Annotated in this window: 40 protein-coding genes and 1 riboswitch (2 of these 41 cut by a window edge); of the genes, 19 read left to right on the top strand and 21 right to left on the bottom strand. The window is 36.1% G+C overall.

The features are described from left to right. From OWO01_RS00445 to OWO01_RS00425, 5 genes are all read right to left on the bottom strand, one after another. Window positions 1–291 carry the 5' portion of a 5'-3' exonuclease gene (locus OWO01_RS00445; RefSeq protein ID WP_272505931.1) on the bottom strand. It extends 609 nt beyond the left edge of the window, so only the first 291 of its 900 coding nucleotides appear in the window; the start codon lies at window positions 289–291; the stop codon falls past the left edge of the window. 166 nt (window positions 292–457) lie between these two features. After that, entirely contained in the window at window positions 458–1174 is a 717-nt protein-coding gene (locus tag OWO01_RS00440; RefSeq protein ID WP_268778444.1) for a hypothetical protein, read from the bottom strand. Between the two features lie 42 nt (window positions 1175–1216). Beyond that, on the bottom strand, window positions 1217–1450 hold the full coding sequence (locus tag OWO01_RS00435; protein WP_268778443.1) for a hypothetical protein: 234 nt from the start codon (window positions 1448–1450) through the stop codon (window positions 1217–1219). Window positions 1451–1636: 186 nt separating this feature from the next. Continuing rightward, window positions 1637–3277 carry an RICIN domain-containing protein gene (locus tag OWO01_RS00430; protein ID WP_268778442.1) on the bottom strand — a complete coding sequence of 547 codons (1641 nt, stop codon included), beginning with the start codon at window positions 3275–3277 and terminating at the stop codon, window positions 1637–1639. A gap of 458 nt (window positions 3278–3735) precedes the next feature. After that, complete coding sequence (locus OWO01_RS00425) at window positions 3736–5673, bottom strand: ATP-dependent DNA helicase (protein WP_268778441.1); 1938 nt, start codon at window positions 5671–5673, stop codon at window positions 3736–3738. 539 nt (window positions 5674–6212) lie between these two features. Here OWO01_RS00425 and OWO01_RS00420 point away from each other — a divergent pair. Continuing rightward, entirely contained in the window at window positions 6213–6488 is a 276-nt protein-coding gene (locus OWO01_RS00420; protein ID WP_268778440.1) for a hypothetical protein, read from the top strand. Window positions 6489–6674: 186 nt separating this feature from the next. Here OWO01_RS00420 and OWO01_RS00415 read toward each other — a convergent pair whose 3' ends face one another. From OWO01_RS00415 to pgmB, 4 genes are all read right to left on the bottom strand, one after another. Beyond that, window positions 6675–8465, bottom strand: coding sequence for a methyl-accepting chemotaxis protein (locus OWO01_RS00415; protein WP_268778439.1), 1791 nt, complete (start codon window positions 8463–8465; stop codon window positions 6675–6677). A 787-nt stretch (window positions 8466–9252) separates the two neighbouring features. Continuing rightward, window positions 9253–12474, bottom strand: a complete 3222-nt coding sequence (locus OWO01_RS00410) for a DEAD/DEAH box helicase (protein ID WP_268778438.1) — start codon at window positions 12472–12474, stop codon at window positions 9253–9255. Between the two features lie 722 nt (window positions 12475–13196). Beyond that, window positions 13197–15500 carry a glycoside hydrolase family 65 protein gene (locus OWO01_RS00405; RefSeq protein WP_268778437.1) on the bottom strand — a complete coding sequence of 768 codons (2304 nt, stop codon included), beginning with the start codon at window positions 15498–15500 and terminating at the stop codon, window positions 13197–13199. A gap of 54 nt (window positions 15501–15554) precedes the next feature. Continuing rightward, complete coding sequence (gene pgmB / locus OWO01_RS00400; protein ID WP_268778436.1) at window positions 15555–16211, bottom strand: beta-phosphoglucomutase; 657 nt, start codon at window positions 16209–16211, stop codon at window positions 15555–15557. Between the two features lie 248 nt (window positions 16212–16459). Here pgmB and OWO01_RS00395 point away from each other — a divergent pair, with 248 nt between their 5' ends. Continuing rightward, window positions 16460–17977, top strand: coding sequence for a GGDEF domain-containing protein (locus OWO01_RS00395; protein ID WP_268778435.1), 1518 nt, complete (start codon window positions 16460–16462; stop codon window positions 17975–17977). Beyond that, the gene (locus OWO01_RS00390) at window positions 17974–18495 is read left to right on the top strand and encodes a hypothetical protein (protein ID WP_268778434.1); all 522 of its coding nucleotides are present in this window, start codon (window positions 17974–17976) and stop codon (window positions 18493–18495) included. The genes OWO01_RS00395 and OWO01_RS00390 overlap by 4 nt, the downstream gene beginning before the upstream one ends. 201 nt (window positions 18496–18696) lie before the next feature. Here OWO01_RS00390 and pulA read toward each other — a convergent pair whose 3' ends face one another. Next, window positions 18697–20793 carry a type I pullulanase gene (gene pulA / locus OWO01_RS00385; protein ID WP_268778433.1) on the bottom strand — a complete coding sequence of 699 codons (2097 nt, stop codon included), beginning with the start codon at window positions 20791–20793 and terminating at the stop codon, window positions 18697–18699. Window positions 20794–21066: 273 nt separating this feature from the next. Here pulA and glgB point away from each other — a divergent pair, with 273 nt between their 5' ends. The 5 genes from glgB (at window position 21067) to OWO01_RS00360 (ending at window position 29286) form a co-directional block, all read left to right on the top strand. Further along, window positions 21067–22977, top strand: a complete 1911-nt coding sequence (glgB, locus tag OWO01_RS00380) for a 1,4-alpha-glucan branching protein GlgB (RefSeq protein ID WP_268778432.1) — start codon at window positions 21067–21069, stop codon at window positions 22975–22977. Then, entirely contained in the window at window positions 22974–24122 is a 1149-nt protein-coding gene (locus OWO01_RS00375; protein WP_268778431.1) for a glucose-1-phosphate adenylyltransferase, read from the top strand. Before glgB ends, OWO01_RS00375 begins: the two co-directional genes overlap by 4 nt. A 51-nt stretch (window positions 24123–24173) precedes the next feature. After that, entirely contained in the window at window positions 24174–25271 is a 1098-nt protein-coding gene (glgD, locus tag OWO01_RS00370; protein WP_272505952.1) for a glucose-1-phosphate adenylyltransferase subunit GlgD, read from the top strand. Window positions 25272–25305: 34 nt separating this feature from the next. Continuing rightward, window positions 25306–26718 carry a glycogen synthase gene (locus OWO01_RS00365; RefSeq protein WP_268778429.1) on the top strand — a complete coding sequence of 471 codons (1413 nt, stop codon included), beginning with the start codon at window positions 25306–25308 and terminating at the stop codon, window positions 26716–26718. A gap of 138 nt (window positions 26719–26856) precedes the next feature. Then, window positions 26857–29286 (top strand): glycogen/starch/alpha-glucan phosphorylase, encoded by a 2430-nt coding sequence (locus tag OWO01_RS00360; protein WP_268778428.1) that lies wholly within the window; start codon window positions 26857–26859, stop codon window positions 29284–29286. Between the two features lie 246 nt (window positions 29287–29532). On the opposite strand, the gene OWO01_RS00355 is transcribed toward OWO01_RS00360, so the two are convergent. The 3 genes from OWO01_RS00355 to ilvD form a co-directional block, all read right to left on the bottom strand. Beyond that, window positions 29533–29733, bottom strand: a complete 201-nt coding sequence (locus OWO01_RS00355; RefSeq protein ID WP_268778427.1) for a hypothetical protein — start codon at window positions 29731–29733, stop codon at window positions 29533–29535. Window positions 29734–30198: 465 nt separating this feature from the next. Then, window positions 30199–31008, bottom strand: a complete 810-nt coding sequence (locus OWO01_RS00350) for a ZIP family metal transporter (RefSeq protein WP_268778426.1) — start codon at window positions 31006–31008, stop codon at window positions 30199–30201. Between the two features lie 324 nt (window positions 31009–31332). Continuing rightward, window positions 31333–33018: a dihydroxy-acid dehydratase gene (ilvD, locus tag OWO01_RS00345; protein ID WP_268778425.1), complete on the bottom strand. Its 1686-nt coding sequence runs from the start codon at window positions 33016–33018 to the stop codon at window positions 31333–31335. 145 nt (window positions 33019–33163) lie between these two features. Between ilvD and OWO01_RS00340 the strand changes: the two genes are divergently transcribed. Both OWO01_RS00340 and OWO01_RS00335 read left to right on the top strand, forming a co-directional pair. Further along, complete coding sequence (locus OWO01_RS00340) at window positions 33164–33706, top strand: M15 family metallopeptidase (protein ID WP_268778424.1); 543 nt, start codon at window positions 33164–33166, stop codon at window positions 33704–33706. Window positions 33707–33908: 202 nt separating this feature from the next. Further along, a complete protein-coding gene (locus tag OWO01_RS00335; RefSeq protein WP_268778423.1) occupies window positions 33909–36893 on the top strand; it encodes an EAL domain-containing protein in 2985 nt (994 codons plus the stop codon). Between the two features lie 89 nt (window positions 36894–36982). On the opposite strand, the gene OWO01_RS00330 is transcribed toward OWO01_RS00335, so the two are convergent. Next, on the bottom strand, window positions 36983–37147 hold the full coding sequence (locus tag OWO01_RS00330; RefSeq protein WP_268778422.1) for a hypothetical protein: 165 nt from the start codon (window positions 37145–37147) through the stop codon (window positions 36983–36985). Window positions 37148–37542: 395 nt separating this feature from the next. Here OWO01_RS00330 and OWO01_RS00325 point away from each other — a divergent pair, with 395 nt between their 5' ends. The 4 genes from OWO01_RS00325 (at window position 37543) to OWO01_RS00310 (ending at window position 43557) form a co-directional block, all read left to right on the top strand. Beyond that, window positions 37543–38496 carry an SDR family oxidoreductase gene (locus OWO01_RS00325; protein WP_268778550.1) on the top strand — a complete coding sequence of 318 codons (954 nt, stop codon included), beginning with the start codon at window positions 37543–37545 and terminating at the stop codon, window positions 38494–38496. A gap of 515 nt (window positions 38497–39011) precedes the next feature. Beyond that, window positions 39012–39800 carry an SDR family oxidoreductase gene (locus tag OWO01_RS00320; protein WP_268778421.1) on the top strand — a complete coding sequence of 263 codons (789 nt, stop codon included), beginning with the start codon at window positions 39012–39014 and terminating at the stop codon, window positions 39798–39800. Window positions 39801–40010: 210 nt separating this feature from the next. After that, complete coding sequence (locus tag OWO01_RS00315; RefSeq protein ID WP_268778420.1) at window positions 40011–41729, top strand: LysM peptidoglycan-binding domain-containing protein; 1719 nt, start codon at window positions 40011–40013, stop codon at window positions 41727–41729. A 352-nt stretch (window positions 41730–42081) separates the two neighbouring features. Beyond that, window positions 42082–43557, top strand: coding sequence for a methyl-accepting chemotaxis protein (locus OWO01_RS00310; RefSeq protein ID WP_268778419.1), 1476 nt, complete (start codon window positions 42082–42084; stop codon window positions 43555–43557). A 43-nt stretch (window positions 43558–43600) separates the two neighbouring features. On the opposite strand, the gene OWO01_RS00305 is transcribed toward OWO01_RS00310, so the two are convergent. The 7 genes from OWO01_RS00305 to OWO01_RS00275 form a co-directional block, all read right to left on the bottom strand. Beyond that, entirely contained in the window at window positions 43601–45334 is a 1734-nt protein-coding gene (locus OWO01_RS00305; protein WP_268778418.1) for an EAL domain-containing protein, read from the bottom strand. Window positions 45335–45670: 336 nt separating this feature from the next. Beyond that, on the bottom strand, window positions 45671–46912 hold the full coding sequence (locus tag OWO01_RS00300) for a TraB/GumN family protein (protein ID WP_268778417.1): 1242 nt from the start codon (window positions 46910–46912) through the stop codon (window positions 45671–45673). 224 nt (window positions 46913–47136) lie between these two features. Then, entirely contained in the window at window positions 47137–47526 is a 390-nt protein-coding gene (locus tag OWO01_RS00295; protein WP_268778416.1) for a VOC family protein, read from the bottom strand. Window positions 47527–47643: 117 nt separating this feature from the next. Then, window positions 47644–48390: an ABC transporter ATP-binding protein gene (locus OWO01_RS00290; protein WP_268778415.1), complete on the bottom strand. Its 747-nt coding sequence runs from the start codon at window positions 48388–48390 to the stop codon at window positions 47644–47646. Next, entirely contained in the window at window positions 48383–49159 is a 777-nt protein-coding gene (locus OWO01_RS00285; protein ID WP_268778549.1) for an ABC transporter permease, read from the bottom strand. Before OWO01_RS00285 ends, OWO01_RS00290 begins: the two co-directional genes overlap by 8 nt. A gap of 300 nt (window positions 49160–49459) precedes the next feature. Further along, on the bottom strand, window positions 49460–50446 hold the full coding sequence (locus OWO01_RS00280; protein ID WP_268778414.1) for an ABC transporter substrate-binding protein: 987 nt from the start codon (window positions 50444–50446) through the stop codon (window positions 49460–49462). A gap of 100 nt (window positions 50447–50546) precedes the next feature. Then, a riboswitch (TPP riboswitch) is annotated at window positions 50547–50657 on the bottom strand. A gap of 217 nt (window positions 50658–50874) precedes the next feature. Continuing rightward, on the bottom strand, window positions 50875–51813 hold the full coding sequence (locus tag OWO01_RS00275) for a ketopantoate reductase family protein (RefSeq protein ID WP_268778413.1): 939 nt from the start codon (window positions 51811–51813) through the stop codon (window positions 50875–50877). A gap of 415 nt (window positions 51814–52228) precedes the next feature. Between OWO01_RS00275 and OWO01_RS00270 the strand changes: the two genes are divergently transcribed. The 5 genes from OWO01_RS00270 to opp4C form a co-directional block, all read left to right on the top strand. Further along, on the top strand, window positions 52229–53212 hold the full coding sequence (locus OWO01_RS00270; RefSeq protein WP_268778412.1) for an ABC transporter ATP-binding protein: 984 nt from the start codon (window positions 52229–52231) through the stop codon (window positions 53210–53212). 12 nt (window positions 53213–53224) lie between these two features. Further along, entirely contained in the window at window positions 53225–54241 is a 1017-nt protein-coding gene (locus OWO01_RS00265; protein WP_272505930.1) for an ABC transporter ATP-binding protein, read from the top strand. A gap of 259 nt (window positions 54242–54500) precedes the next feature. Continuing rightward, a complete protein-coding gene (locus OWO01_RS00260) occupies window positions 54501–56279 on the top strand; it encodes a peptide-binding protein (protein WP_268778411.1) in 1779 nt (592 codons plus the stop codon). A 72-nt stretch (window positions 56280–56351) separates the two neighbouring features. Continuing rightward, on the top strand, window positions 56352–57317 hold the full coding sequence (locus tag OWO01_RS00255; RefSeq protein WP_268778410.1) for an ABC transporter permease: 966 nt from the start codon (window positions 56352–56354) through the stop codon (window positions 57315–57317). 11 nt (window positions 57318–57328) lie between these two features. Beyond that, window positions 57329–57671 carry the 5' portion of an oligopeptide ABC transporter permease gene (gene opp4C, locus OWO01_RS00250; protein WP_268778409.1) on the top strand. Its footprint extends 596 nt past the window's final position, so the window shows 343 of its 939 coding nt (coding positions 1–343); the start codon lies at window positions 57329–57331; its stop codon lies off the right edge, out of view.

The following is a 57671-nucleotide window of genomic DNA, read 5'->3' as shown; positions in this document are numbered from 1 at the left end:
ATATTGTTGAATAAGTGGTGTTGGCAACTCATTTCGACTTGCTTTATAAAAATCATATTTTACGCGTCTACTCGTTTCCTCTCGCTTCACATCCCAAGCAATTGCAAGGTGACTTACTTGATGCACTTCAACCAAATTAAACATTTTTTGAAAAAACACACGTAAAGCATTCGTATATAAACCATCACTGGTTTTCGTTAATTGCTCTTCCGTTCTATTATATGCCGTAGCAAAATATCCTCTACTTAACAAATTAAAACCATCTATTAATAATAAAGTCTGTTGTTCCATATACTCTCTCCCATTTTAGTTTGAATTCTATCAAAAATTACGTCATCTATTATAACATGGATAAACAGAAATAGTTTCATAGCAAGAAGAAAGACATCTTGTTGACAAGCTTACCCTCAGCACTACCATGCCTTTTCATTGTTCTTATCCAAATAGAAAGTACAATCTAGTGCGATTGTATACGCAAATAATCACCAAAACCACCATAATAGTTATGTTCCTTTAAGTATTCTTCTGTTTCGATATCCATCTGCAAAACCACATCAACCCAATAATCATCTTTAATTGCATGATCTCTATACTTATCAAAATAAACATCTGAATTTGCATTACTTAATTCTTTGGCACCTTCAACATATATTTCAATCACATGAACCCAACGTTTATTTAATTCATTCACAACCGTAATTTTTTCTAGAAATTCTTCATCCAGAGAATAGTTTTCTTCTCTACCTAAAGCGTAAGGGAACTGCTCAATCGATTGTTCTATTCCCTCTTCTTCAGCAATGTTCCAAATGAGACGTTGAAAAAACCAAGCAATATCACTAGCGTTCAGTGAAGGAGAATTATTTACCTCATCTCTACCAAGCCTACGTAAATCTATCGCGAAATTTTGATATTCTTGTGCAATTCGAACAATTTCATAATTGTTGTGATAAAGGTTCATAACTTCTTGCAAAGAAATTGTTCCGGATTGCAAAATCTCATTATACATCTTCTCATTATTTATGACACTCGAAGACAAACGAGAAAAGTCATTCTCCACTTGCATAGATAAGTAGGATTCATATCTTTGTTTCTCTAAATACTGGTTTATAGCATAAACAAAAAAGACAACCACCACTAAGGATAACAAGATAATTTTTATCTGTTTGATTTTCATAAAAGCAACCTTTCAAATGAATTTAGTTCATCATTCCATTTTCTATTTTTCTTCCTTTTTATTTAGTACTTCATCAGTGATCTTGCACTCTTTACGCAACCGCAAAACGAAACGAACAATTTCTTTTATAACTAAAAGAACCAACAGCCCAAACAGGATTCGAATCAAGGATTTCTCTAAATTACCAATAAATAAAAATGCCAGGACGCCTAAAAGATAAAAAACAATCATCCCACCATGAAAAATACGCCAATCAAATTTTTCAAAGAACTTCAATCTATACACCCCTTATTGCCATTAAAATCATACAATTTATTGTTGTAAATCTTCTTCATGTTACCGATTCCGGAAAACCTCAAACCTTATCCTTATTTTATCATAAGTTTCTAACTTGTAATCATAATCTTCTTAAAGAAAAGAAGCAAGAAACATAAGCGTTTCTTACCTCTTTTTTCTTCTTGGCTAATTTACTTTACTAATATTCCACTGTTGTTGAAAACCGTTATTTAGATCCCATTGAACAATGTTCCCACCATCATCTAATGTGCGATTGTAAGCATCCAGTGCCTTCCCACTGAACCTGTTTATCAATGTAAAATACCCATCACTATTTCGATGAATCGACCATTGTTGATTCGTACCACCTAAATGCCTCCATTGAACAATATTTCCACCATTGTTCGCATCCCAGGCAAAAACTTCTAGCGCTTTCCCGCTGTGTTGATTAATGATTTCATAGTACCCCTCATTGTTTTGGATGAAAATCCAACGTTGACAGGGATGAAAGTTTCTTCTCCACTGTTGTACGTTGTCTCCGTCACCCAATCCAGCATTGCTAATTTCTAAAAGTTTACCACTATTACGATTTACTATTTCGTAGGTTACGTTATTTTCGAAGTATGCTTGGTTATGATTTCTACTATTTCCCGTATTCGTGTTATTACTCCCACCTTCGATACTTACAAGGGTTCCTGATGTATCAATACGATTACCTCGAACAACATTACTATTTGATGCCCCTGTCAAACGAATTCCGATGTTACTAAAACTAGCAAATGTGTGAATTTCATTATTGATAATTTGATTTTGACTACCAGGTGCCAAACGAATAACCGCTTCAGGATTTAGTGATGGATCTAGCTGTTGGAAAACATTTTCACTAAATGTGTTATGATCCGCTTGAACTAGCATTCCATGTATTCTTGAGTCAATGATCGTATTTTTGGATACTGTGTTGTTATGAGCACCAGTCAAAACAAATATACCTCTTGGATAGTTTTGTATCACATTATGTTCGACAATATTATGCGATCCACCATTTGGTATGCGAATTCCACCATAGGTGTCCGATTGTTGTACCTGATTTATTACTTGGTTGTACGTAACGGTGGTATACGTTGCTCGAGAAAGATTAATTCCACTACCTCCACTAGAATTCGTAATTACATTATGTGTGACTACATTATCACGAACGTCACCAATTGCATGGCTCTCACTACCAAAGGCAATTGCATGACCACTCGTTTGATCAAAGACACTATCTCTGATCACAGAATTCTTTAACCTTCTTAACAAAGCGCCAATTGTTGTATCTCTTACTTCTATTCTTTCTAATCTTAAATTGCTAACATCTGCATCAATATTTAATCCACCAACTTGACCTAAACCTCGAGACGCACGATTTGCTCTGTCCGCATCAATCGTTAAATCGGAAACTGTTACATTTAAGTTATTCGAGTTGCCTCGCATAATCGGATTACCGATAACGTAATTATTACTTGTTCCCACTTTCTTTAGAACAGTTCTGCCCATTCCCTCTCCAACTAGATTCACTCCCGCATGAAACCGGACAGCTTCATTGATGGAGTACGTACCAGCGGGAATAAAGACTGTACCTTCTACCCCCCGATCATAAAAGTAACGCATTGCATCATGTAAAGCATGAGTTTGTGAAGATTCTACGCCAGGTGTAAATCCGAAATCAGCTGCATTAACTACCTCTCGTGCATGAATTTTTTCCTGTCCATTTAAAAATGCAAAAGTAAATAAAACAAATACCATAACAAGTAACCGGTTGGACAATATTTTTTTAAACGCTAACATGTTAAATCCCTCCTATTTAGTTTATTTACCGAAAACTACCCTCCTTCCAAGTATTTATATACACCTTATTAAAGCGCTTACATAATAGTAGGCGATTGGTGTTATTTAGGATAAAGAAGTGATTTGATGAATAATAATAATAATCATTTACCACATTCTACAAGAAACGAAATTATCCTTCTATGTATAAATAAAAAAGTAAAAAGTTTAGAAAATAATACAAATAGAGTGAATCTTCAATCAGTGAGGTTTTACGAACGGTTGCTTCGGGATAAAGGAATCAAAGTAAGCCCACTACCCGATGATGACTTAACATAGATCGATTCGTGAAGTTGCTCAGTATTTTGCATTCGAAGCTGGAGGTGCTGTTTTTGTTACAAAGAGTTATCCACTATTTCAATTATTACTGCTTCAGTAAACAAAAACAGCAGCCATTATTAGCACTGCTGTTTTTTTACTTATTTGCTCATCTTCATCTCAACAGGTAAAACTCGCATAATCCCCTCTAGATTTTCTTGTTTTTCTAATTCTGATAAATACATCCGAATGACCCCTTGATCATCATTACTTCTAATTAATCGCCCGATACCTTGTCTTAACCGAAGTAACATGTACGGCTGATCAACCTCACGAAAAGGATCCTGTACATGTTTTCGTTTCGCTTGAAAAACTGGATCTTTTGGCGGAAATGGCAAGGAAGCAATCAACACTTGGCTTAAAGTTTCTCCTGGAACGTCCAAACCTTCCCACAGATTAAAAGAACAAAGCACTGAATCAATATTTGTTTGAAATGATTGCACCGTTTCACTAATTTCACGATCACCTTCGTACAACATTATAAAATCCCAATTTTGCTTTTCTGTCCATGAACGAAATTGATTCATTTCCGTTAAATCCGAAAAAAGAATAAGTGATTTTCCTTGATTTTCATTTAATGCCTGGCCAATCTGCATCCATCGAAATTCTTTTTCTTCATCATTGGTTATATAACCGTGTATTTTCATATTAGTGTCATAATCAAATGGTGAATCTACCGAGAAAGATTGATACGAGCTAATACCCAAACTATTAGCTAAATAAGAAAAGTCGCCCCCCTGCGATAATGTCGCGGATGAAAATACAAATGGGATGTTTTGAGAGAATACATCCTTTCCTAAAACATCTTCCACTAACCTCGGCATAATCACAAACGATGTGTCGGTTTCTTTTTCCTCTATCCAATAAACACCCTGATCTTTATTTAACAAAATAGACAAACCATAAGCATAAAACTCCAAATATTCTTCGATGATTTTGACATGATAAGCATCAATCGTAAATAATTCCGAGTCAAAAACTAATTGTTCTAACAATGCTTCTACCTTTTTGGCTAGCTCTTTGATAAGCTTTGTCATTTTCATAGTTATCTTTACTTCACTACGATCAGAGCCACTCACTCGTTGAGCAGATTGTTCTAATAATTCAAACCATTCTTGGTGAAGTACTAAAATGTCCTCTACCAGATAAAGTGAATCTTCCCGTACATCTTGGCTCATATATCCTGTTAAAACAGAATCTAAAGTTTTGGAATGAAAACGATATGTTAAGCCTTTTTGAGCAGCAAATTCCAATAAATGTCCTTCATCAAAGACCACACAACTAGCTTCAGGTAGTAGTGGCAATTGTTGTTCTCTTTTTCGCGATTCTTTTGTCCAGATATGTTCCATATAAAAGTCATGGGAACAAATAATTAAGTCGGTAGAATGACGATAGTAATTACGATGGAGTGTCTGGGCACTACGATGTCTCCATTCACATGTGGAACATTGTTGGATCGGATCCCAACCAATTTCTCCCCACTTTTCATTAGACACCCACGGATATTCTTTTCGATCTCCGTAGCGCTCAAAAGATTTCATCGAAGATCCTTGTTCAAACACAAAATCAGGAATTTGATCATGAACACGGAGAATATCTTCATCTGTTGTTTCATTTGCCAAAGGTTCCAGCTTTTTCATACAAACATATTGTTCTCTTGCTTTTGCTAAACGTACATCAATTTCTAAACCTAACGCTCTTTCTAATTTTTCGATGTCCCCATTTTTCTTGACCAATTGTTCAATTAATGTCTCATCCGCACAGGAAATAATCGCTGGTTTTCTCATATATCGTGCATAACAAATCGCATACAACAAATATACAAATGTTTTTCCTGTTCCCACACCTGCTTCGGCAAAAACTGTACTTTTGTTTTTGAATGCTTGATCTATTTGATAGGCCATATATATCTGTTCATCACGTAATTCATACCCTAGTTCAGGTAATATATCATAAAAAACATCTCCAATATAATCTCCTAACCGATCAAAAAAATTTTCTTGTTTAGATATCGTAAATGGAAGTGACTGTTGTTTCAATTATTTTTCTCCTTTACAAATACATAGATACTTTATTTTGCACAGCATCCTTTATCATAACAGATAATAATAAGTTTTTCTTTAAAAAACTATAACATGTAGATAGCTTGGATATATAGTGAAACTTCAACAGTGGGGTATTTAGGTATTTCTCCACTTATTGTCAGCATTAAAGGATGACCTAGCCTTCGGGGTGCTAGCGTCCGCTACTCTTAAGTAAACAACTTGGTATACTCATTGTCTTGAAGTGGGAGTCTTACGGACGATAGCTCTGGGATAAGATTAATGACCGTGGGGTACAATGTCCGAGAAATGGAGAAGTAGCGCCTACAAAAAATCCAAATTCTTTTGCTTGATTTTCATTCTTTATGCAAGAAAGGTATATGATTTAGAAAAAATGGTATTACTAAGATGATGTTTTGATAATTAAATCTTTAATCTAACCACTATCACTCTCACTTGAACAACTTAATTATTTTCAATATTTTGGAGTGAAATTTTTACGGACGGTTGACAACTAACGGAATGGAGGAATTTTTATGGAACAAAAAAATTTACACGAACATTTACAGGAAGCATCACACAAAATCCAACAAGCACAAGAAACTGCAATAAATGCCCAAGGTACTGATGCACAACAACTAAGAGAAGCTGCTAATCAATTAGAACAAGCCGAGCAAGAATTGCATGAGGCAAGAATGCAAGCAGGTCTGGAGGCGGTTGACCACCCCCAATTCCAACAAGCTTCTGAACAATTACACAATACTCGTCAACAGGTACAAGAAGCTTTACAGCATAATCACGATGTCTTGTAAGTCCTTTAGATATCCTCATGATGTACTAGAAATGTTAAAATGTTTAATCTGGAAAAAACTACCTAACAAAAGATAAGTAGCTTTTGTTAGGTAGCACTCAAAGGTTAGATTTGTCTAATTAAAAAGAAATCAATGTTTTTCAAAGTCAATACCGAGATACAAATTATTAAGAGCAATTCAATGTAACTAATTTCTTAATAAATCAGCTGTATTTTCTAATGATTTTACGTCCTCTACGAGAGTCTTCTGACGTTCTGTTTGTTCATTAACAATCCCTTGCACGTTTGTACTCTTTTCTTCAAGAATATTGGCTCCATTAACAAGTTCACTTACAGAACCAACCACATCTTCAATCGCTCGATTAATCTGACTGATTGATTCATTAATATCTTGATGTTCTCGTGCTACTTTGGAATTGTCTGTTGAAATTTTCTTAAATAAACTTGCAGACTCCACTGTTTTCTCACGTGTCCACTCACTTCTTTGTTGGAATTCCGTAAACATCTTAACAATAGTCGCCACTTCCTTACTTAACTTATCTAATACATCCTTTGTTTGTTTCGAGAAATCATTTGTCCCTTGGGATAATTTTCTAATTTCTTGCGCAACAACTCCAAAACTATTCCCCTCATCACCAGCTCGTGCTGCTTCGATGGAAGCATTGATTGCTAATAAGTTTGTTTGATCTGCGATATCATCAATTCCATTTAAAAAGCTAGAAATATGAGTTAGGTGTTTATCCATAACACTTATACGCTCAGCCGTTTCTGTTGCTTGTCTATCTAATTGATTCATCGTCTCTTCTAAATCATTCATGATGTCAAGACCTTGATTCGAAACATCCTCTAAAGTAACAATTTCATTATTTATGCAAGCTATAGTTGAAGCTATTTCTTCAGAACTCGCAGAGACTTCCTCTGTAGTTGCTGAGATCGTTCCAGTAAATTCTGTTTGTCTTTGCATTTCTTCAGAGAACTCATTCATCATTTTTTCAATTTGATCCATTCCTGCTAGTTGTTCACTTGATTTTTTCCCTGTCGTTTTGACAACTGTTAACACATCATCACTTATCTCTTTATTCTTGTTAATGATCGTAATCAATCGATTTCCCATTTCTTCCAAACGGGTGTCAATTTCAGCAAATTCATCACTTCGATTCGTGTCATTCGTGTAATCAAATTCTCCCTGATGATATGCTCGGATCCGGTTCATAACTAATTGAACTCCTGTAAATAAACTTCGAGAAAAAAGTAATAAAACAATCAATGGTACGAGTACCAAAATAATTAAAGCAATCATGATAATTAGTTCAGAGCTTGTCAGAGCATTTTGTAACGATACCGAAGCGGTTTCTCGCTCATCTTCAAGAAAATCTTGTATTCTATTATTTACTGATTGAAGTGAGTTTTCATTACGAGAAAGGGCAGGTAAAATACGATTTCTTATTTGTTCTACTTCATCACCAACAAAAATGGTCGTGAAATTTTGTTCGTAAATCAGCTGATAAGAATCGATAGCATCTCTCAAAAATTGAAAATAGTGACTTAGTTCATCACTATCTCCCATTTGCTCAATCAATTGATCATAGCGATTATTAGCATTTTCAAGATACATCTCTACTTCTGTAATCCCATCTTGACTATATCCAGAATTAATTAATTGATAATAGCGGATACCAAGCATATTTAAATCATTAATAAGTTCTCCATATTGTTGTTGAGAACTAGCGGTTTCTTCAAGAGCGTCACTTTCTCTTGAAACTTCTTGACTATAATAATAGATAAATCCAGCTGCAATGATACAAGTAAGAGTAATAAGCGTGATAAGCGCGTAGAGTCTATGTATTAATTTCATTTTTGTTTGCGCTTTCTTTTTTTTCGTTGTCTTTTTCTTGAATTTCTGCGTTTTTTCTCTCCTTTTTCCCCCTTTAATTTTTGATTTTTGTTCTTTTAATTTTGCCTTTACATTTAGCTTCATCTGCTTCATCCTTTCTATTAAAGTGAGACTTCAATCAGTAGGGATTTTAGCTTTACCTGACTGATTGTTAGTTGAGCCATTCGGGGTGCTAGCGTCCGTTACTCCCACTTAAACAACTTGATATTCTCGTTGTTTTGAAGTGGGGGTCTTACGGACGATTGCTCCAGGATACAGGGAAACTTCATCACTAAGAATTACGGACTTTTCGATTGATTTTCAGTTAAAATTGATCGAAAGACTTCCTTTCACATCTGAAGAAACGAGTTTTATTGCTTAACGTTCTGTAAAACTACTAAATTTATTTATGGAAATTTTTAACCCAAATGATAATCAGATAGTGCAAACGGTTCCACTGAAATTGTACCACGTTTCGAGTGAAATTCCTAAGGTATTTTTTAAAAGGACAAAAATAATTGTTAGATCCTAAATTTTGACTTTTATACTTTGACATAATTCCTCTAATTATCCCTATTATCCATCTCCTAAAACCACTTTCGAAACAGTATTGGTTTCAAAAAAAGATAAGCCGTGAAAAACAACACCCGGTCTTTAAAAACAATTAGAAGCTATATTTTGTAAGGGGGTGATGGTCAGGAGCGAATGGTTGACTCGTCACACGATCCAATAAGTAACCAGAAGACTCTATTGTTATACTAGAAAACCTTTTTCATCTATTAAAAGATAAAACATTTAAAAATATCCCCAAAAAACTAATTTTTTTAAACTTCCTATCTTGAAATAAAGCACCTTCTTGTTCAAGAAGGTGCTTTAAAGTCTAAATATGATATTAAATACTCAGTAACTCTCTTATCTCTTCTTCTGTTATACTGGAAAGCATCGATTCTCCCGGCTGAATAACTTTTTCTATTAATGCTTTCTTCCGTTGCTGTAATTTTTCAATCTTCTCTTCAATGGTCCCTTTGCTAAGTAAGCGAATGACTTGAACCACATTTTTTTGCCCCATACGATGTGCTCTCCCTGCTGCTTGGTCTTCTACCGCAGGATTCCACCATAAATCATATAATATTACTGTATCGGCACCGGTTAGATTTAATCCTGTTCCTCCAGCTTTTAATGAAATAAGAAAAACATCATTTTCCCCTTGATTAAAATTTTCGACCATTTCTACGCGAGCTTTTGATGGTGTTTGACCATCAATATAGAAATAGGATAAGTTTTGACGAGATAATTCTTCACGAATAATTTCAAGCATGCTGGTAAACTGTGAAAAAATTAACATTCGTTTATTATTTTCCCGAGCATTCTTTACAATCTCTAATAATTGTTCCAATTTACCTGAAGAACCATTATAATTCTCAATAAATAAGGAAGGGTGGCAACACAATTGACGTAGACGTGTTAATCCGGCTAATATTTTGATCCGACTCTTATTCAAGCCTTCTCCAGCGAGTGATTCTCTTGTTTCCGCTTGAATTCTTTCTAAATATCCTAGATAAAGCTCTTTTTGTTCCTTCGTCAATTCAGAGACGTGTGTCGTTTCGATTTTGTCTGGTAATTCTGTTAGAACATCTTTTTTTAAGCGACGTAAAATAAATGGGCGTCCCATTCTTGAAATTTTTTCTTCTCCTAAATTGCGATAAGCAGACTGGCTTGGGAAGAAACCTGGTAAAACTGCCTGAAAAATCGACCATAGTTCATCAAGAGAGTTTTCTATCGGTGTACCACTTAAAGCAAATCGCTTATCTGCACGAAGCATTCGAACTGCTTTTGCCGTTTTTGTTGTAGCGTTTTTAATGGCTTGCGCTTCATCCAGGAAAAACGCATGAAACTTTTGTTCTTTATACCAATCAATATCCTGTCTTAACGTCGGATAAGAAGTGATATACACATCTGGTTGTTTATGATTTTCCAGCATTTTTTTACGCTCAACAGGGCTTCCAATAATAACCTCGGCTGACAAGTCAGGAGCAAATTTCTCGAACTCTAACTTCCAATTATAAATAAGTGATGCTGGTGCTATGATTAGTGACGGGAGTTTTTCACTAAGCTCGTTTTTTTCCGATAATAAAAACGCAATTGCTTGGACGGTCTTCCCTAGACCCATATCATCGGCAAGAATTCCTCCTAGTGAATAATAAGCCAATGTTTTTAACCATTGAAAACCAACTTCTTGGTAGTCTCGTAATTCCGCTTGTAGTTTTTCAGGAATAACAAATTCTAGTTCATCAGGATTCTTTAATGTTTGAATCAATTGACGAAATTGTTTCCCAATCCTAACTTTGTTTCGATCTCCTTCGTTAATAATATCTTCTACCTGCATAGCTCGATAAATGGGTAATTGTAAAGTTCCGTCCTCTATGTCTGATTTATCAATGTTTAAATCATGATAAAGTTGTTGCATTTGCTGAAATTGTTCATTACCATCAATTGAAACAAATGCGCCATCCGGTAAACGGTAGTATTTCTTTTTCTCAATCACAGCAGCTAAAATCGCTTGAACTTGCTCTTGACCTATATCTTTCATATCAAAAGTTACTTCAAGCAAGCTTCCTTCCCTATTAAAATCAAAGCTAGTTTCGGGAACTTGATAATCTGCTAAAAGCAATTGTTTGACTCCACTTGTTAAAAATATATCTGCTTTATTTTCTAAAAAGGGTAAGGTTCGGTGTAAGAAATGATAAATCTCTTCTTCACCTTCTACATAAAGATACTTACCATTAAATCTCAATTGCGCATTCTCCAGGACTGACATTATTTCTTGTTCTTTCCGAATATCACGAATCATTAACTCTTGTTGATCTTTAGTTTTTGTTGCATTTTCGTTAAAAGGATGAACTACTACCTCTCCATAGTTATACTCTAAATCTACCAATAATGTCTCTTGATCCCGGTCAATCATTAATTTTGTCTGCAGGGGATATTGAATAATCTGGTTAGATACCTCTTCATCGATTTCTATATCACCAATCTTTTTCATTTCTGGTATCACTACAGATAAGAATGATTCAATTTGATCTGTCGAAATATCAATAGAATGGTTATGTAATAAGATACGGCCACCTACAGATGCAATTTCCGACAGAATATTTTTTTGCTCTGTTGTTATTTTGTAAAGGCAATCTTCTTTTAGTACGTAGCGATAGCTTTCAAACAAATCCATATCTACCAACTCTTCAATCTCCAATTGAAAAGCATCTTCTAATCCTTTCTCCAATCGAAAAGAAAACGGCAGTTCATTTTCATATACATTAATCTTTTTATATGTCTGCAGACCACTCTCAAATGTATAATTGGTCTTTTTTAACAAATCCAAAAATTTATCAACTACCATTGGGGGAATAACAACAACTCGCTCATCTTTTCTTTGATAAGAATAGGAATGAAAAGCCTCTTCATTGTTACTAATTTCAATTAGTAATTGAATCAATTCATAATCTGTTTGATGAAAAATTTGCTCTAGTGGCTCATACGTATAATTATCGGTAAAATAATAATTGTTTTGTTGAACGATGGCTTGAAGTAAGTCTTTAATTTTCTTTACTACATAGGTTCGTTGCACACCTACTTTTAATTCCACCGTCCATAAATCAGCGGGACTGTGGATCGTTTTTACAATGAATTCCACCTGTAATGTATGCTTTTTAATATGTTCTTGGTGATAGCCTTCTGATTGATAGAAGTTTGAAAATGCATTAATAAATTGGTTAACCATTTGTTTGGATTGATATTTTTCGATTGTTTTTTTGGGCAAGGATTGTCGATTGTCTTGTTTACGTACAATTTCTAACATACAGGCAACCACATGTTTACATTCTCCGTATTTCCTATGAGCTGGGCATTCACAGTAATAATCAAAAAAATCTTCTAGAATTTCAACCTCAACATGATACTTTGCTGTTCCGCTAACTACACCGAGCCAATGGTTATTACTTGTATCATAGTAGAGATTTTCAACGCGTCCTTGTATGAAATAACTTTCTCCACGACGATAGGACATTTCAGAAAAATGATCTTGAATTTCTTCCAATAAAATCGGTATTCCTTTCATTGCTCATCAACTTTCTATTTAAATATTTTTGCCTATCTTTTCATTATACACCTTTCACTTAGACCATAGTCAAAAAACGAAATCAATAAATCAAAAAAACTAGGAGACTGCTCTATTACACAAACCACTACGCATTCTGTATAAACTGTGCGGTAACAGAAGCTTTTTATCCCGCTCCTCAAATGAACTTGGCTCCCTTTCCGCAGGGCGCGGCTTCAGCTAACTCGGAAGAAATTCACTTCCGAGTGGATCTTCAGCTCTCGCTGTTCCTGCTGGAGTGTCGCCAATTTCATTTGATACGCTTGATGAAGCTTTTTAATCAAATTACCGCATGATTGGTGGATTATAGATAAAAAAGTGTCTCAAGAATTTCTCTATACAAATTGCATGTAGATTAAAACAAAGACAACATCATTTGATTGTCTGCCTATACACTATCACTAACTAGCGAAGTAAACAAAGGCTTGACACTCCTACGGGAACAGTACGAGCTGAAGATCCACTTCTCCAAGTGGTTTTTCTTGGAGAAGTTAGCTGAAGCCGTACCCGTGGAAAGGGAAAGCCTAGGTTTACGTAGCGATATAGGAGCATTTACTGCGCTGTTTGTGTCTACTACGTTAAAGTGAGCCTTAAATTAGTTGGGGATGAGTGATTGTGGAGGGTAGAATACACAAAAAAAAGAGGATGACACCTCGAATTGCTTTAGTGTCATCCACTTTCTTTTAATTAGCTATTGTAATTGCTTCGTTTCCTTGAAGCTCTACTTTTTTATCATAAACAACGATAGTTAACGAAATATCTGTTTCATTCTTGACGGTTACTTTTTCTTGATCCACGATTACTTTTAATCGAGCACCTCTAAATAATACTTTGAAAGAAAAAGATTTCCATTGTCCAGGAATGAATGGGCGTAAAATCAATTCATCATTAGCGATTTTAAATCCTCCAAAACCTTCCACTACTGCCATCCATGTTCCTGCCATACTTGTAGTATGACAACCATCTTCTGTATCGTTATTATAATTATCTAGATCAAGTCGGGCAGTTCGTAAATACATTTCGTATGCTTTTTCCTTATACCCTAATTCACAGGCTAAAATTGCGTGTACACAAGGGGATAAAGAGGATTCATGAACAGTCATTGGCTCATAAAAGTCAAAATTCCGCTTTTTCGTTTCCATATCAAATTCATGGTTTAAAAAGTATAATCCTTGGAGTACGTCTGCTTGTTTGATAAAGCATGAACGTAATATTCGATCCCAAGACCAGTTTTGATTTAACGGAAGATGTTTCTCATCCAGCTGATCAACAGGAATCAATTCTTTGTCTAAAAAGCCATCTTGTTGAAGGAAAACACCTAATTCTTTATCTTCTGGATAATACATCTTTTCAATAATATCTGTCCATTTGTCTACTTCTTCATCTCTTAATCCAAGTTTATTAACCCATTTTTGATATAGTTCTAAATCCGTTTTCTTTAAATATTCAAGCACTTCTTGCGTGTACTGCATTGTCCAGCTAGCAATTCGGTTGGTATACCAATTGTTATGAACATTGTTTTCATATTCATTAGGACCAGTTACACCTAGCATCATGTACGCATCTTTTTTGGCAACGTAATTTACACGTTCCTCCCAAAAACGAGCAATTTCCACTAGTACTTCTATTCCATATTCACCGAGATATCGTTCATCACCTGTATAATTGACATAATTATAGATTGCATATGCGATAGCTCCGTTCCGATGAATCTCTTCAAACGTGATTTCCCATTCGTTATGAGACTCTTCCCCATTCATCGTTACCATTGGATAAAGAGCACCTTTCTCAAACCCAAGTTTGCGAGCATTCTCTTTCGCCTTTTCTAAATGGTTGTAACGATAAATCAATAAGTTACGTGATATACTTTCTTCTGCAGTTGCCAAATAAAATGGTAGACAGTATGCTTCTGTATCCCAATATGTGCTTCCACCGTATTTCTCCCCCGTAAATCCTTTAGGGCCAATATTTAAACGGGCATCTTCTCCCGAATAGGTTTGATTCAACTGAAAAATATTAAATCGAATTCCTTGTTGGGCAGCGACATCACCCTCTATTACAATATCACTATTCAACCATTTCGCTTTCCAAGCTGCTGCTTGTTCTTCTTTTAACGTATCGAACCCTTTAGAAACAGCTTTCTCTAATTCGTTCGCAGACACCATCTGAAGCTGATCTTCTGCATGATCTCGATTCGTAACATTTGCTACATACTTGTAAATCGTAGTTGTTTTCTCTTTAGTGATTGGAATTTGATAGAGAACTCCTGCGTATTTCTCTTTTTCTTTTGCCGTTCCAGCAAGGTTAAGCATCTGTCCATCCTGAGTGATTTGCGTTTCCATTGTTGAACAAAATTGATAATTTAACTTTTTCGTTTGGACGGTTACGGTAGCTCGATTTTCATTAACTGCATGATGAATGGGGTTCCAAAACTTCTCATCATAGTTCGCATCTACATTTTTAACATCTCCATCAAGAAATGAAGTAACTTCTAACTCACCGGAGAAATTAATCGGGGTAATTTCATACTTAATCGCACCAATCTCTTTATCAACAATACTGACAAAGCGAGTAGACTTAACTTTCAGTAGCTTTCCATTGTCCAACTCGGCAGAAAATGTCCGCTGTAGATACCCCTCCTTCATATTCAGTTCACGAACAAATTCTGTTACCTTCACCTTATTAAGGTCAAGTTCCTCACCATCAATTATGATACTCAAACCAATCCAGTTTGTGGAATTCAACACTTTAGCAAAACTTTCCGGATAACCGTTTTTCCACCAACCTACTCTTGTTTTGTCGGGATAATATACACCTGCCATATAACTTCCTTGCAATGTATCACCAGTATATGTCTCTTCGAAATTTGCTCTTTGACCCATATGACCATTACCTATGCTAAAAATACTTTCGGATATCATGTGTTTTTTTGGATCAAAACCTCTTTCAATGATTGACCATTCATTCTTTTCTAGATACTCTTTCATACATATCCTCCATTCCTATATATTATCTTTTAGTGCAACCGATTGCATTTTGTCTCAAAAAAATAAGCTATTCATACGCTCTATTGACATTTCTTTCATCGATACAATATAATCATCGGCACCATGTAATACGTTTTTGTCTCCAACACCAACAACCTTCATACCTGCGCGTTTTCCTGCTTCGATTCCAGACTGAGCATCTTCAAACACAACGCAATCTTGTGTATCTACCGATAATTGTCTAGCACCTAACAAAAAGACTTCAGGACTTGGTTTAGCTTTTGTTACAGCATTGCCATCAATAATTACGTCAAATTGATCATACAAACCAATTGCTCTTAAAATTCTAGGAGCATTCTTGCTTGCCGATCCAAGCGCAAAAAATATTTTTCCCTTTTTTAATGCATTCAAGAAATATTGTACTCCAGGTAAAATTTCCTTTTCATCCATTGTAGAGATCAACTCGATATATCGCTTATTTTTTTGGGTGGCCAAATGCTTTTTTTCCAATTCTGATAATTCTATTTGGCCAATTTCTAATAAGATATTTAAGGAGTCCATCCTACTAACACCTTTTAACCGTTCATTATCTGCTTCGGTAAAGGTAAAACCTAATTCATTTGCTAACTCTTTCCATGCTTGAAAATGAAATTTTGCAGTATCAACAATTACTCCATCTAAATCAAATAATACCGCTTTTGGTTTTGGCATATGTTTTTTTATCCCCCTTCACATGATTTTCAATTCTATTTTAGCTTAGCATGCTGTAAAAAGAAAGCGTTTTTACAAAAATAAATAATTTTTTTTCTTCTCTATTTTTTAAAAAAGTAATATTATTTATGTGAAATAATTTAAATATACTAAATTGTAATTTGTTTATTGACTCTGTTTTTTCCCGTGACATCAACGTTCACTGGATGATATACTTATCATATATTTATCTTAGGAGTGATGCTTCCATGACTAATGAAGAGATTTTTTTTCTTATACATATTATTTTAGTAGCACTCTTTCTTAATTTTATTCGATTTAAATGCACAAGTTTATGCAATCGTTTTCTGCTTATTGGTACTTCCTTCTTTGTTTTCCTAACTGCTATCTACGTGTTCCAAGAAGTATATATCCTATTATTATTATTTCTAATTATTGCATCAGCAATCTCTTATCAGGTAAAAGGAGTTGCAATATCTACTATTTTAAGTTTTTTTATATTTAGTTATTATGAAAGGGTTTTCTCAATAGATTATTTATTGTTCTTTATCATTGTCGGAGCAATAATCACAGCCTTAACATACTTTATTCGGATTCAAATGCAAAGAAATACCTACTGGAAAGAACTTTTAATCAAAAATTCCAAGCAATTGAATGTATTGCGTGAAGTTAGTGTAGCTATGCAACAAACCCGAGATTTAGACAAAATACTACATATCATTATTACTTCTGTAACCGCAGGACATGGTTTAGGTTTTAATCGAGCAATGGTTTTTTTATATGAATCCGAAAACAATCTATTGCAAGGCATTATGGGGATTGGACCATTAAACGCCAAAGAGGGATTTGAAAGATGGAAAGAAATTGCCCAAAAGAAATATCGACTAATCGATTTAATTGCTTTCTCTGAAACACAGACTATTGATCCGAAATTAAATGATATTGTTCAATCCTTAACCATATCACTTGCTGATGATAATTTCCTTAAGCGAACATTGCAGGAAAGACGACCGATTCACATCAAAGCAACGGATCATCACGAACAAACATTAAAATTATTTATTGAAACATTTCAAATGAAAGAACTTGTTGCTATCCCATTGTTGTATCAAGGAACAAAAGTCGGTATTTTATTAATTGATAACCCCGTTACACAAAAACCGATTACTGAAGAAGATATCGATAGCGTGATTCCATTAGCTAGTCAAGCTGCTATTGCAATTCAACAAGCTAAATTGTATGAGGAAATTGAACAAATGGCACTAAAAGATGGACTAACTCGTCTCTGGAACCAACGGGCATTACAAACAAAGTTGTCTAAGTATTTCCCATTAAATTCAACTGACAATTTATCGATGATTATGATTGATATCGATTACTTTAAGCAGTTTAATGATACCCATGGCCATATGTTAGGAAATGAAATTCTTGAACATCTAGCTGATGTTATCACTAATTCTATTCGTGTTGATGATATCGCCTTTCGATTTGGCGGTGAAGAATTCTCTATTCTTCTACCTCAAACCAAGAGAGAAGATGCTGTGGGAATAGCAGAACGATTACGAAAAAAAGTAGAGGCAACGTATTTTACCAATCAAGAGACACAACCAAACCAAACACTCACAATTACATTAGGTATAGCTTGTAGTGATCAACTAACTGCACCTACACCAAAAGATTTAATAAATGCAGCCGATCAAGCCCTTTATACCGGTAAAGAAAGCGGTAAGAACATCGTGATGTGTTATGAGGGGGATAAGAAATGAATCAACTTATCATCGTTTTTCTCTTTATCTTAACCTATACTACCGTTACCATTGGAACAGCGAAATACTTTTATTTGTTAAATATCAAAACAGCAACCAATCGCTTTTTGAAAAAGAAACAAGAAAACTTGATGGAATTACATTACTCTTTTGAACAAATCATCTATTTCTATCAATTACCTAGTAATATCTCACTGATCAAACACGCGACTCGAGATCAGTTAACATTAAAGTATGATTATTCTAACGTACCTTTTGTACAACTAAACGGAATCTATCTACAAATAGAAACAGGTAATGACCCAATTATCCTTGCATACTTGCCCATTAAAAATTTCATGCTTCCCTATCTGGATGAAAAAAGAAAGGACGGTGAAATTAGCGAATCATTAATTACAAAAATAAGTATAGCTAAGTTAATACACGAAAAAACACTGCAAGAAATTAAAAATGAAGTGTATAATAAAGCGAAACTTCAATCAGTGGGGGTTTTTAGGTATTCCCCGACTGATTGTTAGTTGAACCATTCGGGGTGCTAGCGTCCGTTACTCCCACTTAAACAACTTGATATTCTCGTTGTTTTGAAGTGGGAGTCTTACGGACGGTTGCTCCGGGATCAAATTCAATTTGGTAGATATAGTTGACCCTTTCAAGTGTCTTTTTACTCCTTCTTTGTTTTCTTTTTACTTAGAAGGAGATTTTTTTCGCTCGAACCGCATCTATGATCTTCTTCGTTTATGATAAATAACTAATTCATAAGCCTTAATCTCTGATTTCGGTTCCAGAACATAATCATTCATTCCTTCAGATCCAAAATAATTACTTAGTAATTTCTTCCATCGTCCAGCTGCTGGTTTTTCAATCTTCATCGCATAATTTGCTGGATTAATAAAGATAGCAAGGTCCTCTCGTGCTCCAGCCAATAAATACCCGAACACAGGATCAGGAGCAAAAATCGTGTGCAGCCGATGTTTAATTTCCTCTGTATCTCCTAACCTTAATAAACGGTAGTTTTTCCGAAGTTGAATTAGATTACGAACCCATTGAACATAGTGATCTTCCTTTTCCCTACGATACCAATCTAATTGATTGATAGAGTCGCCGGCGATATAACTATTATCATCTCCTTGTTTTGTTCGGTAAAATTCTTGTCCTGCATGAATAAAAGGAATGCCCTGGCTAAGTATGGTAATACCCGTAGCTAATTGGTGCATTCGTTTTTGTGTTTCTGCTGTAGCATTTGGGTTTGATAACTGTAATCGATCCCATAATGTGTGATTATCATGACACTCTACATAATTTACTGACTGAAGCGGATCGGAAAAAATTGCATCACCGTAACGGCTTTGACTTGAACCTGACACTAGCTGTGGCAATCGTTCAATATAATGACCATTCCCATTGGTAAATCCTTTATCGGTTGGATCACCTATATTGCCTTTCATGATGTCCCGAAAACGATCATTAAAAAAACTAATTTCGCACAGTTGATCTGATTGAGAGATAGTGGATTTTTGAGTAGATGAAAGTGGTGTATCCATCTCCCAACCTTCACCAAGCAATAGAATTGAGCGATCCTCTTGTTCACACCGATTACGAATCATACGCATTGTTTCTACATCGATAATTCCCATCAAATCAAATCGAAACCCATCAATTCTGTATTCGGTCAATAAATAGTCCACACAGTCCAAAATGAATTTTCGCACCATTTTTCTTTCTGTTGCTAAGTCGTTACCAGTACCTGTAGCATTACTCACCTGACCATCTTTCGTATATCGAAAATAATAACCAGGTACTAATTTCTCAAATGCTGATGTTTCGTGTTCAAACACATGATTAAAGACTACATCAAGAATTACGGACAAGTTTTCTTCATGAAAAGCTTGAATCATCTGTTTTAATTCTTTAATACGAACTTTCGGATCTTTCGGGTCAGTCGAAAAGCTTCCTTCAGGAACAAAATAGTATAAAGGATCATAACCCCAATTATAGGTTTTATCTGGCTTTAATTCGTTCACACGAGCAAAATCTTGAACTGGAAGTAGTTGTACATGTGTACACCCTAATTCACGAATATAAGACAAACCAGTAGAATAATTCTCTGGATTTGTCGTCTCTCGCTCCGTTAATCCAAGGAATTTTCCACGATGCTTAACCCCACTACTTTTAGCAACTGTTGCATCACGAATGTGGAGTTCATAAATAATAGTTTCTTCTTTTCGTATATCAGGTGACGGCACTTTACGAAAGTCATCTGGATCGAATTGACGTACATCAATCACAACAGCTTCTTGACTATTAGCTGTCATGCTTTTCGCATAGGGATCGTTTACTTTTTCTTCCTTTCCATGTACAGTTATCTTGAAATAATACGACATTAGATGACAATCTTGATCAATTGTTTTACTCCATACACCATTTGAATTTCTGCTCATTTGATAGGTTTCATCTACTAAAACAAGCACCATGTTTGAAGCAATTGGTGACCAAACAGAAAATGTAGTTTGATCTGGTGAATAATTCGCACCTAACAATTCTTTACTAGCATCATACATTTGATCAAAAATAGGTGAGCGTACAATATCACGTGGGTAGATGGGGATTTCTACATCATTCCATTCTATATACAAGCTATTGTCCATTGGAAGAAATTCCACCAACTTGATGGTAGCCGTTTTGTTATCCCAATGAATAGAATCCACCTGGAAATGATTTTTATTATCTTTAATGATCGGTTCATTTATTGGTTTATCATCAGTTTCTGCAAAATCTACTCTAATAATGTTTTGTTCATCTAACCATGCTGTTTGCATCTATTTCCTCATCCTCTTTTAAATAGTTCAAAAGCTCGAAATCCATTTGATGTTGTCACTGGCTCAGTAGTATTTACTTAACCATTTCAAAATTTTTCAATAATCTCTTCCTACAAACTTTCTAATCCTTTTCCACCTTTGAAAAGAAATAAACATAATTACCACCTAATCATTCAGGGAGCCATGTTTAACTCTGTCGAAAGAATGGTATAGATTACTATATCTACTTCAAGTGATTAAATAGAGCTTATAAACGGTTAGGGAGGTTATTCGGTGGTAAACGAGATTTCAGAAACAGATGTTTTCTTATTTCATCAAGGGACGAATTATCATAGTTACCAACTACTTGGTTGCCATCCTAGCAGCTCCAACAAAAAAACAGGATTTCGGTTCGTTGTATGGGCTCCAAATGCCATCAACATAGAAGTAGTCGGTGACTTTAATGATTGGTGTGGAGACAATTTTTCTTTAGAAAAAGTCAACCAATCCGGATTATGGGTAGGTTTCTTTGAAAATATTGAGCCGAATTCGCGTTATAAGTATCGAATTACACCAAGTCAAGGTCCTGCTTTTCTTAAAGCTGACCCTTATGCTAAGCAAGCAGAGGTTCGCCCACACACTGCTTCTCTAACACCTTCGATTGATACCTACAATTGGAATGACCAATTATGGGAAGAAAAGAAACGTACCACCAATCCTTATAGCGACCCTATCCTTATCTATGAAATACACCTTGGGTCGTGGCGAAAAAAAGAAGATGGTAGTTTATATTCGTATCGAGAATTAGCAGAATTATTAATTCCTTATATAAAAAAATTGGGTTATACGCATCTAGAATTACTTCCATTGGCTGAACATCCGTTTGACCTTTCATGGGGATATCAAGTTACTGGATATTACGCCGTAACTAGTAGGTACGGTTCGCCTAACGATTTTAAGTATTTTGTGGATCAATGTCATCAGCATAATATTGGTGTGATCCTTGATTGGGTACCTGGTCACTTTTGTAAAGACGAACACGGGCTGAGACAATTTGATGGTACTACGCTTTACGAGTATCAAGATCCAAAAAAAGCAGAGAAAAGGTCATGGGGTACCCTGACATTTGACTTCGGGCGTCCGGAAGTCCAAAGTTTTCTTATCTCAAATGCAATTTTTTGGTTAAAAGAATATCACATTGATGGTCTTCGGGTCGATGCAGTAGCTAGTATGACTTCATTAAATTTTGATCGTTCTTCTGAAGAAGAAGCACTGAAAAATAGTTATGGAGGCGAAGAGAATCTTGAAGCTCTTGCTTTTATTAAAAAATTAAATGAAGTGGTTTTCGATTTTTTTCCTACTACTTTAATGATGGCTGAAGATAGTTCTGATTTACCTGGAGTAAGTAAACCGACATATCTTGGTGGTCTTGGTTTCAACTTCAAATGGGATATGGGATGGATGAACGATATGCTCTCTTATATCCAATATGACCCTGTTTATCGAAAATGGCACCACAACCTTTTGACTTTTTCTTTTATGTATACATACAGTGAAAATTTTGTGTTGCCTCTATCTCACGATGAAGTGGTTCACGGAAAACGTTCACTGTTAAATAAAATGCCTGGTGATATGTGGCAACAATTTGCAAACTTACGCTTGTTATATGGATATATGATGGTACACCCTGGCAAAAAACTATTGTTTATGGGAGGAGAGTTCGGTCAATATATTGAATGGCGTGATCAGCATGAACTGGATTGGATGTTATTTGACTACCCTTTACATGCACAATTATTTGAATATGTGGTTGCATTAAATCATTTTTATCGAAAAAACCCCTCCCTTTACCAACTGGATCACGATCCAACAGGGTTTCAATGGATCGATCCAGATAACATGGAACAAAGCATTATTGCCTTTGAACGAAAAGGAGAAAATGCTAGTGAAAGTTTATTAATTCTTTGTAATTTTACACCTACTGTTCATTACGATTATAAAGTCGGTGTTTCTGCACCAGGTATTTACAAAGAAGTGTTTAATTCAGATGCTGACTGCTATGGTGGATCAGATCAATGCAATACAGATTTTCATCATAGTTTTTCAGAAAGATGGCACAACCAAGAACAACATATTAAAGTGAAAATTCCGCCGTTAGCCCTAGTTATTTTTCAACAATGCTCAAAAGAGGAGGATTCTCAATGAAAACAGAGTGCGTCACCATGTTATTAGCTGGCGGTGCTGGCACGCGCTTAGGAGAACTAACAAATAATCTAGCTAAACCAGCCGTCCCTTTTGGGGGCAGGTATCGAATTATTGATTTCGCATTAAGTAATTGCTTAAATTCTCGCATGTATACTGTTGGTGTATTGACACAGTATGCTCCATTGGAACTACACCAACATATCGGTGTAGGAAAACCATGGGATTTGGATCGGATGCATAACGGGTTAAGCATTTTAGCTCCATTCACTGAAGATGATGGAGCACATTTGTATAGTGGGACAGCAGATGCGATTACCAAAAACATAAATTTTGTTGACAGCTATGATCCCGAATATGTGCTCATTTTATCTGGTGATCATATTTATCACATGAATTATCGCGAACTATTGGAAGAACACAAAAAAACAGGTGCCGACGTAACCATATCTGTTCTTGAAGTTCCCTGGGAAGATACTTCGCGTTTTGGAATCATGAATACGACAGATAATCTACGTATTTATCAGTTTGAAGAAAAACCGAAACAAGCATCGAATAACCTAGCTTCCATGGGTATTTATCTATTCAATTGGAAAGTATTAAAAAAATATCTTGAGCATGATAAAGCGCAGAGTGATTCCTCTCATGACTTTGGCAAAGACATTATCCCTGCCATGCTAGCTGATCATTGCTATCTTTCTGCCTATCGTTTTGAAGGTTACTGGAAAGATGTTGGTACCGTGCAAAGTTACTGGGAAGCACATATGGATCTATTTGATCATGATTTGGAAAAACTGCTAAATAACAAAGAATGGTCGATTTACTCCCACGATTCACAATATCCACCGCAACGAATTGATGATGATGCCATTATTCATCAATCGTTAATCGACAATGGATGTCAGATTTCTGGTTCTCTTGATCAATCCGTATTATTCGAAAATGTCGTAGTGAAAGAAAGATCTGACATCCGACAATCCATTCTTTTTCCTGGGGTCAACATTGAAGAAGATGTTTTTCTGGAACGGGTGATTGTTCAAGAAAATGTAGTCATTCCAGCTGGAACAAACATCGTAGCAAAACCAGAGGAAGAACCAGTTGTTTTATCTCAAAACAATATTCAAGCCTTAACCAACCAAACAGGTTAAGCGCTTGTATTTTAAAAAATACACAAACGGAGGGTCCTTCAAGTGAAGACGATGATGGGGATAATCAATCTAGCACATGAAAAAGATTTTTTAAAAGAACTAACATATTTTCGTAGTGGAGCTTCTGTCCCGTTTGCAGGCCGCTATCGAATAATAGATTTTACTTTATCAAATATGGTTCGGTCTAATATTCAAGAGGTGGCAATTTTTGCAAGGAGTAAATACCGATCACTACTTGATCACATTGGAGGTGGTGCTGATTGGGATTTAGATAGAAGATACAGCGGTTTATTTATTCTTCCTCCTGATTGGCATGACCCCTCTGATATTTCAAAAGGCGATTTAAGGTATTTTCATAACAACTTAGACTATATCATGCGCGGAAAATCCGATTACGTCTTAATCAGTGGCAGTCAATTTATCGCAAACACTAGTTACGATAAACTTTTTCAACATCATCTAGATCAAGAAGCAGATATAACCTTATTAACAACGACTTATGAGGAGAGTAACTATCTCCCTGAATACTCCATGAAAGTGGATACCGATGAAAACGGAGAAGTAACTTGCTTATCTCACGACCTCAACAAATCAAAGGTTTTTACAGGCGTCTATGTTCTACACAGAGATTTATTATTAGAGTTGGTCCAAGATTGTATCGCACATTATAAAGACAATTTTTTCATGGACGGTATTCAAGCAAACCTTGATCGATTGAATGTTCATTCCTATCATTATCATGGTTATAGCGCGTTGATTCATTCGATCGAAAGCTATTATCACCATAACATGAAACTATTAAATAAAAATTACTATAATGAATTGTTTCTCAGTGGAAATCCTATCTTAACGAAAATTGCGAATCAACCGCCTACAAACTATCAAGATACCGCTCGAGTGAATAAAGCTTCGATTGGTACTGGGTGTGAGATTGCAGGTGAAGTAACCAATAGCATTTTATTTCCTGGGGTAAAAGTAAACAAGCATGCTGAAATTAAAAATTCAATCATCATGCAACGTTGTAAGATTGAAGCAGGTGCTCAAATTGAAAATGTCATTCTAGATAAAGATGTAGTCATTACTGAGAATACAGTTTTAAGAGGTGCAGAAGAGCAACCTTATGTGATTGCAAAACGAAGCACCATTTAAGGAGAAACTTTAACTTTAATCAAAGGAGTATATTATGTCAGAAAAAATATTATTTATTGCATCTGAATGTACACCATTTGTAAAAACTGGAGGTTTAGCAGATGTCGTTGGTTCCTTACCTCAAGTCTTAAATCAAAAAGAAACAACAGAAGTTCGAGTTGTTCTCCCCCTCTATCAAGAAATTCGTGAAAATTGGAGTGATGATTTAGAAAATGTTCATTCATTCCCTGTTTCTGTAGGGTGGCGCAATCAAGAAGCCACACTTTATCAACTAACCTATCAGGGGGTTGTTTATTATTTCATTGAAAATGAATACTATTTTACCCGGAGAGGTCTCTATGGTTATTACGATGATGGCGAACGATTTGTTTTCTTTTGTCAAGCTGTAATAGAGGCACTAAGCATTCTACCGTTCCAACCGAACATTTTGCATGGCCATGATTGGCAAGCTGGATTAGCAATGGCTTTTGCTAAAATTCAAAAGCCCATTGAGCATTTGCGAACGGTTTTTACGATTCATAATATTAAATACCAAGGGATCATGCCTCTTGATGTATATCATGACTTGTTTCATTTGCCAGATGGTCACATAAGCGGATTAGAATGGAATGGTTTATTAAACTGTATGAAAGCCGGACTTTTTCATGCAGATAAAATAACCACAGTAAGCCCAAGTTATGCAAAAGAAATCACCACACCTTATTTCGGTGAAGGATTGTATCCAATTATCTCAGAGCGTGAAGAAGATGTAGCGGGGATTGTTAACGGCATTAACGTTGATGACTACAACCCTCAAACAGACCCACATATCCCTTACCCTTATAGCAATATAGAGGAGAATAAAAACAAGACGATTATTCAAGAGAAGTTAGGGCTACCAGTCAATAGCAAGAAGCCGTTATACGTTACAATCACTAGATTAGTCGAACAAAAGGGACTTCATTTAATACAAGCAATTATTGATGAATTTCTACAAGAAGATGTGCAATTTGTTCTCCTCGGTACTGGTGATAGTGAATTCGAAGATTATTTTTATCATGCTGCCGAACGTAACAATGATAAACTCGTAGCATATTTAGGGTTTGACGAAGCATTAGCTAGACAATTATATGCAGCAGCCGATTTCTTTGTCATGCCATCATTATTTGAACCTTGTGGACTATCACAATTAATATCTCTCCAATATAAAACCATACCGATAGTAAGGGAAACTGGTGGGCTGAAAGATACCATTAGACCTTATAACGAATATACAAAAGAAGGAAATGGGTTTAGTTTTACAAACTATAATGCACATGACTTATTGCATGTATTGCAATATTCGTTACAGATCTTTCATGACCAAGAACATTGGTCCACCATACTGAAAAATATTGATGAGGGAGATTCCTATAGTTGGACAGAATCAGCTAAGTCTTATCACACGCTATATCAAGATATGTTATGACCGGATGAATTAATAAGTCTGCCTAATGATCTTAAAATTTTTAAATGCTTCTATTATAAAAATAGAAATGTTATCAATGTGGCAGTTTAGGGAAATGGATAATTAATTATTAAACAACAAAGGAGATGAGGAGTTGACATGACAATAAAAAGTGTCGATGAATTTATCCAAAATATAAAGAAGAAAACGAAATCACTCTATGATAAGCAAGTGGAAAAGGCGAGCAACACAGAGCTTTATTATGTTGTATGTGCAATTGTGAAAGAAGAAATAGAAAAAGATTGGTCGAAAACAAACCGTGAATATCAAGAGCAACAACCAAAACAAGTGTATTATTTATCAATGGAATTTCTGATTGGACGATTACTAGAGAGTAATCTGATAAATATGGGAATGAGAGAGGTATGTAATGAGGCACTAAAAAAGCTAAATTTCACTCCAAAAGAAATATACGAAGAAGAACCAGACCCTGGATTAGGTAATGGAGGATTAGGTCGACTAGCTGCATGTTTTCTAGATTCATTAGCAACATTAAGTTACCCAGGTCACGGATTTGGGATCCGATATCAGTACGGAATGTTTGAGCAACGCTTTATCAACGGCTATCAAACTGAATTACCTGATTATTGGTTAAAAGATCCTTATCCATGGGGAACAAGAAATGAACAAGCGGCTACAGAAGTGAAATTTGGTGGAACGGTTCGCATGCTAGAGCTTGACGATGGTTCGATAGAAATAAAACACGAATATACTGATAACGTATTGGCCGTACCATATAACGTACCAATCGTAGGTTACGAGAATGAAATCGTCAATACATTATGTTTATGGAAAGCAGAATCTCCATTGTCACCGAAAGAAAGAAACTATCAAGAATTATTATCCAACGAACAATTAGAACGTGACCACTCCATTGATCAAATCTCTGGCATGTTATATCCAAATGATTCTGATGACGAAGGTAAAATGCTTCGAATTCGACAACAATATTTTCTTGTAGCATCAAGTCTAGCAAAAATTGTTACCGATTTTAAAGAAAACAATCGACTTTCTTTGCACCATCTGCCAGAAAAAGTTGTTATTCAAATTAATGATACCCATCCTAGTCTTGCCATACCAGAAATGATGCGGATGTTAATGGATGAGGAAGGATTCGGTTGGGACGAAGCATGGGAAATAACTACAAATGTCTTTGCTTATACCAATCATACGACACTACACGAAGCTTTAGAGAAATGGCCAGTTCACATGATTGAAACGTTATTACCTCGTATCCATATGATTATCAATGAAATCAATGAACGCTTTTGCCAACATTTATGGCACAATCACCCAGAATTACGGGACAAGATTCCGGATTTAGCGGTAATCGCGTATGGACAAGTTCATATGGCACACCTTGCCATTGTCGGAAGTTTTAGTGTTAATGGTGTAGCGAATCTGCATACAGAGATATTAAAAAATCAAGAGATGAAAAATTTTTATCACCTATATCCGGATCGTTTTAACAACAAAACAAATGGTATTACCCATCGACGTTGGTTGTTGATGGCAAACCCAGAACTTGCCGACCTTATCACAGAGAAAATTGGCAATCAATGGATCGATCGCCCCCGTGAATTGACCAATCTTCTTCGTTGTACAGAAGATAGTGCTTTTCTTGACAAGCTAGCAAAAGTGAAGAAAAACAATAAACAGAAGCTAGCGAATTATATTCACGAAACAACTGGAATTACTGTTGATGAACATTCGATATTTGATGTTCAGATCAAACGACTTCATGAATACAAAAGGCAATTGCTAAATATTTTTCATGTGATCTACCTATACAATGAATTGAAAGCAAATCCAAATTTAGATATTGTTCCACGTACTTTTATCTTTGGTGCAAAAGCAGCACCTAGTTACTATTTTGCGAAAGAGGTCATCAAATTAATCAATACCGTTGCATCGATTATCAACCATGATCCAGAAATCAAAGATAAAATCAAAGTGATTTTCCTTGAAAACTATAATACTAGTTTAGCAGAGAAAATTATTCCAGCAGCAGATGTTAGTGAACAGATCTCAACTGCTGGGAAAGAAGCCTCCGGAACGGGTAATATGAAATTAATGATGAATGGGGCTCTTACTGTAGGAACATTGGATGGGGCAAATATCGAAATGAAAGATCAAGTTGAGGATCCTAATATTTTTATTTTTGGCCTACGAGAAGAGGAAGTGTCCGACTATCATCGAAACCAATCTTACAACGCAAAAGAAATATACCAAACAGATGAGCGAATTACTGAGATTATGGATGAATTACGAGATGGTGTATTCGGTCAAGATGTTGAGTTTAAAGATATATACTATCACCTACTATCAACCAATGATCCCTACTTTATCTTAAAGGATTTCCAGAGTTATGTAGAAACACACCAGCAGGTGGACCAAAACTATCGCAATCAAGCTATTTGGTTACCAAAAACAGTAATCAATATTGCTCATTCCGGTAAATTCTCCAGTGATCGAACGATTCAAGAATATGCTAGTGGTATATGGAAAATAGAAAAACAGGTGAAATAACCTTTTTTCAAAGGAACAAAAGCGCAGAGCGCCGGTTAAAAACGTAGCAGCTGGAGCGAATCAATCGAGATAAAGGAATCACGTTTTGCTTGCGAACCGATGATGACTTATCGTAGATTGCTTCATGAAGTTGCCTAGTTTTTGACGCTCGGAGTTGGACGTGGCTATATCTGTTCCGAAAAGTTATCCACAACTACCGAATTTTTAATTTCCTAGACAGTTAAAAAACCCCTCCACGGAGGGGTTTTAACAACAGATTTCTTCGTTTTCCATATCGATTAGTTTTGGATTAAACTCACCTGATAAAATCTTTGGCTGCAGTTCGGTTATATACGCTTGAATATCTTCTCTCTGTTTGTTGATATCTGCTAGTGAAAAGTAAACAAAACCATCCTCATAGTGAAGAATCGAAAGTTGGATATCTTTTTTATCTTTTGTTGTCGCCACTAGTCTACACGTTTTACATTTTGGTGCTAATTCAAATGAGATCGTAATCTCCCCCTGTTATTTTTAGCATACAAATTGAATTACTTAACGAAAGTAATTTTAGCACACGATTTATAGAAGAGGAAGTGCGATAAATCAGTTGTATTGGTTAAATACAGTCATGGTGAGAAGTGGTTAGAATATAAACCGAACATCCTTAAAAATAGTTGCAAATTCATCGATTTTAAGCACAATCATCATTTATTAGAAAATGAAACTTTAATTAGTGGCGGTTTTTAGGTAATCCTCCGCTAATTGTTAGTTCTAAAGGTTAACCGAACGTCTCTTAAAATGATGCAGAAGTGATTTATCCTATTGAGGAGAATGAATAAGGAGTACGATTAATCAGTAGGATTTTTCACACCTTTTCCCATGATTGTTAATCCTAAAGAACCGGGTCAGATTTGCCCGGTTCTCTTCTATGATTTATCCAAATGCCAGATCAAGAACCATCATTAAAACAAATCCAAACAGTAAACTCATGGTAGCCAACAGTACATTTCCTCTCTCATGTGAAGCGGGAATAATATCTTTTACTACGACAAAAAGCATCGCACCGGCTGCAAAACTAAGCGCATACGGAAGCAGTGGTTCCATGAAGTATACCGCTATCGCTCCAATTATCGCTGCTATCGGCTCTACCATTCCTGATAATTGCCCATAAAAAAAGCTTTTTTTCACAGAGAGACCTTCTCTCCTCAATGGAACAGATACTGCTATCCCCTCAGGAATATTTTGAATGCCAATCCCAATTGCCAAGGCGATTGCTCCATACAGTGCATTGGTTGAAAAATCGATCGCTAAAATGCCAAATGCAACACCGACAGCTAATCCTTCAGGAATATTATGTAGTGTAATAGATAGAACAAGTTTTGCTGTCCGTTGCTTTGCTCTGCCGCTTGTAATGTCTTTAAAATACATATTTTCATTAATTAATGGTAGCACTCGATCTACCATTAATAAGAACATACCACCCAACAAAAAACCAAATGCAGCTGGTATATACGGTGGAATACCCTGCTCTTTTACCATTTCAATTGCCGGGTCTAGTAAAGACCAAAAACTTGCAGCAATCATTACACCACCAGCAAATGCTAACATAGCGTCAAATAATTTTGGGCTGGCTTCTTCCGTTGTAAAAACAAAAGATGCACCAAATGCTGTACAACTCCATGTAAACAAAGTAGCAAGCAATGCTAAAAGGATTGGATTTGCTTGAAGTAACCATTCTGCCACATCACTTCCCCCTTTACTCGTTTATTAAAATAGAAACAAATTAGACACCGTATAAGACGACTAAGTTTCAGAGAAACAGAAGAATCAATTTGCCTCACGTACGATTTAATGATTTTTTTGAACGAGCACTCTTAAGAAGTTTATGCACAGATACCTATTCTATTAATAATATTAAGATAGAAAATTTGAACATTATTAAATACAGACAGAATTTATACTGGCCCTTATTCAACATTTTATTGCAAATAAAAAATTAAAAAACAGGTTCCCAAAGATAATAGGAAACCTGTTTTCTAGTTTAAAAAGACCACAAATCCATTAGTACTAAGACTGTTGAAAGTTGTCGGTAACTGCGCCGATCGATGAACAAGAAACATTATGCGCATACTTACCGAGGACACCTTTACTGTGCAACGGTGGTGCTGACCATGTTTTTTTACGATCAGCTAGTTCTTGATCAGAAACTTCCATAAAAATTTCTTGTTTTTCTGAATCAATCGTTATCATATCCCCTTCGTTTAAATAAGCAATCGGACCGCCTACTTGTGCTTCGGGGGCAATATGACCAACGACTAAGCCATGCGTGCCTCCAGAAAAACGACCATCTGTTAATAGTGCTACTTTCTCACCTAAACCTTTTCCAACCAAGATAGCAGAAATCGATAACATTTCCGGCATACCTGGCCCACCTTTCGGACCTACATTCCGGATAACAAGAACATCACCTTCCTCGATCGAATTATCCATAACTGCTTTCGTTGCTTCTAATTCATTGTCAAATACCCGGGCTGGTCCAGTGTGTCGTTTTACTTTCACACCTGAGACTTTAGCAACCGCACCTCTTGGAGCTAAATTCCCTTTTAAAATAACTAAAGGTCCTGTTTTTCGATACGGCTTGTCCAGTGGTAAAATAATCTCCTGCCCATCTTGCAAATCGTCTACCTCTGTTAGATTCTCAGCAATAGTTTTCCCTGTAACAGTCAAACAATCTCCATGCAAATATCCATTTTCATAAAGCAATTTCATAACTGCAGGAACTCCACCAACTTTGTATAGGTCCTCCATTACGTATTTACCACTTGGCTTTAAGTCTGCGAGATGAGGAACTTTTTTCTGTATTCGATCAAAGTCGTCAATGGTCAAATCAACTTCCATTGCTTGTGCCATGGCTAAAAGATGCAAGACAGCATTAGTAGATCCCCCAAGTGCCATGACAACAGTAATCGCGTTTTCAAATGCTTTCTTCGTCATAATATCTTTAGGATATATTCCTTGTTCTAATAAACGGTAAACTGCTTCTCCAGCTTCCTTTGTATCGACATATTTATCTGGTGACTCTGCAGGATTCGATGAACTACCTGGCAAGCTCATTCCCATTGCCTCTACTGCGGAAGCCATTGTGTTTGCCGTATACATTCCCCCACACGAGCCAGCACCTGGACAAGCATGGCACTCAATTCCATGTAATTCCTCATCTGAGATGTCTCCTTGATTATGTTTACCTACACCTTCAAAAACGGATACGATATCAAGTTTTTCACCATTACGATATCCTGGTGCAATCGTACCACCGTAGACAAAAACAGCAGGCACTTCAGAACGTGCGATGGCAATCATACAACCAGGTATATTCTTATCGCATCCACCAATCGCTACATATGCGTCTAAGTTTTCCGCTCCAACCACCGTTTCAATAGAATCCGCAATAACATCTCGACTTGGTAACGAATATCTCATTCCATCTGTACCCATCGAGATTCCATCTGATACAGTGATCGTATTAAATATTAACGGGACACCTCCTGCTTCAGAAGCTCCCTTTTTGGCTTGTTCAGCTAGATCATGTAAGTGAATATTACAAGGAGTTACCTCGCTCCATGTACTAGCAATTCCAATCATAGGTTTCTTAAAATCTTCATCAGTCATTCCAACTGCTCGTAACATGGCACGATTTGGTGCCCTTTTTGGATCATCAAATACATTGCTTTTAATTCGAATATCCTTTGCCATCTAATAACCTCCATTCTCCATTTTCTTCACTATAAAGTTTTTTTCTTTTCATTTCAAATTATCTGAATTTTCACGTGAAATTATTAGTCTAATTAATAATGAAAATATGGTATACTCATTGAAAGACAATTCTTGGAGGGACTTGATGAAACCAAATACGTTGGGGAAAATTATTTTTCTTTTTCTTATTCTATTCCTTATCTTTATTTTCTCCTATCAATTTATTGAACGACATAGAGAGCTAGCAAATCGTCCACTACCAACAGAACTTCATCCGATCGTTGCTGAGAAAAAAATGAAATTAATTGACCTTGCTTCAAAACAAGGAATTAACATTATTATTACAGATGGATTTCGATCTTTTGAAGAACAAGATATTCTTTACGCACAAGGTCGCACAAACGATGGTGCAATTGTTACTAATGCCCAAGGTGGACAATCTTATCATAATTATGGGTTAGCAATTGATTTTGCCCTACAATTAGAGGATGGACAAGTGCTTTGGGATTTAACATATGACGGGAACAATAGTGGGCAATCAGATTGGATGGAGGTAGTTGAGATTGCAAAGGAACTTGGATTTACTTGGGGTGGAGATTGGGAGCATTTCCCTGATTATCCGCACCTTCAAATGGATTTCGGTTTAACGATTCGAGAGTTACAACGTGGCTATCGACCTGGTGATTAATGAAGTCAACTATGACCCTTTTTTCAACGATTGATTTGATGTAACCACTTTTTGCGTTGTCTATTTACGTTAATGTGATATACTATTTATACGAAATACATTAACATCTAACATATTTCGTCAAATGAAAGTTTTCTATTCAACATATTTTGTAAGCGTTACCAAAGAAGGTACATTCATCAAAAAATAGAAGGTGATCTAGATGAACAGAAAGCGGATTATCGGGTTATTAACTCCCGTTTTGGATGGATTTTATTACGGTAATCTAGTTACCAGTATCTCGGAGCAGGCGCGTGAATATGATGCGAAACTTATCGTATTTGGTACATCTGCACGACATAGTTATTATTCACAAGCATATGCCTCTGACTATGTTGATGGGTGGATCGTCATTATGGATGCTGTAGACGATGAATACATGAAGACATTACGCACACAAAAAAAACCTATTATCGGTATAAATACGCTGTTAGATTGTGATTACAATATTTCAATCGACAATGAAAGATTGATGGAACAAGCAATAGAACATTTAATTGAACATGGACATAAAAAAATTGGTTATGTTGGGGATGCTCATTTTTTTGACGCGAAAGAGCGATTTAAAAGTTATCAAAATGCATTAAAAACACATCAAATCAAATATCAGTCGAATTGGTTTTATAATACACTTGACCAACCAATGCCGGATATTGCGAAAAAAATGATGGATCAGCAATTACCTTTTACAGCGCTTGTTTGTGTAAATGATTTCACTGCGGTAGAAGTTATCAACCAGTTACATATTTATGGAGTTAAAGTACCTGAAGATCTTGCAGTGATCGGATTTGATGACATACCCTCTGCTAAGACAGGCCACCCTGCTTTATCAACAATCCATTTGCCATTTCGTCAGTTAGGGAAACAAGCGGTACACGTTTTATTTCATATTTTCAAGAACAAGCAATGGCCCAAACAAGCACCACCAATTAATGCCTTTCCAATTTTCCGAGAAAGTTGTGGATGCACTTGGGATACAGATCAGGTGGAAATCGAGAATTCCACAGCAACAATTGATTATTTAGGTAACTTAGTTGCACGAAATTTCAATCTAGGACAACTCATGCAATTTTATAATTATAAAGATGTAATGGAGTTAAATTGGTTAAGTCATACACCCATTCAGAGAGGGTTATTGGGATTATGGGGGGCACAAGGAAACAACAAGTTAAAAGTAAATCGATTCCAAGTGATTAGGCCAGATCAAGAACGAGAATATATAGCACTTGATGCCTATCCCCCAGAACAATTTCCGCCACTACATCTTTTGCAGGACGAAACATTTATGCGAGAGGAAAATACAATATTGATAATTCCAATTGCACAAGAAGATCAAATGCTAGGTGTTTTTGCTTTTGTTGGTTTAGCTGATATTACAACACAGTTAGCACCATTAAATACAACATATCAATTAGCGAATTTTTTTGCTTCTGCGTTAGTGCGCACAACAATGAATGAAGCCCTTACTTCTTACTCGAAACAATTAGAACTAATATCTAATATTATTTATGATGGGATTTGGGATTATGAGGTGAAAACAGGACAAGTTTCTAGTCGTGGTGGAATCAACAAAATGTTAGGGAATGACAACAGTAAAAGTACGATTAATATTCATGATGTAATCAGCCTGTTGCACCCTAATGATCAAATGAAATTATGCAACGTTTATAAAAACCATATTGATCATCATAAACCTTTAGAAATAGAATGTCGTCTCCGAAGTGAAGATGATTCTTATACGTGGATGTATATTACTGGACAAGCACAACGTGATAGTTATGATGAAGTTACGAATGTTCTAGGTTCTATTATGGATATTTCAGAACAAAAAAACGTGGAAGAGCGTATTAATCAGTTAGCGTATCATGATTCACTAACTGGTTTACCAAATCGTTTGCATTTTGAAGAACAATTGAAAACTTTATTAGCCATCGCGAAGAGTAATAATGATAAACTAGCGCTATTATTATTTGATCTTGACAGATTTAGGCTGATTAACGACAGCTATGGACATCAAGCTGGTGACCGTCTATTACAATATGTTGCGCAACGAATTCGTTCTATCACTGCTGAAAACCAACTAATCGCGAGGCTTAGCGGGGATGAATTTGTTATCGTAATGCCGAACATAACAAATATGAATCAAATTTTTGAATTTGGCACCAAAATAGTTGATTGTATGAATCAGCCTTTTATTGAGGATGAGCGAGAATATCATATTTCTACTAGTGTTGGAATTAGTGTTTATCCCCATCATAGTGATGATGAGGTAACCTTACTCCAACAAGCTGATATTGCAATGTATACAGCCAAATCTCAAGGGCGTAATAGAATTCAGTTATTCAGTAAAGAGATAAACATTCAAAATGCTAAGAAAATTCAGCTTGAGACACAACTACAATTGGCAATAGAACGTGATGAATTCGTTCTTCATTATCAACCAGTTTACCAATCAAATTCCAATGAAATTTATGGAGCTGAGGTATTATTGCGTTGGAATTCTCAAGAATTTGGTTTAGTAAGTCCAATGAATTTTATTCCACTGGCTGAAGAAACTGGGCTTATTGTGCCCATTGGAGAATGGGTACTTAGACAAGCATGTCAACAAAAGAAACGTTGGAGTGATGCTGGTTATTCAACCATGAAAATATTTATCAATCTTTCATCTAGGCAATTAAACCATCCGAATTTCATTAGCGTTCTAGAAAATATTTTAGAAGAAACTGGTTGTGCTCCAGAGGAATTATCATTAGAAGTAACAGAAAGTATGATGATAAAAGATATCAAATATAGTGCAACAATTTTAGAACAATTAATTGAATTAGGAATTAACGTTTCCCTAGATGATTTCGGGACTGGTCATTCATCGTTATCAACTCTAAAACTTTTGCCCGTACAAACATTAAAAATTGATAAATCTTTTATTGACGATATTAGTATTGATTACAAAAATAGCTATATTGTAAAAGCCATCATCGAGATGGCGCATAGTTTATCTCTTCATGTTGTTGCAGAAGGTGTTGAAACTGCTGAACAATTAAGCATACTGAATGACTTATCTGTTGACTATATTCAAGGGTTTCACTTAAGTAAACCTATAACATTAGAAGAAATTGAGACGTTATTGGAATTAAGCTGTTCTCGTTAAGAAAATTGCCTTAGGATTGAATTTAAAATTTCAAAAAAACTGTAAGAACGACTGAAGATTGATCGTTCTTACAGGTTTTTCATTTAGATTTAGATAATTGGATAGTCCCACCCATATTGAGGATTCATAAAATACGGTGGTCTTTTTGCCACCTTTGGCATCATCCACGTATGTTCTCGGTACTCCATGCTTACTTTCTTCTTTGTGTTACCTTGTAACAATATTTTTATGGTTGGATTGTATTCAAACGTCATTACATTTACCTCCTCCTCTTTCCTATCCTATTCAAAAATACAAAACTAGAGCATGTCTAGAATGACACCTAGCGAAAAAAGTGAAACTTCATTCAGTCGGCGATCTTTTCGCTAATGATTAGGGAGTGCTAGCTTCCTTTACTACCTGGTAATCAACGTTATTATTATTGTCATTTGGAGTAGAAGTCTTATGGACGGTTGTTCTAGAAAAATATTTGCACACCAAACTAGGTGTTTGTGCATAGGTTAAAGAGAATCATTTTCACACGAGGAGGTTTATTATGAATCACTATAATCCCATGACTTCGAATAACCATATGTACTCACCGCAAAATTATTATTTTAACCCGATGCAACATACACACGCTCAACCTGAGCAATTTAGTAAATCAGAGATGTTTCAGCAAATGCAGCAAGCACAACAATTATTTCAAGAAGCTAGACGTGACACCCCTTATCCCCTTTATCCGAATTATGGTCAAATTGTTCAGTACGAACAAATTCCCGTCAATGTACCTGAACAAAGACAGTTACGACAACCAGGATTAGAAGACTTAATGGTACCAAAACCCATTATTGAGAATAAAAATTATCAAGGAAGTAATAAATTAGCCAATAAAGTTGCGCTGATTACAGGAGGAGATAGTGGAATTGGTGCTGCAGTGGCAATTGCTTTTGCTAAAGAGGGTGCAGATATTGCGATTTCTTATTTAGATGAACATGAAGATGCTAATCGAACAAAAAAACGAGTTGAACAACTAGGAAAACAATGCCTGTTACTTCCGGGTGATTTACGAAACAAAGATAATTGTATTTATATTGTTAAGAAAACAATCGATGCATTTGGCAAACTAGACATTCTCGTCAATAATGTAGGGATTCAATTTCACCAAGAAAACTTAACAGACATTACAGACGAGCAATTTGATGATACATTTAAAGTTAATATATATTCCCATTTTTACACAACGCGTGCCGCGCTTCCTTACTTAAAAGTAGATAGTAAAATTATTAATACTGCTTCGGTTGTTACTTTTGCGGGTTATGAACAATTAATTGATTATACTTCAACGAAAGGGGCTGTGGTTGGATTCACTAGGGCACTCGCTAACAGTGTAATTGACAAAGGAATTCGTGTGAACGCTGTAGCACCTGGACCGGTATGGACACCTTTAATCCCTGCTAGTTTTTCATCTGACGAAGTAGCCACATTCGGTAAAGTAACTCCAATGAATCGACCAGCTCAACCATATGAATTAGCACCAACTTATGTCTATTTAGCTTCAGATGATTCTAGTTTTGTGACAGGTCAAGTACTTCATGTAAACGGAGGACAAATAACAGCTTAATTCAGAATAAAGTGAAACCTCAATCAGTGGGGGTTTTTTAGGTATTCCCCCATTGATTGTTAGCCCTAAAGGATAACCTAAAGGCCCTTGAACCATTCGGGGTGCTAGCGGATGGCTGCTCCGGTATAAAATAAACAAAAGAGATGTTTACTTTTGCTTCCCTTTATTCTTGGCGTGAATAGGGAACTCTTTCTTACAAACCTCTCTCACCTTTTCTTTTGTTCTTTTATATTAATAATATCGAATAGGACAAGCATATGACTCAAGATTTATTATGACTATTTTTTTAGTTACTCCGTTAGAAAGGATATCTTTTTACATAGCTAGTGATTGCTTGGTAACATTAACATAAAGTGAACTTTCAATCAGTGGGTTTTTGGATACTCTCAATCGAATTTTCACTTAAATCATTCGGAGCGGAACCGTGAATTGCTTCCGCTTAACAACGCTGTTCTCGTTGTTTTGAAGTGGGCATATTACGGACGGTTGCTCCGGGATAAAGAGGAGTGTTTTCATTGTCAAATAAATCACTAACGGGGAAAATTGCCCTTATTACTGGAGCTAGTTCTGGAATTGGAAAGGCTGCTGCTATTCGACTCGCAAACGAAGGGGCAAAAATAGGACTTCTTGATCTTAAAGAAGACAAATTAGCGGATGTCCAAGAAGAAATTGAATCCGCTGGGGGCGAAACGATCGTTGCAGAAACCGATGTTTCAGATCCAGACCGGATCAAACATGCTATTCAAACCATTGTAAACAAATGGGGACATCTTGATATTGTCTTTGCTAATGCAGGTATCAATGGAAAAGTCGCTCCAATTGAAGATATAACTCCTGGAGAGTGGGATCGTACGATTGAAACCAATCTAAAAGGCACATTTCTAACAACTAAATACAGCATCCCCTATATGAAAGAAACTGGTGGCAGTATTATCATAACTAGTTCCATTAACGGAAATAGAAAATTCACAGGTTTTGGTATGTCTGCGTATAGCTCAAGTAAGGCTGGACAAATGGCTTTTGGAAAGATGGCTGCATTGGAACTTGCTAACTACCATATTCGAGTAAATATTATTTGTCCTGGTGCAATCAAGACAAATATTGGCGAGAATACATTCGCCGAACCTGACAACTTGAAAAAAGTAAAAATCCCTATCGAATATCCTGAAGGCAATCAACCATTGGAACACAAACCTGGTACTCCCGAACAAGTTGCCGAACTAGTTTACTTCCTAGCATCAGATGCTTCTAGCCATATCACGGGAACAGAATTGTATATTGATGGGGCTCAATCCTTATTATAATTATAAGTAATAATAATCGGTTTCTTTTGAATACTAAGTGTATCACTTAAATGAAACTTCAATCAGTAGGCTATTACGTTTTTACGCACTGATTGTTCGTTGATCATTCGAGAGAATAGCTTCCGTTACTCCCATAATAACCTTAATTTTTCCGCTACCAGACAGTGGGGATTACGGACAGCTACTCCGAAATGAAAGGAGCCGATTAAAATGGATGCGTATTCTCATCACAAAATCGTTAGAACAAACGAAGGTTATGAACTTATTCTCTACCTAAACCCAAACACAGAGTTTTCTATGCAATTTGGAGAAAAGCCCAAAGACGGCGGTACATTGAAAAACCAAGCCTTAACCTTTATGCATACTAGAAAGCTATCCGCTGCAAAAATTACCAAAGTAACTATTATGTTAGGCACACTAATGGTTACATCTTTCCACACACCAAATGACGTGGAGGCTGCTACGACACCAGCACAGCAGTTCGAACAAAAAGATCAAACAGTAAAGTTAGATAGCTACAATGTGGTAAGTGGAGATAGCTTATCTGTTATTGCTAGAAGGCATCATGTCACTCTTGACCAATTAAAAGCTGTAAACCATTTAGATACTGACCTTATTACGATTGGGCAAACGTTAAGGTTACCCTTCTTCTCTTATGTTGTTCAATCTGGAGATAGCTTAAGTATGCTGGCAAAAGACAATCAGACAACCGTTGATGCAATCAAGCAAATAAATCAGTTACGAAGCGATCATATTCAAATCGGACAACAACTAAAAATCCCATCATTACATGACGATGCAATTAGCAGCTCAAGAAAGCAAACATTCACTTATAGCGTCGTTGCAGGGGATTCATTATCTGTAATAGCACGACGATTTCAGACTTCTGTGCCCGATTTAATGGAGACCAATCAGTTAAAAAGTGACGTTTTACGCATTGGACAAGAATTGACGATTCATACATCTAGCCCAAATAATTTAGAAACTTCTGTCTATCGTGTGAAAAGTGGTGATTCATTATCTGTTATCGCCCAGCGCTTTGGGACAACCGTATCGGAATTGAAGAGTCGAAATAATTTAACTTCTGATCTTCTTCAAATTGGTCAAGAGTTACAAATTAATGGAATGGAAAAAGCAGAAACAAAACAACTCCCCCATACTTATACGGTTGTTGCCGGAGACACGTTATCAAGGATTGCTAAACAATTTGATACCGATGTTCATTCTCTTAAAGTAAACAACGATTTAAGAAGTGATGTTTTACAAATAGGACAGGTGCTGAAACTAAATGATCAAACCACTACCTCAATCGAAGATAAAGAACCTACTTTAAAGGAGAACACTATCACTTACATTACTCATACCGTAGTATCAGGGGATAATATTTGGAATTTAAGTGTTCACTATGGAATTCCTCAAACCGAATTATTGCATGCGAATAATCTAACTACAACGAGCAGCTTATCGATTGGGCAAGAGTTGAGTATACCTGTTCATCATATAGCTGTTCATCCAGTTTTTGATGAACAATACGGAGAACATTTAGATTGGTGGACCGAAGCACAATATGTTTTTCATATAGGAAAAACTGCTAAGGTTACGGACATGATTACTGGTGAAAGTTTTACTGTTAAACGAACAATTGGAGCAAATCACGCCGATGTAGAAACTTTAACTGTTGAAGATACCAATATCGCAAAAAAAATCTGGGGTGGTTATAGTTGGCGAACGAGAGCAGTGATTGTAGAAGTAGACGGACGAAAACTTGCGGCAAGCATGTCCTTTTATCCTCACGATGTGCAATTTATTGATGATAACGGAATGAATGGTCATGTGGATATTCATTTTAAAAATAGTACGAGGCACGTAGATGGTGCGGTTGATCCACTTCATCAAGAGAAAATTAATAGGGCTGCTGGTGTATATTAACTAGGCCTAGTCCTTAGATTCTTCATAAAGAACAAAAAGCATCTGCAGTAACCAAGTAATCCGTTGGTTACTGCTATTTAAAATAGAAAATTCGACTTTATTCGAGTTTATTTGATAAAATTTGCTAAACTTTTTTTCTACTGGCCCGATATTAAGTAGGAGTAGCCTATAAAGTGAAACTTCAATCAGTGGGGTTTTTTAGGTATTCCCACTGATTGTTAGTTGAACCATTCGGGGTGTTAGCGTTTATTATTCCCACTTAAACAACTTGGTGTTCTCGTTGTTTTAAAGTGGCGTCTTACGGACGGTTGCTCCGGAATAAAATACGTTTCGGAAAGAAAGAGGGTTTAGGATGAGTGCGATCGAGCAACTGAAAAGAGAAGATCTTTCGAAAAAAAACACGTTAATGTTTTTTATTATGATTATTACATTGTCGATTGGAGCTATGGAATCACTAGTTGGAAATAACACACTAATACAAATAGTCTATCTAGCAGAATTATTCCTTGTTGTGGCAAGTTACAATGTTTTTAAAAAACTTTTTAAAAAACCAACATGGATTCCTTATTTGCTTATTACAATTTTTTATGGAACAACGTTACTACTCGGTATAATAAATGGTGGTAGTATAAACAGTATTTTCATTGTTCTTTTGTTAACTGTTTTTTCTGGGATTCAAATGAAACGAAAGATATTTTTGTATGGTTACATTTTTGGTTTAATCACGATCATAAACAATGCTTTAAGAGCACCGGCAGATCAGATAATCGTTCGTGAATTATTAAGCTATATTAGTTTAATTTACCTATTGTTTGGTATCATTTTCTTTGTCTTAATCCACATTTCTACCAAGCAAAATAAACAATTGGAAGAGATATTAACTGAACAACAACAGTTAACAGAACAAAAAGAAAAACAAAAAACGCTCATTGAAACATCTGTTAGTTCTATTATTGATAAAATATCTAAAGTAAATGATCAGCTACAATCTAACGTTATTGCTCAAAATGAGATGACTACTGCGATTAATGAAATCTCTGCAGGAAGTCAAACGCAAGCAGAGCAAATAAGTGAAATTGCAACGAACACCAATCAAACAAAACGAAGTATTGATCATATTCACAGCACTTCAGAAACATTGTATAAAGAAGCAATCCAAGCTAGTGAACTAACTGAAAACGGGAAAAATAAAATGAATACCCTAAATGAAAACAATCAAGCTGTCGAACAAGTAATTCAACAACTTAACAATTCATTTGCTGTCTTGACTACAAAAATTACTGAAACAAATGAATTTGCTGGAACGATCAAAGATATTACGGAACAGACAAATTTATTAGCATTGAATGCTTCAATTGAGGCTGCCCGTGCAGGTGAAGCTGGTAAAGGGTTTGCCGTTGTAGCGGAGGAAATCCGCAAACTAGCAGACAACACGCAACAAACAACAGAGAAAATTTCGGGAAATTTAGCAGAATTAAATACTAGCAACCAGGCTGCAATTGATCAAATGAACACCAGTAAAGAAAAGATTGCTTACGGCGTAACATCAGCAAAAGAAGTTATGGAGTATTTTACAAGCATTGCAACAACGATAGAACAATTGCATAGCGAACTAAAAAGCTTCTCGAACCTGTCAGAAAAAGTTCAAGGACAATCCATTGAAGTCGAAGAATCAACCAATGATCTCGCCGCAATCATTGAACAAGCATCAGCTAGCTTAGAGGAAATGAACGCAACAGTAAATGATTTAACCGATAGTAATCAGCAACTGGCTGGTATTATGGAAGAAACAGTGGTAGAGGCACAGCGATTACAATCAGATTTCTAATAATACTACAAAGGGAGGGTGCCATATAGCAGCCTCCCTTTGTTTATACATTGACTCTATTGAGTTTACTGCTTACGAGTATTTTTTCCAATTGAGCAACGGGAACGGGACGACCAATAAAATAACCTTGAGCATAATCACACTGCTCTTCCCTAATAAAATTCAATTGATCAGCTGTTTCGATCCCTTCACAAACGACCGCATAGCCAAGTAATTTTGCCATATGAATAATTGTTTTTACAAGCGCAGCATCTCGATCATCACCAGAACTATCGATCATAAAAGACGGATCAATTTTTAATACATCTACGGGGAAATTTTTCAACTGACTTAATGAAGAATAACCTGTACCAAAATCATCTAACGCAACCTTTACCCCTAAGTCCTTCAGTTGTTTAATTTTTTCAACAGATTCTTCTATATCATTTAGAGCAATATTCTCGGTTATTTCCAGACAGACAGTAGCAGGATTTATTTGAGAAAATACCAAGGCACTATTTACACACTCTACAAATGATGCCCTTTCAAACTGTTGTTTTGAAATATTTATCGCGATCTCTAAATCCAAATAACCTTTCTTATGCCATCGTTTCATTTCACAAAAAGCAGATTTCATTACCCAATCATCAATTTCCGCGATCATTCCGATTTCAGATGCCTCTCCTAGGAACTCATTCGGTGTAAGCAATCCCTTACTCGGATGATTCCACCTAATTAACGCCTCTACACCTGAAATCTTATTTTTTATAAGGTCCATCTGAAATTGATAATATAGCACAAACTCCTGCTTTTCTTGTGCTTGACGTAACTCGTTCCCAAGAATAAGTTGTTTCATCAATGCATCACCCATATCATCGTGAAAAAAAAGATAGCTGTTTCTAGTTTCACTTTTCAAACGGTACATTGCGTTATCCGCATTTTTTACTAATGATTCTACATTTGTTCCATGATCAGGATAAAAAGAGATGCCAACACTAGCAGTCATAAAGTATTTCTTTTCATCAATTTTAAACGCATTATCTCGAAAATCAGCAAAACAATTTTCTAGGATAAGACTTACACATTGTTCTCTACTAGCATTGGGTAAAAAGATAACAAATTCATCTCCACCAAATCGTCCTACTAAGCCTTCATTAGCGAATATCTTTTTCAAACGTTTAGCTACATCTACTAATAACACATCTCCTTGCAAATGGCCTAATGTATCATTAATCAACTTAAATCGATCCAAATCAAAGAATAGAAGTGCCATCCTTTGGTTTGGTGTTTCAGTAATCTTTTGTGTCACAAGATCTTGAAAATACGATCGATTAGGTAGTTTTGTTAAAAAATCATAATATGCTAGTTTCTGTATTCTCTTTTGTTCTTCTTTCTCCTCTGTAACATCACGGGCTATCCCAATATAATAACCATTATTGTTTTTCTTATTTTCCACAAAAGTAATTGTTAGAAATGAATAAAATATACTGCCATTTTTCCGACGATTAATTAATTCACCTGTCCATGTATTATTGTTTTTCAATGTTCCCCACATATCTTGAAATACTTCCAAAGACGTTTGACCTGATTGAAAAAACGATGGCGTTTTCCAATACAATTCATCGAAAGTATAGCCTGACATAGTTGAAAATGCAGGATTCACCATAATAATTCGGTTATTACTATTTGTAATGATTAAGCCATCATTCGTATTCGAGAATAAATGCCATACATTCTCATGATCAGCAGCAAAGTGTTCAAACATATCTTTCATCATAGGTGTCTTATCTTTCTGCACAGTTTTCTCACCCTTTGCAATAATATCCGATACTTTTGTCTATTCATTATACAATATTTATTGTTGGAATGTGTCGAATTTGTGTATTTTTTCTTCGATTGCATAATAAAATAAAAATGGAAAAACCACCTGGTCCTTTAAAAAAACAATATGAAGCTACTTTTTTGAAGGGGATGCCGGACAAGCTATAGCATGGCAATTTCCAATAAGACAGTAAAGACGTCGACTTCCATCTGAAGTCGACGTCTCTTACTTCTATTTTTCATTATTTCAAAGAAACTCCCCATTCTAACACGGAGAATACAATCGAATAAGAAAGACTTTAATTATTTCTTTTTAATGAATTCTCTCAACTACAAATCCATACTCTTCTAAAAGAGATACGATATGTGGTTCCATGATCAGATGTAAACTACCAACAATTACGAAATACGTCGTATCGTTGTCTTCTTCTAAGAAATCGATAATTTTATCTGTCATTTTTATATTTCTTTCATCGTTTAATAACTTGAGAAATTCTTGTTCCTCTTCACTTAAATTCCCCGGATCATCTCCAGCAGATGCGTATAATAATTGTTGCTCATCGCCTTCCATGTAAAAATCAAATAATTCTCTCATTTGAGTATCAAATTCATCAATATCTACCAATGACTCTTCCAATGATTGAATTTGGTATTCTAGGGACGAATTAGCAAGAAGATGTAATTGATCTTCTACCGTTTCTAAATCAACAATCTCTTTTTGATCTCGCACTGCCCGATCCAAGAAATACTCATCAACCCCATGAATGTAACCAAGTTGCTGCATCATTAACTGTTGCAAAGTATTAGCCAAAATCCAAGGTTTAAAGTGATTCAATGCTTCCATAGGAATACCATATTGAGCATAGGCATCTTCCAAACGATCGTATAGGTCTTTAGGTAGGTGCTCCTTAACAGTTGTACCATCTTGATACGTGCCAAGTTCCATATTTAATCTTTCTAGAGCTACAGGATCAACGGATGTCAAGTCAATTTCTGGTACCACAACATCTGACTCTGCATAAGCCCGTTCAATATTTTCATGCAATGGATAGAATGAATCAATGCCAACATGGATCGTTCCTTGTAAATATACGACCGTGTCCTCATTAACGACTTTCCATAACAACCCACCTGGACCATCTGGTCTACCTACAACTTCGAGTTTCTCAACTTGAATCCCCTGCTCTGCTAATCTAGCAAAAACAGCGAGTTGATCCTCATCATCTTCAAATGGATTTCCATAAACCGAAACATACTCCAAGTTTTCTAGCTCTTCTAACAATGAAAAATCGCGAATCTCGTTATTCCCTATTGCTAATGTTTGTAAAGAATGAAATGATTCAATGCCCGCTATGTTCGTAATACCTAATCCGACAAGATCAAGTTCCTTGATATTATCGAGATCCGATTGTTTAATTTCTCCTTCAACTTCCTCAATCTCATGTCGAATTGCTACTTCTAATTGCTGATCTGAAAAATTAACGGTATCTTCTGATTGACAAGCGACGAATAAAAAAATGCACAAAATAAAAATGATACTCTTCATTTTACTCATATTTTCCCCCTATAAATAGAGTATTATGTATACATAAACAACTATGGACAATAATACATACAATACAAAAAATTGTAAACCTTTATAGCTCAATTCATGTTCGGTTTTCTTATTCTTTTTTACACAAAAGGAAAGAAACAATACAAAAAAGCATGGACAGTTTACCTGTCTACATGCTTTTTGTATACTTTAAAAACCGTATTTAATATCAATCTTTTTCCAATTTATAAACTAAGTTGCCATGACACACCGAATCGGTCATTTACCCAACCAAATTTCTTGCTAAATGGATAATGATCCATCGGCATCAAAATTTCTCCACCTTCACTTAATGAGTCAAAAACACGATTTAATTCTGATTCTTGATCACATGTAATAAATAATGAAAATGACGGAGTGAAAGTAAATGGTTGATCTAGCGTACTATCCATACATAAAATTGTTTGACCATGAATCGAGAAAACACCTTGTTGAACGGTCCCTTCTTTTCCTGATTGGCCCATTCCATACTTGTGTAATTCATTAATTTCAGCCTGATCAAATGTGTCAACATAAAATCGCATTGCTTCTTCTGCTTGTCCTGAAAACATTAAAAAGGGTTGAACAGTTGTCATATTTTGAGCCTCCAATAATATTCCTAATTATTTTGTAACAGCTCTACTTAGAATTACTATTAGAGTACCACAGCTTTTAGCACTTGCAAACAAAAAAAGCATTCATTTACCGCTAAGCTAACTATTTACTTTCAACTGCTCTAGCTCCTGATATATTTTTCGTTTCCATTCAAAGAAATCTTTACTTAGTAATAAACTTTGCTCTCGTGGTCGCTGAAATGGTAGGTCAAATTCCCGTTTAATTTTTGCTGGATTACTAGATAACACGATAATTCGGTCCGATAAATACAATGCTTCCTCTATACTATGTGTAATAAACAGTACAGATTTACGGTTTTTCTCCCAGATATCTAATAACCATGTTTGCATATCAAGCCGAGTAAACTCGTCCAATGCAGAAAATGGTTCATCTAAGCAAATAAAATCTTGTGGACTTAACAAAGCACGGACAAAAGCTACTCGTTGTCGCATCCCTCCAGATAATTCATGTGGATAAGCATTTTCATAGTTTGCGAGCCCTGCTTTTTTTAACATCTCTCGAGCCTTATCTTTATCTACTTTCCGATGAATTTCTGCTCCCAAAATAACATTTGACAAAACATTTCTCCACGGAAATAGGGATGGACTTTGTGGCATGTAACTAATCACACCACGCTTACCTGTTATTTCTTTTCCATCTAAAAAGAAAGCACCCCGATCTGGTCGATACATTCCTCCAATTAAATGAAACAATGTACTTTTACCACTTCCTGAAGGTCCTAGCAAAGAAACGAACTCCCCATCATTTATGGTAAATGTGATGTCATCTAATACTAATTGTTTGGCAAAAGACTTCGCAATATTTGACACAGTTAATTCACTCATGCTCCATCCGCCCTTTCTCCCGACCTTTTAACCATGTTTTTTCAAGTGTTTGGATAATAACGAACAAAATCATACATAAAATCATGATATAAACAATAGCTACAAATACACGATCGGTACGAAACGAAGATTGAGCTAAGGTCATATAAACACCAATTCCTTGATTCGCCCCTAACCATTCAGAGATAACTGCACCCATCACACTATAAGTACCAGAGATTTTCAAACCAGAAAAAATGGCCGGCAATGCATGTAGAAATTCTAGTTTTAGAAAAATTTGCTGTTTCGATGCACCAATCATTCGCATATAATGCATCAATTCTGGGTTGGTTTGACGTAAACCATCTAATGTTGCTACTACGATTGGAAAAAAACAGACCAAAGTAATCACAATAACTTTCGGCATTACACCAAATCCGAACCAGATAACCAATAATGGGGCAAGTACAATAATAGGTATATTCTGAGATAAAATAAGCAACGGATACACGGCTCGCTTCACTTTTGGTAATAGATGTAGCACAATTGCGACCAACAAGCCAACACTAACACCAATAAAAAGTCCCAATAATGCCAATTTCGTTGTAGAGATAAGGTGGTGCTGATAATTCGGCCAACCGGCTACCGCTTCAGTAAGAATAACGGTAGGGGCAGGTAAAAGCCATGTTGGAATGGTGAAAATTTGAGTACTTGCTTGCCAGAAAAGCAAAATACATAGAATAACTACAAACGAACTTCCGTGGTTTGCAATGATTCGATTTCTTTTCATTTTATTTGTATTCACATTCATCCCTCCGTTCAAGCGATATTTCGTTGTTCAAGTTTCTATTGATGTGGCGTGGTTTTGTAATTTTAAAAAAGTAAAACTCCAATCAATGGGTGGGTCTCCCCCGCTGATTTAGCCGTAAAGAATAAAAACCGTTGAATTCTTCGAGATACTAACTAACATTGCTCCCACTTAAACTAATTGGATTTTCTCGATGTTTTGAAGTGGGAACCTTATGTCCGGTTACTACGAATAAACACTTCCGTTATGAATAACGCCATGATCGTACTATTTTGATCATTGTCATTGAGGTAAATAGTCATTTGTAAAGGCTTCTTGAATATCTAGTTCTTCATCTAACAAGTCATTGTTCAACATCCAATTCGCAAAGTTGTTCCACACTGTTTCTGATTGAATTCCCCACTGTTCGGCATCTGCTTGGTATTTATCTGCTAACCATACTTGACTGGCATGAACAAGATCTGCATCTAAATCAGGAACAGCATCTAATAATAGGCTTGCTGATTCTTCAGGTTTCGTAATAGCATCCTGATATCCTTTTGATACTGCGCTTAAAAACCGTTTAATTACTTCTGATTTATCCTTAATCATTCTTTCATTCGTTGTAATAACAGGTGTATGATAATCAAGTTCCTCCGAATACTCGTTTAAATATTGTACCTTTAGTTCTATCCCCCGAACCTCTGCTTCAATACCGGTCCATCCATAATAGATCCATATAAAATCCACATCCCGCTCAAATGCAGTGAAAAAGTCTGTATTACCAATATTCATAATTTCTACATCATCTACACTGGCATTCTCTTCTTCCATTAACGCCCCAAGGAAAGCTGATTCAATTGGCGCTCCATAACCACCATATGTTCGATTAGCATAATCAGCAGGAGAACTAATACCTTTATCGACTGGTGAAGCAAAGCCAGACGTATTATTCTGGATAATAGCTGCAACAGAAACAAGCGGAATATCTTGTATTCTTGCTTCCGTAACCGCTTGCTGAGAGCTAATGCCGAAATCCGCTTGTCCAGAAGCTACAAACTGATCTGCCCCTGACTCTCCTGGTAAAATAATATCTACGTCAAGACCCTCTTCTTCAAAATATCCTTTCGCTTCGGCTACGTATAAACCTGTATGGTTGGTGTTAGGTGTCCAATCTAGCACAATGGATACAGATTCCATTCCCTCCGTTTGATTTATCCCTTCTGCGTTACCACAAGCTGTTATTACGAACAACAACATTACTAACCAAAGCAAACTATTTTTTTTCATAAAAAAATCCCCCTTATATTTTTTGGAGGAACATTTCCCATCACAAAACATACAAAAAACGCCTAGGCTAAGCCTAGAGCGCATACATCATCCGAATATGTTCGTGATTTGATATGTTCCCTACGCTGGTTTAAACCAGATCAGGTTCTAAGGGTCTGTATCTAACTGGATACGATCTCAACCGGCAACACCGGTCCCCCTACACTGAAATAACTATTTAATTTTTACTCTTTTTACTTTGCCACAAAAAATCATGATAAGCAAGCTTTTTGTTTGTTTCCTCCAAATTGAAATGATAAAGTGAAACTTCTAAAGGATAACCCTAAGGTCCTTGAACCATTCGGGGTGCTAGCGTCCGTTACGCCCACTTAAACAACTTGTTATTCTCGTTGTTTTGAAGTGGGAGTCTTACGGACGGTTACTCCGGATCAATTTTCCTGTGGGAGTTTTTCATACTTCTCTTCCATGGAAATAATCGTTTGATACAGATATTCATTCACTGGTGTTTTTACTCCATAATGTTTGCCAAGCCTATTTATTGTTCCACTAAAGAGCTCTACTTCACTATACCTTTTTGCTTCGGCATCTTGACGCATGGATGGTTTTCCTCTGGGATGTAACTTCGCTAAATCATTCAACCAATAGGATAAATCCTCCTCATTAAGCTCAACTCCCTCATGTATAGACAACTCAATCACTTCACGCATCGCAGCAATCATCGTATCACGAGCCTTGCCATTCTCCTGCACACCACCATAATCCGTTTCATAGACAGCAACTGTTTGATTCAGGCCAACATTTAACATTAACTTTCCCCATTGACGCTTTTTCATATCATGATCAACTTCGTAAGGGAGCTTTACTCGATCGAAAAAATTTGCTACCGCTGTTACTTTTCCTGTAGGCTTCTCCATCTTTTTTTCACCAAAACATAATCTTCCTTTATTTGCATAAATCAACTGATTTTTTTCTTTTACTGCATCCATTCCTTGAGCAACACAATAGAGTACTTTATCCATACCAAAAACTTCTCCGATGTCTTTTTCACTTGAGATACCATTTAAAGCAGACATAAGAATTGTTTGCTTTCCAACCTGATTTTTTACTGCTTTCATTGCTTCTGGTAATGCACGGTACTTCACAGTAAAGATAACTAGGTCAGCTGGGGGCATTGTCTCTTCTGGTGTTACAAAATGAAAATAACAAGGCTCTCCATTACTGTAAATACCTTCTTTTTGATAACGTTCAATTCTTGTTTGATCAGCGATAACACGAACAGATTTTTCCGGTAACTTTTTAGAAAAGTGATCTGCATACATCACGCCCAAAGCGCCCATGCCAATAATGGCGATAGTTTTTATCTCCATCTTATTCATCCTTTCTAACATTCTAATAACATCTATTTTCAATTACATGCATATCTTAAAACAATTACCAACACGCATTCGTAAAAAACACACTTCTATCATGACATGATTTTCACCAAGATCACAATAAGTCTGTTATGTTATCTTACAGGCTTAATGACTTTACCACGTGATAAAAGGTAACATAAAATAAATTTAAAATAAATGTAATTTTTTTGATTTAAATTAGTAAAATATTAAAAAACATGACAGTAAGCCTGTAGATGTAAGCTTCCTATTTCCAAATTCATTTCAAAATCAATATAATAGTTAAATCTTTCTTCGGAATTTTTTTACTATTCAAATAATTTAATAGATGTTAATAAAGATAACGTAATTATCACGTGAAAAAATATTCTATAAAGGCGGTGTAACCATGACCAATCCTGCTGTGTTATCAGTAGAAGATTTGAAAACTTATTTTTATTTAGAAAATAGTAACATTGCTAAAGCGGTTGATCGTGTGAATTTCTCTATTCACCCTGGTGAAACAGTTGCATTAGTAGGAGAATCTGGCAGCGGGAAAAGTATTACTTCATTGTCGATTATGCAACTTATTGACAAACCTGGAAAGATTGTTAATGGATCCATTCAACTAGAAGGTAGAGAGCTTGTTCAACTGTCTAATCGAAAAATGACAAAAATTCGAGGCAAAGAAGTTGGTATGATCTTTCAGGAACCCATGACGGCATTAAATCCGGTATATACAATAGGTAATCAAATCATTGAAGTATTACGCAAACACAAGAAAATATCAAAAAAAGATGCTAGAAAACAAGCAATAGAATTACTAAAAACAGTTGGTTTCCCCCGTGCTGAAGCAACCATGAAAGAATACCCTCACCAACTCTCAGGTGGCATGCGACAACGTGTAATGATTGCCATCGCTATCTCTTGCGAACCAAAACTATTAATTGCTGATGAACCAACAACAGCATTAGATGTTACCATCCAAGCACAAATCCTTGATCTAATAAATGAAATGAAAAAAAAGTTTAATATGGCGGTACTTCTGATCACGCATGATCTCGGTGTAGTCGCTGAATATGCGGATCGCGTTCTTGTTATGTATGGTGGGCAAATTGTTGAACAAGGAACAAAACGACAATTGTTCAAATCGGCAAAACATCCTTATACCAATGGATTACTAGAAAGTTTGCCTAGTCTTGACCAGAGTTCAGACCGATTAGGAACGATCAAAGGAACGGTTCCCGCTGCGGATAATTTTCCTGAAGGATGCCGATTTTCCACCCGCTGTCCTCATGTGATGGAGAAGTGTATCAAGACAAACCCGGACATTCTTTCCGATGATTCAGGGCATGGTGTTCGATGTTTTTTATACGAGGAAGAAGAAAAGTAAAGGAGGCTAATCATGGCAACAACGTTGGAAGAAAAATCGCGTTCAATCACCTCAGTAGATCAAGATACATTGGTACGGGTGGAAAATATAAAAAAATATTTCCCCATTAAAGGAGGGATCCTCAAACATACTATTGGACATGTAAAGGCAGTTGATGATGTATCTTTGGCCATAAAAAAAGGAGAAACACTCGGAGTTGTAGGTGAATCTGGTTCTGGAAAATCTACACTTGGTCGGATGATCATAAGACTATTAGCTCCCACTGAAGGTAAGATTTATTTTGATAATCAAGATATTACCAATTTATCGAACGAAAAACTACGAAACTATCGACGTGATATGCAAATCGTCTTTCAAGATCCGTTTGCATCATTAAATTCAAAAATGAGCGTTGGTCAACTAATTGAAGAACCATTACTCATTCAAACAAATTTATCAAAAGTCGAACGAAAAGAAAAAGCAATTTCTATGCTGGAAAAAGTGGGACTGAGAGCGGACGACAGAGCGAAATACCCTCATGAATTTTCAGGGGGTCAACGACAACGGATTAGCATTGCTCGTGCGCTTGCCATTTCGCCAAAGTTCGTTATTGGAGATGAGCCAGTATCTGCATTAGATGTGTCTATTCAAGCACAAGTATTAAACTTGATGGCTGATTTACAAGACGAATTAAACCTTACTTATCTTTTTATTGCCCACGACCTTAGTGTTGTAAAACATATAAGCGATCGAGTAGCTGTCATGTATTTAGGACGAATTGCAGAGATTGCTCCGAAAGAAGCGATTTATGATAATCCATTACATCCATACACACAAGCACTCCTCTCTTCAGTTCCAATCACAGATATTGATCACAAAAGGGAGAAGATTATTTTAAAAGGAGATTTACCAAGTCCGTCTGATCCACCTTCAGGTTGTGCATTTCGCACGAGATGTCCAATGGCACATGATCGGTGCAAAGTAGATCGACCTGAGTTGTTAGAAAAGAAAAACGGGCACTTTGTTGCTTGTCATTTATATGATAGATAATTAGTTTTAATTATCCATCAATAAAGTGAAACTTCAATCAGTGGGGTTTTTTAGGTATTCCCACTGATTGTTAGTTGAACCATTCGGGGTGCTAGCGTCCGTTACTCCCACTTAAACATCTTGATATTCTCGTTGTTTTGAAGTGGGAGTCTTACGGACGGTTGCTCCGGGATAAATTTTAGGAGGTGATGCTTTTTTATCCATTGCGGAACACGGGTTTTCGAAAAAATTTGATCTCATTTTAAGAGGGGGAAATCGTATGAAAAACAAGAAGTATTGGTGGATGATGCTCTTCATTCTCCTATTTAGTACTTTACTCGTAGCTTGTGGAAATGATGAAGAGGAGGAAACGACAGCTGATAATAATAACGATCCTGTGGAAACAGAAGATCCACAAGATAATGAACCATCGACAAGCAGGCTAACCGGAGCAATTCATTCGGCTCCAACAGGTTTATTTAACCCTATTTTTTATACCGAAACTTACGAGAATAATATTTTATCTTTTACACACGAAGCTCTAGTTAGTCAAAATAACAATCTAGAATTTATCCCACAATTAGCAAAAGATTGGGAAACCAATGAAGATCAAACGGAAATAACCTTCTTTTTAGAAGAAGATGTGACGTGGCATGATGGTGAACCATTTACAGCACATGATGTTGTCTTCACCTACAAAACCATCGCTGACCCTGAGTATGGACCAGCAGGAGGAGTTCGAACCAATTTCGTTGAACCATTACTCGGTTACGAAGCATACAGCAGTGGAGAAACGGATGAATTTGTTGGTGTTACAGCAGATGACGATCACACAGTAACGTTTCATTTTGAAGCACCAAATGTGAATCCACTATATTATTCTAGTTTTTCTATTATACCAGAGCACATTTTTAGTGATATAGCAGTAGCAGATATGCCATCCGCTTCCGCAACACTAGATCCAGGCGAAGTTATTGGTACAGGTCCTTTTGCTTTTACGGACATGGTAGAACGCGAACAATATATACTAACCAGTTACGAGAATTACTGGCAAGGCCAACCAAAAATTGATGAAATCGTTTGGCGTGTAGTGAATCATTCGGTAATGACAGGATTGTTACAAACAGGAGAGGTAGATTTTATTGCTGATCCTGAAGGTATCGCAGCTGCAGATTATGAAACAGTAGAAGGTTTTGGAAATATAACGATTGTAGAACAAGCTGATTTCGGCTACCAACTAATGGGCTTTAAATTAAACCACCGCACAAGCGAGGATGTCGAAAATGGCGTAATTGATCCTGATAATTGGGTTGAAAATGAAAAGGTGGCTGATCCATTAGTTCGTCAAGCGATTGCTCAAGCAATCAATCGACCTGGTTTTGTGAATGGACTATTGTATGGTCGTGGGGAAGTGATTAACTCACCAATTGCACCACAATTCTGGGCTTATACAGATGATGTGAATCAAAATGAATACAATCCAGAAGCTGCTATGGCCCTTTTGGACGAAGCAGGTTATGTAGATGTAACGGGAGACGGATTCCGCGAAACACCTGATGGAGAAGAATGGGTGCTAAATCTTGATTATCCACAAGGTAATGAATTACGCGAACGTTCTGCTCCAATTATTCAAGAGAATTTACAAGAAGTAGGTATCAACATTAACCTACGACAACCAAAGGAATTTAGTGCGTATGCTGAAGAACTGGAAAATGACGATAACGACATGGATCTTTATCTAATCGGCTGGAGCTTATCAAGTACCGATCCTGATCCATCTGGATTATGGAACACGACGGCTGCTTACAACTTCTCTCGTTGGAACAATCCAGAATCGGTTGAATTATTACAAAAAGCATTAGCTGCTCCGGAAGCTTTTGAACAAGACTATCGTACAGCAGTCTACCACGATTGGCAAAATCTATTTACTGAAGACTTACCTGCCGTGATCCTTTATGCACAAAACAAGCTGTATGCATATAATGACCGTTTAAATGGCGTAGATCCGCTACCATATTCATTTATAAACAATCCACATGAATGGTGGATTGAAGAATAAAATCATAAAACGATATTTATGGGTATGTGATATCACATACCCACCCCTTTTTAAACAGGGAGGAAGTCAATCATGTATAAATATATTATTCGTAGAATATTAGTTTTTATCCCGATGTTATTTGCCTTAACGGTAATGGTCTTCGCACTTGCTCAGGCTGCACCAGGAGATCCTTTTACAGGCAGAATGTTAGATCCAACCGTTAATCCCGAAGTCTATCAACAGCAACGAGAGGCGCTTGGACTCAATGATCCCTATCCTGTTCAATATATGAATTGGATGAAAAATATCTTACAGGGGGACTTTGGTAACTCGATTTATTATAATGGTAGGTCTGTGCTAGAATTAATTAGTCAACGATTTGCGAATACGTTATACTTAGGACTATTTTCATTAACCATTACATTAGTCGTCTCGATTCCGATTGGGATCTATTCAGCCAAAAAACCATACTCAATACTGGATTATGCAACGACAGGTTTTGGTTTTTTGGGCCTTGCTATTCCCAATTTCTTTTTTGGTTTAATTGCTATTTATATCTTCGCGATTCATTTTGGTTGGTTCCCATCACAAGGTACCGTATCTAGTAATGATGTTACTGGATTTGCAGAACTAATAGATCGTTTACACCACCTCGTGTTACCAGGGATTACACTTGGTTTGGCTGGTACAGCAACTTATATGCGTTACATGCGTTCAGAGGTTCTTGACGTACTTGGAAGTGACTATATTCGAACAGCTAAAGCAAAAGGCATGAGTAGCAATAACGTTCTTTATAAACACACGTTAAGAAATGCGTTAATCCCTATCATCACATTAATGGGAATTGAGTTCGGTGTGCTAGTCAGTGGTGCTGTCATTACAGAACAAGTCTTTAATTTTCCGGGTCTTGGTACGCTTTTTTTACAATCGATAACCAATCGGGATTATCCGGTAATCATGTCGATAAACTTATTATTTGGCGTATTCATACTTGTCGGTAATTTACTCGCCGATATATTCTATTGTGTTGTAGATCCGAGAATTCGTTATGATTGAGGTGTATGTGTATGCAACCTAGTCCACAAGGGGCAACAGAAATTGATCCAGTATCACCGCAACCACCCTTGGATCAAAACGCTAGATCTAGTAATAGTAAAAGTCCTTTTCAACTAGCTTTACGTAGATTTCTAAATAATAAATTAGCCGTATTAGGTATCGTTGTTTTGTTGACTATTATTCTTGCTTCTATTTTTGCACCATTATTAACCGATCTTGATCCAACCAAAAGTGATTTGATGAAAATTGAAAATGGACCAAGTAGTGAACATATTCTCGGAACAGATGGTTCTGGACGTGACAACTTCGCTCGTTTGTTATATGGTTCACGCATCTCCTTAATTGTCGGATTTA

This window comes from Natronobacillus azotifigens, assembly GCF_026805325.1.
GTDB classification, from domain to species: Bacteria; Bacillota; Bacilli; order Bacillales; family Amphibacillaceae; genus Natronobacillus; species Natronobacillus azotifigens.
Note: the sequence above shows the minus strand (reverse complement) of the source record. Positions and strands in the feature narration are given on the sequence as shown.

Bases quoted from the DNA above. Each gene is read 5' to 3' on its own strand.
- OWO01_RS00440 (WP_268778444.1), bottom strand. From the start codon at position 1,174: ATGAAAATCAAACAGATAAAAATTATCTTGTTATCCTTAGTGGTGGTT.
- OWO01_RS00430 (WP_268778442.1), bottom strand. From the start codon at position 3,277: ATGTTAGCGTTTAAAAAAATATTGTCCAACCGGTTACTTGTTATGGTA.
- OWO01_RS00420 (WP_268778440.1), top strand. From the start codon at position 6,213: ATGGAACAAAAAAATTTACACGAACATTTACAGGAAGCATCACACAAA.
- OWO01_RS00415 (WP_268778439.1), bottom strand. From the start codon at position 8,465: ATGAAGCTAAATGTAAAGGCAAAATTAAAAGAACAAAAATCAAAAATT.
- OWO01_RS00410 (WP_268778438.1), bottom strand. From the start codon at position 12,474: ATGAAAGGAATACCGATTTTATTGGAAGAAATTCAAGATCATTTTTCT.
- OWO01_RS00405 (WP_268778437.1), bottom strand. From the start codon at position 15,500: ATGAAAGAGTATCTAGAAAAGAATGAATGGTCAATCATTGAAAGAGGT.
- pgmB (WP_268778436.1), bottom strand. From the start codon at position 16,211: ATGCCAAAACCAAAAGCGGTATTATTTGATTTAGATGGAGTAATTGTT.
- OWO01_RS00395 (WP_268778435.1), top strand. From the start codon at position 16,460: ATGACTAATGAAGAGATTTTTTTTCTTATACATATTATTTTAGTAGCA.
- OWO01_RS00390 (WP_268778434.1), top strand. From the start codon at position 17,974: ATGAATCAACTTATCATCGTTTTTCTCTTTATCTTAACCTATACTACC.
- pulA (WP_268778433.1), bottom strand. From the start codon at position 20,793: ATGCAAACAGCATGGTTAGATGAACAAAACATTATTAGAGTAGATTTT.
- OWO01_RS00375 (WP_268778431.1), top strand. From the start codon at position 22,974: ATGAAAACAGAGTGCGTCACCATGTTATTAGCTGGCGGTGCTGGCACG.
- glgD (WP_272505952.1), top strand. From the start codon at position 24,174: ATGATGGGGATAATCAATCTAGCACATGAAAAAGATTTTTTAAAAGAA.
- OWO01_RS00365 (WP_268778429.1), top strand. From the start codon at position 25,306: ATGTCAGAAAAAATATTATTTATTGCATCTGAATGTACACCATTTGTA.
- OWO01_RS00360 (WP_268778428.1), top strand. From the start codon at position 26,857: ATGACAATAAAAAGTGTCGATGAATTTATCCAAAATATAAAGAAGAAA.
- ilvD (WP_268778425.1), bottom strand. From the start codon at position 33,018: ATGGCAAAGGATATTCGAATTAAAAGCAATGTATTTGATGATCCAAAA.
- OWO01_RS00340 (WP_268778424.1), top strand. From the start codon at position 33,164: ATGAAACCAAATACGTTGGGGAAAATTATTTTTCTTTTTCTTATTCTA.
- OWO01_RS00335 (WP_268778423.1), top strand. From the start codon at position 33,909: ATGAACAGAAAGCGGATTATCGGGTTATTAACTCCCGTTTTGGATGGA.
- OWO01_RS00330 (WP_268778422.1), bottom strand. From the start codon at position 37,147: ATGACGTTTGAATACAATCCAACCATAAAAATATTGTTACAAGGTAAC.
- OWO01_RS00325 (WP_268778550.1), top strand. From the start codon at position 37,543: ATGTTTCAGCAAATGCAGCAAGCACAACAATTATTTCAAGAAGCTAGA.
- OWO01_RS00315 (WP_268778420.1), top strand. From the start codon at position 40,011: ATGGATGCGTATTCTCATCACAAAATCGTTAGAACAAACGAAGGTTAT.
- OWO01_RS00310 (WP_268778419.1), top strand. From the start codon at position 42,082: ATGAGTGCGATCGAGCAACTGAAAAGAGAAGATCTTTCGAAAAAAAAC.
- OWO01_RS00300 (WP_268778417.1), bottom strand. From the start codon at position 46,912: ATGAGTAAAATGAAGAGTATCATTTTTATTTTGTGCATTTTTTTATTC.
- OWO01_RS00295 (WP_268778416.1), bottom strand. From the start codon at position 47,526: ATGACAACTGTTCAACCCTTTTTAATGTTTTCAGGACAAGCAGAAGAA.
- OWO01_RS00290 (WP_268778415.1), bottom strand. From the start codon at position 48,390: ATGAGTGAATTAACTGTGTCAAATATTGCGAAGTCTTTTGCCAAACAA.
- OWO01_RS00285 (WP_268778549.1), bottom strand. From the start codon at position 49,159: ATGAAAAGAAATCGAATCATTGCAAACCACGGAAGTTCGTTTGTAGTT.
- OWO01_RS00280 (WP_268778414.1), bottom strand. From the start codon at position 50,446: ATGAAAAAAAATAGTTTGCTTTGGTTAGTAATGTTGTTGTTCGTAATA.
- OWO01_RS00275 (WP_268778413.1), bottom strand. From the start codon at position 51,813: ATGGAGATAAAAACTATCGCCATTATTGGCATGGGCGCTTTGGGCGTG.
- OWO01_RS00270 (WP_268778412.1), top strand. From the start codon at position 52,229: ATGACCAATCCTGCTGTGTTATCAGTAGAAGATTTGAAAACTTATTTT.
- OWO01_RS00265 (WP_272505930.1), top strand. From the start codon at position 53,225: ATGGCAACAACGTTGGAAGAAAAATCGCGTTCAATCACCTCAGTAGAT.
- OWO01_RS00260 (WP_268778411.1), top strand. From the start codon at position 54,501: ATGAAAAACAAGAAGTATTGGTGGATGATGCTCTTCATTCTCCTATTT.
- OWO01_RS00255 (WP_268778410.1), top strand. From the start codon at position 56,352: ATGTATAAATATATTATTCGTAGAATATTAGTTTTTATCCCGATGTTA.